Here is a 55358-nt window from a genome sequence, read left to right as displayed (position 1 = left end):
AAGCGCGCCACGTGCTGATCGGCCAGGATCCGCGCGGCGGCGAACGCCACGGCCAGGCCATCTATGAAGTCGAGGCGATGCCGCTGTCGACCTGCCTGGCGTGGTTCCGCGACCTGGCGCTGACCGGCGCCAAGCAGGAGATCGCGCAGCGCATCGTGCGCGAGATCGAGGCGCGCCTGAGCTTCCTGAACAACGTCGGCCTGAACTACCTGTCGCTGGACCGCAGCGCCGACACCATCTCCGGCGGCGAGGCCCAGCGCATCCGCCTGGCCAGCCAGATCGGCTCGGGCCTGACCGGGGTAATGTACGTGCTGGACGAGCCCTCCATCGGCCTGCACCAGCGCGACAACGACCGCCTCATCGGCACGCTGCAGCACCTGCGCGACCTGGGCAACAGCGTCATCGTGGTCGAGCACGACGAAGACATGATCCGCATGGCCGACTGGGTCGTGGACATGGGCCCGGGCGCGGGCGAGCACGGCGGCGAGGTGGTGGCGCAGGGCGATCCCGAAACCGTGCAGCGCGACCCGAACTCGCTCACCGGCCAGTACCTGAGCGGCCAGCGCGCCATCGCCATCCCGCAGCGCCGCCCGGTCACGGACGAACTGCCCTGGCTGACGCTCACGGGCGCCACCGGCAACAACCTCAAGAATGTCGACCTGCGCCTGCCCGCCGGCCGCCTGATCTGCGTCACCGGCGTGTCCGGTTCGGGCAAGTCGACCCTGGTCAACGACACGCTGGCGGTGGCGGTATCGCGCCAGTTGCATCACGCCCAGAGCGAACCCGCCCCCTACGCCGCGATGCAGGGCCTGGAGAACTTCGACAAGATCATCAGCGTCGACCAGAGCCCGATCGGCCGCACCCCGCGCAGCAACCCGGCCACCTACACCGGCCTGTTCACGCCGATCCGCGAACTGTTCGCCGGCGTGCCCGAGGCCCGCACCCGCGGCTACGATCCCGGCCGCTTCAGCTTCAACGTCAAGGGCGGCCGCTGCGAGGCCTGCCAGGGCGACGGCGTGGTCAAGGTCGAGATGCACTTCCTGCCCGACATGTACGTGCCCTGCGACGTCTGCCACGGCAAGCGCTACAACCGCGAGACGCTGGAGATCCGCTACCGCGGCCGCAACATCAGCGAAGTGCTGGACCTGACGGTCGAGCAGGCGCTGGAGTATTTCGAATCGGTGCCGGCGATCGCGCGCAAGCTGCACACGCTGATCGACGTCGGCCTGTCGTACATCCGGCTGGGCCAGAGCGCCACCACCCTGTCGGGCGGCGAAGCGCAGCGCGTGAAGCTGTCGCAGGAACTGTCGCGGCGCAGCACCGGCCGCACCCTGTACATCCTGGACGAACCCACCACCGGCCTGCATTTCCGCGACATCGAACTGCTGCTGCAGGTGCTCAACCAGCTGGTGGACAGCGGCAACACCGTGCTCATCATCGAACACAACCTGGACGTCATCAAGACCGCGGACTGGCTCATCGACATGGGCCCGGAAGGCGGCGACGGCGGCGGCCGGGTGGTGGCGCAAGGCACGCCGGAAGACGTGGCGGCCGCGCCGGAAAGCCACACCGGACACTATCTCGGCAAACTGCTGCGCCGCACGCCGGGCGGCTGAACGGCGCGGCGCAATCAGGGCCTGTCACTAAGGGGAATCGGCATGTACACCTTGATCATCGGCAACAAGAACTACTCGTCGTGGTCGCTGCGGCCCTGGCTCGCGCTGCGCGCCACCGGCGTCGCCTTCACCGAACAGAAGCTGGGCCTGTTCACCGAGGCGTTCGCCCGCCGCCTGGAAACGCTCACGCCGGCCGGCCTGGTGCCGGTGCTGCTGGATGGCGACCTGGCGGTCTGGGACTCGCTGGCGATCTGCGAATACGTGGCCGAACAGCATCCCGAGGCCCGCCTGTGGCCGCAGGACGCGCGCGCCCGGGCCCGCGCCCGTTCGCTGACCGCGCAGATGCACAGCGGTTTCGGCGCGCTGCGCCAGGCGCTGCCGATGAACATCGAGGCGCACCTGCCCGGCATCGATATCCCCGAGGCCGCGCGCCAGGAGATTTCGCGCATGCACGCCATCTGGCAGGACACGCGCGCGGAATTCGGCCAGGGCGGCCCGTTCCTGTTCGGCGCCTTCTCGATCGCCGATGCGTTCTTCGCGCCGATCGTGTCGCGCTTCGTCACCTACGGCATCGCCGCGGCCGGCCCGGTGCGAGACTACATGGACGCGGTGCTGGCGCTGCCGGCGATGCAGGAATGGATGCGCGACGCGCGCGCCGAAGCCACTTTCGTCGAGGCCGACGAACCCTACCGCAAACATCGTTGATGCCGGCGGGCCGCGTCTCGCCGCCTGAACCCGGCGCGCATGCCACCCAGAACGCCGCCTGGCGCCGGCCCTAGCTCATATCGAACAGGCGCCGGTGCTCGCGGATGGCGTAGCGGTCGGTCATGCCGGCAATGTAGTCGGCGATGGCGCGGGCCTGGTCGTTGAAGGCGGCGCGGCGATAGTCCGGCGGCAACAGGCGCGGATCGTCCAGGAACGCCGCGAACAACTCGCGCACGATGCGGCGCGCCTTGGTGGTCATGCGCAGCACGCGGTAGTGCCGATACAGGTTGTCGAACAGGAACTTCTTCAGTTCGTCAGCCTCGCGCCGGATGCCTTCCGAGAACCCCGCCAGCGGCGGCGCGCGGCGCACGTCGTCGGCGCTGGCCGGCGCCGCGTGGCGGATGCGCGCCAGCGACGTCTGCGTCAGGTCGCCGATCAGGGTGTTGATCATGCGCCGGATGGTCTCGGCCACCGCGCGGCGCGACGCCAGGCCGGGATAGCGCGCCAGCACCTCGGCGTAATGGCGCTGGAAGATCGACACGCCCTGCAGCTGCTCCAGCGTGATGAGGCCGGAACGCAGGCCGTCGTCGATGTCGTGGTTGTTGTAGGCCACTTCATCGGCCAGGTTGGCGATCTGCGCCTCCAGCGACGGCTGGGTGCGCGCCAGGAAGCGCTCGCCCACCGCGCCCAGCTGCCGCGCATGGGCCGCCGAGCAATGCTTCAAGATGCCTTCGCGGGTCTCGAAGCACAGGTTCAATCCGTTGAAATCGGCATAGCGCTCTTCAAGCTCATCGACCACCCGCAGGCTCTGCAGGTTGTGCTCGAAGCCGCCGGCCTCGGGCGCCAGTTCGCGCATGCAGGCGTTGAGCTCGTCCTGGCCGGCATGGCCGAACGGCGTGTGGCCCAGGTCGTGCGCCAGCGAAATGGCTTCGGTCAGGTCTTCCGACAGCCCCAGGCTGCGCGCCAGGGTGCGCGCGATCTGCGCCACTTCCAGGCTGTGTGTCAGCCGGGTGCGGAACAGGTCGCCTTCGTGGTTCACGAACACCTGGGTCTTGTATTCCAGCCGCCGGAACGCGCTGGAATGGATGATGCGATCGCGGTCGCGCTGGAATTCCGTGCGGTTTTCCGGCGCGGGTTCGGCATAGGCCCGGCCGCGCGATCGGGACGGGTCGGATGCATAGGAAGCCAGTTCTTTCATCTGCGACACCGTCTCTCCAGCGGTCTTTACTGAGTGGTTCGGGCCAGTACGGCGCGCACGGCATCGGCCGGCGCCGCCCGCATCATCGCTGCGCCGATGCGGGTCATGAGCACGTAGCGGATCTCGCCGCCCTCGGTCTTCTTGTCGACCTGCATCAGGTCGAGCCAGCGATCGGCCCCCAGGTCGGGCGCGACCACGGGACAGCCGATGGCCTCGACCAGGGCGCGCACGCGGGCCACGTCGGCGCGCGGGAAGCCGGCCACGTCGGCCGACAGTTCCGCCGCCTGCACCATGCCGCAGCCGACCGCCTCGCCGTGCAGCCAGGCGCCGTAGCCCAGGCCCGCCTCGATGGCGTGGCCGAAGGTATGGCCCAGGTTCAGGATGGCGCGCAGGCCGGATTCGCGTTCGTCCTTGCCCACCACCTGCGCCTTCAGCTCGCACGAACGGCGGATGGCATAGGCGATGGCCTGCGGGTCCAGGCTGCGCAATTTCTGCGCATTCTGCTCGCACCAGGTCCAGAATTCCGGATCCAGGATCAGGCCGTACTTGATGACTTCGGCCAGGCCGGCCGACACTTCGCGCGCCGGCAGCGTGGCCAGCACGGCGGTGTCGATCTCGACCGCCAGCGGCTGGTAGAACGCGCCGATCATGTTCTTGCCGAGCGGATGGTTCACGGCCGTCTTGCCGCCGACCGACGAATCGACCTGGGCCAGCAGGGTCGTGGGCACCTGCACGAAACGCACGCCGCGCATGTAGACCGCGGCGGCGAAGCCGGTCATGTCGCCGATCACGCCGCCGCCCAGCGCCACCAGCACGCAGCGGCGGTCCAGGCGATGGGTCAAGAGCGCGTCGAAGATCAGGTTCAGGGACTGCCAGTCCTTGTACGACTCGCCGTCGGGCAGCTCGATGCGCAGCACCCGCTTGCCGGTGCGCGCCAGCGCGGCTTCGGCGCGTTCGCCGTACAAGGCGGCCACGGTCGGGTTGGTCACCACCGCGATGGCGGTGGCGTCAGCGGGGATGCTCTCGTGCAGGGCATCCAGGCGCCCCGGCGCGATGCGGATCGGGTACTGTCCGCCCGGGGTGTCGACCTCAACAACGTTCATATCTGCTTCTCGAAGGCTTGTAATTGCGGCAGGAGCGCCTTGACCAGGGTGTGGATGGGCATGGAGCCGGTTTCCACCACCAGGTCGGCGACTTCCTTGTAGAGGGGTTCGCGCAGGGTCATCAGGTCGCGCAGCGTGCCGCGCGGATCGGCGGTGGCCAGCAGGGGCCGGTTGCGATCGCGGCAGGTGCGGCGGAACAATTCGTCCACACTGGCCCTCAAATAGACCACGATGCCCCGCTCGCGCAGGCGCAACCGGTTTTCGGCGGCCAGGATGGCGCCGCCGCCGGTGGCGAGAATTATGTTGCGGCGTTGGGTACACTCTTCCAGGGCGGCGGATTCCCGGCGACGGAAACCGGCCTCACCCTCGATTTCGAAGATTACCGGCACCCGCACGCCGCAACGCGCCTCGAGCTCATGGTCCAGATCGATAAAATCGCGCCCCAGGGCTCGCGCCAGGCCACGGCCGATGGTCGTCTTGCCCGCCCCCATCATCCCCACCAGGAAGATGGGCAGGTCGTGCGGCAACGACACGGTCTTGCCCAGGCACTCCGAGGCGCAAGGCGGGTTTTCGGGCGCCTCGCCGGAGGGCGCCAGGTCCGGGTCAGCCTCCGGACATGAGTGAGCGGAAAAGTTCATGACGGCATTATCACATCTGCCGCCAAGTTGCCCGCGCACCACACTGAACTATCTTGTTACAGAAACCGATCCGCCACACTGAGGCGGGACCGGAGATACCCGTAAAATCGCCGCGATGAGCAAGCCGCAGAATTCCTCCAAAAAAGACAAGCCCGCCAATAACGGTTCCCCGATATTGCGTTTTTTCGTCAAGACCGGCATTTTCTTTGCCGGCCTGTTCCTGTGCGGCGTGCTGCTGGCGGGCATGGCGCTGGCGCTGGCCTGGCCCAACCTGCCGGACCTGAACGCCATGACGGACTACCGCCCGCGGGTGCCGCTGCGCGTCTACACGGCGGACAAGGTGCTGATCGGCGAGTTCGGCGAAGAGCGCCGCAACGTGCTGCGCTTCAATGAAATCCCGGACGTGATGAAGTCCGCGGTGCTGGCGGCCGAGGACGACCGCTTCTACCAGCACGGCGGGATCGACTGGACCGGCGTGGTGCGCGCCGGCCTGACCAACCTGATCAACATGTCCAAGACGCAGGGCGCCAGCACGATCACCATGCAGGTGGCGCGCAACTTCTACCTGTCGTCGGAAAAGACCTACTCGCGCAAGTTCTACGAACTGCTGCTGACGTTCAAGATCGAATCCGAGCTCACCAAGGACCAGATCCTCGAGCTCTACATGAACCAGATCTACCTGGGTCACCGCGCCTACGGCTTCGCCGCCGCCTCGCGCACCTATTTCGGCAAGCCGCTGTCCGAAGTGACGCCGGCCGAGGCCGCGATGCTGGCCGGCATTCCCAAGGCCCCGTCGCGCTTCAACCCGATCTCCAACCGCCCCCGCGCCGAGCTGCGCCAGCGCTACGTGCTGGGCCGCATGCAGTCGCTGGGCTACCTGACCGAGCCTGAGTACAAACAGGCGATGGCGCAGCAGATCGTCATGAAGTCGGCGGAAGGCACGCCGGCCGGCGGCTACAGCATCCATGGCGAATACGTGGCCGAACTGGCGCGCCAGCTGCTGTTCAATGTGTACCAGGACAACGTCTACTCGCGCGGCATCAACATCTACACCACGGTCCAGTCCAAGGACCAGGAAGCGGCCTACCGCGCCGTGCGCGAAGGCGTGCTGGAATACACCCGCCGCGCGCCCTACCCCGGCCCCGAGGAACAGCTCGACCTGCCCCCGGGCACCGAGAACAACCCGCAGGCCCTGGATGAATTCCTGGACGGCGTGTTCGACAAGTTCGGCGACAGCGGCGACCTGCTGACCGCGCTGGTGCTGTCGGCCAGCCCCACCGAAGTGAAGCTGGCGCGCAGTTCGCGCGAGATCATCACTGTCACCGACAAGAAGGTGCTGGGCGTGGTGGCCCGCGCGCTCAACGACAAGGCCAAGCCCGAGCAGCGCATCAAGCGCGGCTCGGTGGTCTACATCCGCAAGCTCGGCGACAACTGGGAAATCATCAACCTGCCGTCGGTGCAGGCCGCGTTCGTGGCGCTGTCGCCGCAGGACGGCGCGATCCGCGCCATGGTCGGCGGTTTCGATTTCTACCGCGGCAACTTCAACCGCGTGACGCAGGCCTGGCGCCAGCCCGGCTCGAACATCAAGCCGTTCATCTACGCCGCCTCGCTCGAGCGCGGCCTGACGCCGGCCACGCAGATCTCCGACCAGCCGTTCGAACTGACCGCGGCGCAGACCGGCTCCAAGGCCTGGAACCCGAAGAACTACGGCAACCAGTACGAGCCCATGCTGACGCTGCGCCAGGGCCTGTACAAGTCCAAGAACATGGTCTCGATCCGCATCCTGCAGGCCATCGGCCCGCAGTACGCGCAGGACTACCTGACCCGCTTCGGCTTCGACAAGGCGCGCCAGCCCGCGGTGCTGCCGCTGGCGCTGGGCGCCGGCTCGGTAACCCCGCTGCAGCTGGCCGGCGCGTTCTCGGTGTTCGCCAACGGCGGCTACCGCGTCACGCCCTACCTGATCGATCGCGTCACCGACAGCAACGGCAAGATCGTGATGCAGGCCAAGCCGACCGTGGCCGGCGACGCCGCCGCCCGCGCCATCGACCCGCGCACCGCCTGGATCATGGACGACGTGCTGCGCGGCGTGGCCACCTACGGCACCGCCGCCCGCGCCCGCGTGCTGCTCAAGCGCAACGACATCGCCGGCAAGACCGGCACCACCAACGAATCGGTGGACGCCTGGTTCTCGGGCTATACGCCCTCGCTGGTGGCCACCGCCTGGCTCGGCTTCGATCAGCCCAAGTCGCTGGGTTCGCGTGAAACCGGCGGCGGCGTGGCCATGCCGATCTGGGTCGATTACATGCAGGACGTGCTCAAGGGCGTGCCGGAAGAAAAGCCGCGCCCCCGTCCCGACGGCATCATCGTCGAGAACGGCGAGTACTACTTCTCGGAATTCCCGCCCGGACAGGCGGTGGCGCGCCTGGGCCTGCCGCAGGCCGATACGCTGGGCGAGTTCCTGAACGGCCTGAACAACGACAGCGGCGAAGACAACCGCATCAAGGTCGGACCGGGCGTGGGCTCGCAGAACGCCCAACCCTGGTCGCAGAAGATCCCGTTCTGAACGGAATGAAAAAAAGGCCGGCGTCAGCCGGCCTTTTTCTTGGGCGTTACAGGCGGATCGTGACGGGCACGCCGGCCGCCGCCGAACAGATCTGGGACAGGGCGTCCGGCAATTTCGGGCCGCCTCGGGTATCGTTCCAGTTCTGGCCGTCGTAACGGTAGTGGAAGCCGCCGCTGCGCGCGGCCACCCACAGTTCCTGCATGGCGGCCTGGCTGTTCACCACCACGTGGGTATTGTCTTCGAAGACCATCGTCAGCACATTGCCGCTGCGGCTGGTTTCGACGTCGACGTCGAGCGAAGCCGCCCAGTCATCGGCCTGGCTTTCGATGCTGTTCAGCACCTGGTCGATCAACGCAAGAAATTCGGATTCGGTCATAATCGAGCCTGCAAGAATTACGGAGTTCCCAGTGTTCCAATTGGCATTCAGCCGCATGTCTCTTCGCATTGTAGCCACGCTCTTGGCGACCGGCATGGTTGCGGCCTGCGGCTACAAGGGTCCGTTGTATACCCCGACGCCTGATGGGAAACCGCCATCAACCCACCAGCGACCGCCCACGACGCCACAAATCCCGACGCCCCTCTCCCTGCCATGACCGCCGCGTTCCCAGTTCCGCCCGAACTGGCCGGGCACCCCTTCTTCCAGTACCGCAACAACGTGCTGTACGCCGAAGACGTGCCGCTGGACCATCTGGCCGAAAAACTGGGAACGCCGCTCTACGTCTACTCCCGCGCGGCGCTCAAGGCCGCCTGGGAGACCTACCGTAGCGCCATCGGGCAACGCCCCGTGCAGGTCTGCTACGGCATGAAGGCCAATTCCAACCTGGCCGTCCTCAAGGAATTCGCCCGCCTGGGCGCGGGGTTCGACATCGTCTCCGGCGGTGAATTGAAACGCGCCCTGGCCGTCGGCGCCGATCCCGCCCGCATCGTCTTCTCCGGCGTCGGCAAGCAGGCCTGGGAGATGCGCGCGGCGCTGGCCGCCGGCGTCATGGGCTTCAACGTCGAATCCGAGGCCGAACTGCAGCGGCTGTCCGACGTGGCCCAGGACATGGGCTTGCGCGCCAGGGTATCGCTGCGCGTCAACCCGGATGTGGACGCGCAGACCCATCCCTATATTTCCACCGGCCTCAAGGAAAACAAGTTCGGCATCCCCATCGGGGCGGCGCTGGACGCCTACCGCAGCGCCCGCCTGCTGCCCGGCCTGGAGATCACCGGCCTGGACTGCCACATCGGCTCGCAGCTGACCGACATCAGTCCCTATTTCGACGCGCTGGAAAAACTGCTCGACCTGGTCGACGACCTGGACGGCATCGGCATCCGCCTGTCGCACCTGGACCTGGGCGGCGGCCTGGGCATCCGCTACCGTGACGAAGTGCAGCCCTCGCCCAAGGCGCTGCTGGATCACGTGTTCCAGCGCCTGCAGGCGCGCGGCCAGGGCCATTTGCAGCTGGTGCTCGAACCCGGCCGGTCGCTGGTCGGCAACGCCGGCGTACTGCTGACCACCGTCCAGTACCTGAAGCACGGCGAGGCGCGCAATTTCGCCATCGTCGATGCCGCCATGAACGACCTGCTGCGGCCGGCGCTGTACGACGCCTGGCACGGCCTGCGGCCGTTGCGGCCGCGCGCCGGCGACACGCTCGAATACGACGTCGTCGGCCCGGTCTGCGAAAGCGCCGACTGGCTGGCGCGGCAGCGCGCGCTGGCGCTGGAACAGGGCGACGTGCTGGCGCTGGAATCGGCCGGCGCCTACGGCATGACCATGGCCGGCAACTACAACACCCGCCCGCGCGCGGCCGAGGTCATGGTCGACGGCGGCCACTATCACGTGGTGCGCCAGCGCGAAACGCTGGACGACCTGCTGCGCGGCGAATCGACGCTGCCCTGAACGCCCCGCCGCCCCACGAAAAAGGCCCCGTCGAAACGGGGCCTTTTGCCGTGCGCGTCTGGCTCAGAGCTGGCCGTAGGAATGCAGGCCCGACAGGAACATGTTCACGCCGAGGAAGGCGAAGCCGGTGATCAGCAGGCCCGTCAGCGCCCAATAGGCCGCCATGGTGCCGCGCAGGCCCTTGATCAGGCGCATGTGCAGCCAGGCCGCGTAGTTCAGCCAGACGATCAGCGCCCAGGTTTCCTTGGGGTCCCACTGCCAGTAGGCGCCCCAGGCGTCCGCGGCCCACAGCGCGCCCAGGATGGTCGCCACGGTGAAGAAGGCGAAGCCGATGGCGATGGCGCGGTACATGATGTCGTCCAGCACCTCCAGCGGCGGCAGCGCGGCCGCGATGCGGCGCCGGCCCAGCAGGATGGCGCCGACGATCACGGCGCCGATGCCGAAGTACAGCATCCAGGTGGCCGACAGGCCATCGGTGCGGAACACCATGGGCTCGGCGCACAGCAGCACGCCCAGCACGAACAGCGGCGCCAGCTTGAGCCACGACGAGGTCTGGCCGTGCTGCTTGACCAGGTAGGCAAAGCCGACCATCGCCGCCAGCGAGAAGGTGCCATAGCCGATGAAATTGGCCGGCACGTGCAGCTTCATCCACCAGCTCTTGAGCGCCGGCACCAGCGGCTGGATCTGCCCGGCGTCGCGCGTGAACGAATACCACAGCAGGAACACCACCGCCGAGGTCACCACCAGCAGCACGAAGCCGCCCAGCGCGCGCGTGGCGTACTTGCGTTCGTAGTACAGGTAGAACAGCGCCGTGATCAGCGCGAACAGCACGAACACTTCGTACAGGTTGCTGACCGGGATGTGGCCCAGGTCCGGGCCCATCAGGTGGCCTTCGCGCCAGCGCACCAGCAGGCCGGTGACGCCCGCGAACACCGCGCCCCAGGTCAGCGCCGTGCCCAGCCAGGCCGCGGTCGGGCTGAAGAAGCCGATCCAGTAGCAGACCATGGCCAGCGCGAACAGCGCGCTCATCCACAGGATGGCCGACTGCGACGAGAACAGGTATTTCAGGAAGAACACCTGCTCGGCCCGCGCCAGGTCATTGCCGTAGAGCATCAGCGCCAAGCCGGCCGCGATCGCACAGGCCACCATCAGGCGGCGCAGGGGCCGCCACAGCCAGCCCATCCAGGCCAGCACCGGCACGGTGCCGCACAGGATGATCTTCTCGTAGTAGTCCATGGCGCCGCTGAAACGCGTCAGCGCGAAACCGGCGCCCGCCGCCAGCAGCAGGAAGAACACGATGTCCGTCCAGTCCGGCCGGCCGCGCTGCGCGCGGCTGTCACCGGTCTCGGACAGGCTGTCCTGCCAGAGGTTGTCGGGCGTGGGGGAATGCGTGGTGGTCGTCGTGGACATAGGAAACCTTAAGACCCTTTCTGACGCAGCAGCGCCTGCTTGAAGCGATCGAATTCCTGGTTGAAGTCGAGTGTACGCTTCTGCGACGTCATCGCCGCCAGGATGCCGCTGCCGCCTTGCTGCGGCTTGATCCAGATCCAGACGCGACGATCCCGAATATAGAACATCGAGAACACCCCCAGCACCAGCAGCAGGCTGCCGAGGTAGACCGTATTCTTGCCCGGCGTGCGGCTGACCTGGAACACGCTGGCCTGCACGTGGTTGAAATCGGCCAGCGAGAAGAAGACCGGCGCCGGATAGACCGTCAGGTCCGACAACGCCGCCACCGCCAGGCGCGACCACATCGCGGCGCGCTCGGCCTCGGGGCCTTCGGTCGGGACCGGCGGCAACCCGGCGCGTTCGCGCTCGACCGCCCGCAGTTCGTTCATGCTCGCGCCGATCAGGCGGATCACCACGTCCGCGGCGCGCTCCAGATCGGCGGCCGGCGTGTTGGCCTGCAGGAACGCGGCAACGGCCTGCAGACCGCCGGAGGCATAGGTTTCCAGGGCGCGCTCGGCGGCCGTCTGCAGCGGCTGGCGGTCGGCGCCGCTGGGGCTGTTGCGCTCGGCGAAGCGGCGGGCCGCCTCCTGGCGCGCGGCGGGATCGGCCAGCGTCGCGCGCAGCCGCATGAACTCGGCCACGGAGCTGTCGTCGTCGGCCGGGATGCGCAGATAGCGGAACGGCTCGGAGGCATTGTTGCGCACGCCGGCCAGGAACACGCTGGCGCCGTCCAGCTGCACCGGCAGCATGTAATTCTGGAATTCGTGCGCCTGGCCGGCGTCGTCGATCAGCTTGTATTCGACGCTGGGGCCCACGTTGCGCAGGTTCTCGTTCTTCTTGCCGGCGGCGCTGCCGGACACCGAGGCCACGTGCTCCGCGAAGCTCTGGTTGCCGCCCTTGGGATCGCCGCGGGTCAGGTCCTCGACGTTGATCGGGCGCAGGGCCGTGATCTCCACGCCCATGCTGCGCGGGCCACGCGCGGTGTTAGCGCTTACTTCGGCGGTCTTGCCCACGGTGCCGTCAACATTGAACGTGGCGCTGTCGGCGCCCACCAGCGGATAGCCCTTGAGCACCACCGTGCTGCCGCCGTCGTCGAAGCTGGACTGGTAGACCGTCATGCCCTTGAACCGCAGCGGCTCGTTGACCTCGATGGTCGAATCGAAACTCTTGCCGGTATCCGGATCGGTCACTTCGACTTCGCTGGCGAAGCGGCTGGGCATGCCGGTCGAGTAGTAATCGACGACGAATTTCTTGAGCTTCAGGGTGAACGGCATCGGCTGCACCAGCGCGCCGTCGCCCACCATCACCACCGCGGTGCTGGCCTGGCCATTTTCCGGCACCAGCACGCTGGCGCGGAAGCTCGGGTTGTTGACCGACAGGCGGCCGCTCTCCGGCACCTCGGAAATCAGCATGTTCTCGACGATCGGCTTCTTGCCGCCGAACATCACCTGCAGGCGCACCGGCAGCTCGCTGTCGAGCAGCCCGCCGATACAGATGATGACCATGGCGGCGTGGGCGAACACGTAGCCCAGCCGGTTGGCGCTGCCCTTCTTGGCCGCCAGCAGCACGCCGGTGCTGTCCTGGCGCTCGCGCACCGCGTAGCCCATGCGCTTGAGCAGCGCGGTCAGGCCCGCCGCGGTCTGCGGCACGTCGGTCGGCGCCTCGGTCTCGACGCGATGCGGAAAGGCCCGCAGGCTGCCGCCGCGCACGTGCTCGCGGAACGAGCGCGCGTCGCGCAGCATCTTGGGCGCATTGCGGATCAGACAGACCGTGGTCGAGATGACCAGGAACGCCATGATCAGCAGGAACCACCAGCTGTTGTAGACGTGCCAGATCGAGAACTTGTCGAACACCTCGAACCAGAACGGGCCGAACTGGTCGATGTAGTTGTTGGACGACCGGTTCTGCTGCAGCACCGTTCCCACCAGGCTCGCCACGCAGATGAACATCAGCAGGCTGACGGCGAAGCGCATCGAGCCCAGCAATTCAAACAGATCGCGGGGCAGGCTGCGCAGAGAGGGACGGGAGTGTGTCTGAGTCGAATTCATGAAAAAAGGGGGGCCGCACGATCGGCTACCCCCCTCGTAGACAGCGCAGGACGGAAACAGGTTCCGTCATGCCCAGGTTGCGTGAACGCGGACCAGCCGCGCGCGTTGCCGGCGGGTGCTTACCGCAGGCCGGCCGCGTAGTCCGCCACGGCCTTGATGTCGGCATCCGACATCCGGTCGGCCACGGCGTGCATCACGTCGTTGGCGCGATCGCCGCTGCGGAACAGCTTGAGCTGCTCTTCGATATACAAGGGGAACTGGCCCGACAGGCGGGGATACTGGCCCGGAATGCCCGCGCCGTTGGCAGAATGGCATGCCGCACAGGCGGGAACATTGCGCTCGGGCAATCCACCGCGCCAGATCTTTTGACCCAGATCAACCAACTTCTCATAACCGGCGGTGGCCGGCTCTTTCAGCGGTTGCTGCGCCAGGTACAGCGCGATGTTCTGCATGTCGGCCGGCGTCAGGTTCTGCGCCATGGCGGTCATGGGGGTGGGATTGCCGCCCGGGCCGTTGCGCACCGGCAGCTTGGCGCCCTGCTTGACCTGGAAGTCGGTCAATTGCTTGACCAGATATTCGTGGGGTTGCGCAGCCAGGTTGGGATTCACCGGGATGGTGCTGTTACCCGCCGCGCCATGACAGGACGCACAGGCGATGATGCCGCGCGAGGCATCGCCCTGGTCAAACAGCTGCCCGCCCTTGGCGGCATCTGGCTTGGCCGGGCCCGCGGCGCCATCGGCGGCGAAACTCGTAGTAGATAAGGCGGAGGCGCCGAGCAACAGCCCGCTCGCAACCAACATCCGGGACAGCACACGCTTCATGAAGACCTCGACGATCACATCGATCAAGGCGCAAAAAGGCGCCCACGCCTGCCCGCACATCTGGAAAACCGTATCGAACCTGATTTGCCCGTTTGCCTGCTCGTCAAAGGCCGGGGTACCTGGAAAACCGGCTGGCCGGCTGGTACGAAATGCCCTCAACAGTAAGCAAAAGAGACGGCTCCGCGCACGGGGACCACTGTTGCAAACGCCGGATTATACAATAGGGCTCGAAACCAACTGTAGCCAAAGCCATCCGTGTCCCTCCTACATCGCGCCTCTTTCCTCACGTCAGCCGCTCGCCTCGACCAGTTGCCGCCCCCTGATGCGCCCGAGGTTTGCTTCGTCGGCCGCTCCAACGCCGGCAAGTCCACGGCCATCAACGTGCTGTGCAACCAGCGCCGTCTTGCCTTCTCGAGCAAGACGCCGGGCCGCACGCGCCTGATCAACATGTTCGGCCTGCCCGACCCGTTGAACCCGGAAGGCCACATCGGCTATCTCGTCGACCTGCCCGGCTACGGCTATGCGTCCGTGGCCCGCGATGAAAAGGAAAAGTGGGCCGACATCCTGGGCGGCTACCTGCGCGACCGCGAATCGCTAGCCGGCATCGTGCTGCTCATCGACATCCGCCGCGGCGTCACCGAACTGGACCGCCGCCTGGCCAACTTCATCGCCCCCACCGGCCGCCCGGTGCTGGCGCTGCTCACCAAAGCCGACAAGCTGCCTTACGGCCAGCGCGTGCGCACCGTGTTCTCGGTGCGCAAAGACCTGGCGGACATCGGCGCCCTGCACACCATCCCCTTCTCGGCGCCGGAGCGCATCGGCCTGGAAGAAGCTGGCGCGCACATAGAAAACTGGATTTCTCCCAAGGTCGTACCATGAACCCGCAGATCATCACCCCCGACTTCCCGGTTTCCCGCCCCCGCCGCCTGCGCCGCGACGACTACACCCGCCGCCTGGTGCGCGAGAACGCCCTCACCGTCAACGACCTGATCTATCCGGTCTTCGTGGCCGAGGGCAATGGCCTGAAGCAGGCCGTGCCGTCGCTGCCAGGCGTGGTGCGCTATTCGCTGGACACGTTGCTGCCGGTGGCCGAGGAATGCGTGGCGCTGGGCATCCCGGTGCTGTCGCTGTTTCCCGCCATCGACCCGGCGCTCAAGACGCCCGACGGCATCGAGGCCACCAATCCCGACGGCCTGATCCCGCGCGTGGTGCGCGAGCTGAAGAAGCAATTCCCGGACCTGGGCGTGCTGTGCGACGTGGCGCTGGACCCGTACACCAGCCATGGCCAGGACGGCGTCATCGATGAAAACGGCTACGTCATCAACGAGCCGACCGTCGAGATCCTCGTCAAGCAGGCGCTGACGCAGGCCGCCGCCGGCGTCGACATGGTCGCCCCCAGCGACATGATGGACGGCCGCATCGGCGCCGTGCGCCGCGCGCTCGAAGCCAACGGCTACATCCACACGCAGATCATGGCCTACTCGGCCAAGTACGCCAGCGCCTTCTACGGCCCGTTCCGCGACGCCGTGGGCTCGGCCACCAACCTGGGCAAGTCCAACAAGATGGCCTACCAGATGGACCCGGGCAACCTGGACGAAGCGCTGCGTGAAGTCGCCGCCGACCTGCAGGAAGGCGCCGACATGGTCATGGTCAAGCCCGGCATGCCGTACCTGGACGTGCTGCGCCGCGTCAAGGACACCTTCCGCGTGCCGACCTTCGCCTACCAGGTGAGCGGTGAATACGCGATGATCAAGGCGGCTTCGGCCAATGGCTGGCTGGACCACGACAAGGTCATGATGGAAGCCCTGCTGGCGTTCAAGCGCGCCGGCGCCGACGGCATCCTGACGTACTTCGCGATCGAAGCGGCGCGGCTGCTCAAGCAGCAGCGCTGATCCTGGAGGGCGAGGCCGCCACGGCCCTGCCCCGCTTGTCATCCGCGCGCATCGACATGATGCGCGCGTGCCAACGGCGGGCCCTTGCGGCCCGCCGCGTTTTCAGCGCGATGCCGGCGCGCCACGGCGCAGGCCGAGCCACGTGCCGCTGAGAATGCAGGCCAGCCCCGCCACGTGCACCAGCGTCACGTGCTCGTCCAGGAACAGCGCGGCGAACAGCAGACCGAAGATCGGCAGCCAGTTCACGAACAGCGCCGCGCGGCTGATGCCCAGCCTGGCGATGCCGGCGTTCCACAGGATGTTGCTGACGCCCGAGGCGATCACCGCCGAGAACAGCAGCACCAGCCACGGCCACCAGGTCATGCTCCAGTTGTCCGCGTCATACGACGATGGCGTCATCGCCGCGTGCACCATCAACATGAGGCCGCCGGCCAGGTACATGTACCAGAGCATCGCCAGCGGATCGAGCGTGCGCGAGATGCGCTGGATCACCAGCCCGCCGAACACGAACACCGCCACCGCCAGGAACACGATGGCGTCGCCCCAGCCGGTCAGCCCCAGCTGCGCGCCGCTGCCCACCACCACCATCGCCACGCCGGCCAGGCCCAGCAAGGCGCCGGCGATCCGCAGCCACGTCAGCCGCTCGCGATAGAACAGCGCCGCCAGCAGCGCCGACAGCAAAGGACTGGTGGCCATCAGCAGCGTGCCATTGGCGGCCGACGAGAACTGCAACCCGTACACCAGCGCGGTCTGGTGCGCGTACACCACCAGGAAGCCGGCCAGCGCCACCCAGGCCAGTTCCACGCGCCCCAGCTTCGGAATGCGGCCGCGCCGGGCCTTGACGATGAGCGTGACGGCGACGAACGCCACGGCGATCCGCAAGGCCGCCAGGGCGCGGATATCCATGTGCTGCGTCAGGTACTTGATGGAGACGATGTTCAGGCCCCAGGTGGCCATGACGAACATCAGTTGCAGATAGATCAGACCGGTGCGGTCCTGGCTTGCATCGACTGTCGGAGACGTCACGGGCGCCGGCCTGAGGGAGTGGAGGCGCCGCCCACGCGGCGCGAGCCCTCATGGTAGCGGCCGGCCGCCGCTCAGCGCAATAGCACGCGGTCCAGCGACTCGGTGAAACGCTTGGCGTCCTGGAAGCCCACCACGCGGGCCTCCGGCAGTTCCTTGCCACCGGGTTCGAAGAACATGATCCCCGGCGGGCCGAACAGGCGGAAGCGCTTGAGCAGCGCGCGATCGTCGGCATTGTTGGCGGTCACGTCGGCCTGCACCAGCAGCATGCCGGCCATGCGTTGCGCCACGCCCGGATCGGTAAAGGTGAAACGCTCCATCTCGCGGCACGACACGCACCAGTCGGCGTAGAAGTCCAGCATCACCGGCTGCTGGCTCTGCGCCAGCAGCGCATCCAGTTCGGCGTTGTTGCGCACCCGCTTGAACTGCACTTCGCCGGCATGCGCCGCGGCGCCGGCCGCGGCCGGGCCGCCGGAAGCGAAGTGCGACAGCGGCTGCAGCACGTCGCGGCCGCCGCTGGCCGCGCCGATCAGCCACGCGGCGGCGGCCAGGGCCAGCAACAGGCCGATGCCCTTGCCGAACATGCGCGCCGAGCCGGCGCCGGCCGGCAGCGCGTCGAACGCGCGCAGCATCACCGCGCCGACGATCGCCAGGAAGGCCCAGCCGGTCATCTGCACCCAGGTCGGCACCACCGGAATCAGCATCCACCAGGCGGTCGCCAGCAGCAGCATGCCGAACAGCCGCTTGACGCCATCCATCCACGGCCCCGCCTTGGGCAGCAGCGCGCCCGACGAGGCGCCGACGATCAGCAGCGGCACGCCCATGCCCCACGCCATCGCGAACAGGGCCGAGCCGCCCAGCACCACGTCGCCGGTCTGCGAGATATACAGCAGCGCGCCCGCCAGCGGCGCGGCCACGCACGGCCCGACGATCAGCGCCGACAGCGCGCCCATCAGCAAGGCGCCGGTATAGCGGCCGCCGGGAATGCGCGACGAGCGCTCGGCCAGCCGCGCCTGGATGCCGGACGGCATCTGGAAGGTGAAGGCATCGAACATCGCCAGCGCCAGCACCGCCAGCAGGATCGCGAACAACGTCAGGATCCACGGCGTCTGCAGCCACGCGGCCAAGCCCGCGCCGCTCAGGCCGGCGGCCACGCCCAGCGCGGTGTAGACCACCGACATGCCCAGCACGTAGGTCGCCGCCAGCGCCAGGCCGCGGCCGCGCGTCGGACGTTCCTGGCTGGCGCCGCCCAGCACGATCGAGGACAGGATGGGAATCATGGGCAGCACGCAGGGCGTGAACGCCAGCAGCAGGCCCAGCACCAGGAACACGCCGGCCGTCTTGATCCAGCCCAGCCCACCCAGGGCATCGGCCAGGCCGGTGTCGCCCGCGTTCACCAGCGCGCTCAGGCCACCGCCCGAAGCCGCCGGCGCGGCCGAGGCGCCGCCGCTGCCCGCCAGCGCGTAGCCGCCCGCCACCGGCGTCAGCTTCACGCTGCTGTCCATCGGCGGATAGCACAGGCCGGCATCGGCGCAGCCCTGGCCGGTCAGCGTCAGCGTGAACGGCTGGCCGCCAGGCGTCACCGGCACGCGGATCACCACGTCCTGGTGATAGACCTCCATGTCCTTCTCGAAGGTCGGGTCGTATTTGACGTCGCCCTTGGGATAGACCGGCTCGCCCAGCGTGGCCGCGCCCAGCGGGCTGATGCTGATGCCGAAGCGCTCGCGGTACATGTAGTAGCCCGGCGCCACGCGGAAACGCAGCTCGACGGTATCGGGCGTGGCCATCGCCGCGCTGAAGACGAAGGCTTTTTCGGGCTCGAGAAACTCGGCCTCGGCGCGCGCCGGCGCGTTCCAGGCCAGCCACAGCATGGCCATGGCCAGCAACGCCAGCAACTTGGGGAAAAAGGCACGCATCGGTGCGCCGGTTCGGACCGCGGGTTGCAACATCAGTCTCTCTTGTTCTGCACGACGGCCGTTTGCTGGCGCACCCAGTCGAGATAGGGCGCGGCGCCGCCGATGACCGGCAGCACGATGATTTCGGGCACGTCGTAGGGATGCATCTGCGCCAGGGCCTGGACCACGGCCTGGTGGCGCGCGTAGGTGGTCTTGATGTGGATGGGGATTTCCTCGGCCCCTTCCACCTCGCCTTGCCACTGGTAGATGGACAGGCCCGGCGCGCCAAGGTTCACGCAGGCGGCCAGGCCATCCTCGACCAGCACGTGGGCGATGCGCTTGGCCAGCAACAGGTCCGGCGCATTGCTGATGACCAGCACGACGTCGTCATCGCGCAACATGGAGCCTCCTGGGAATACCCGTGTGGGATGTAACTCGGGGTATTTTATCGGTATCGCCGCCCGCGTCCGCCGACAATCAGACCCGTGGCCATCGCGCACCCCATCCCACCGAGACAAGCATGTCCGACAACTGCCTGTTCTGCCGCATCGCCCGCCACGAGATCCCGGCCCACATCATCCACGAAGACGACCGCCTGATGGCCTTCCTGGACATCCAGCCGGTGCGCCCCGGGCACACGCTGATCATCCCCAAGCAGCACTATCCCTACTACGAGGACATGCCCGCCGACCTGGCCGGCCACATCGTCAACCTGGGGCAGAAGCTGGGGCGCCACATGAAGCGGCTTTACGGCGTGGACCGCGTCGGCTTCGCCTTCACCGGCATCCACGTGGCGCACACCCATGCGCACGTGATCCCCATGCACCATCCGCAGGACGTGACCTCGACCCAGTACATCGAGCAGCAGGACCTGACCTTCCGCATGCCGCCGCAGGCGCCCCAGGAGGCCCTGGCGGCCACCGCCGCGCAATTGCGGGGAGAACTGCACGCCTCGTAGCGATCGGCCCGCCTGCGCCGTCTGGGCGATCCGCAAGCGTCGCGCAAAAAAACAAGGGCGGGTCCGAAGACCCGCCCTTGTCGCTTATCTAGACACCGAAACTTATTCGGCGCTGTCCTCAGCGGCCTCATCGACTTCCGGACGGTCGACCAGCTCCATGAAAGCCATGGGAGCGTTGTCGCCTTGACGGAAACCCATCTTCAGCACGCGGGTGTAGCCGCCGTTGCGGGCCGCGTAGCGCGGGCCGATTTCGGCGAACAGCTTCACCACGGCGTCGCGATCGCGCAGACGGGCAAAAGCCAGACGCTTGTTCGCGAGGGTGGGTTCTTTACCCAGCGTGATCAGGGGTTCGATGACGCGGCGCAGTTCTTTCGCCTTGGGCAGCGTGGTCTTGATGGCTTCGTGGGTGATCAACGAAACGGCCATGTTGCGGAACATGGCAAGACGGTGACTGCTGGTGCGGTTGAGCTTACGCAAGCCATTACCGTGACGCATGATAAGTATCCTTTGAATCTAATGAAGGCGTTTCCGCCATCGGGTTATCCGGCTCTTCTATCAACCTGCAATCAGGCCGCGGTCCGGTGGAAAACGGTGCATTTTACGACGGTTTCGCAAACCGCCCGGCGGTGAGGCCGGGCGCCGCGGGAAACGCCCCGCGAGAGGGGCGCCACCCTGCAAGACTTACGGACGCTCCAGGCCCAGCGGGGGCCAGTTTTCGAGCTTCATGCCCAGCGTCAGGCCGCGTGCGGCCAGGACTTCCTTGATCTCGTTGAGCGACTTGCGACCCAGGTTCGGGGTCTTGAGCAGTTCGTTCTCGGTGCGCTGGATCAGGTCGCCGATGTAGTAGATGTTTTCGGCCTTCAGGCAGTTGGCCGAACGCACGGTCAGTTCCAGGTCGTCGACCGGACGCAGCAGCACCGGGTCGATCTGCGGCGTGCCGCGGACCGGGGCTTCGTACGAATCGCCAGCGCCTTCCAGGGCGGCGAAGACCGAGATCTGGTCCATCAGGATGCGAGCCGACTGGCGCACCGCTTCCTCGGGCGAGATGACGCCGTTGGTTTCGATGTCCAGGACCAGCTTGTCCAGGTCGGTGCGCTGTTCCACGCGGGCGCTTTCAACCGCGTAGCTGACGCGGCGGACCGGGCTGAACGAGGCGTCCAGGACGATGCGGCCGATGGTGTGGGTGCGGTCTTCCGACAGCGCGCGCACGTTGCCCGGCACGTAGCCGCGGCCCTTTTCGACCTTGATCTGCATTTCCAGCTTGCCCGCGTCCGTCAGGTTGCAGATGGCGTGGCCGGGGTTGATGATCTCGACGTCGTGCGGCAGCTCGATGTCGCTGGCCAGCACGGTGCCGGCGCCGGTCTTGCGCAGGACCAGGGTGACTTCGTCACGGTTGTGCAGCTTGAAGACCACGCCCTTCAGGTTCAGCAGGATGTCGACGACATCTTCGCGAACGCCCGGGATGGTCGAGTATTCGTGCACCACGCCCGTCATCTGGACTTCGGTCGGCGCGTAGCCGGTCATCGAAGACAGCAGGATGCGGCGCAGGGCGTTGCCCAGCGTATGGCCGTAGCCGCGCTCGAACGGCTCCATCACGATCTTGGCATGGTGGGTGCCGACCGGTTCGACTTCAATGGAGCGCGGCTTCAGGAAACCTTGAGTGGACATGTACTGTGTTCCTTTTCAATACCCTCGGCTCGTTACACCGATAAGGCTGATGGACAGGTTGAAACGTGAAACGCGGGCAGCGCAAAAAGCCGCCCGATACTTACCGCAAAGCCCGCCCCGCCGAATGGCGGAAAGCGGGCTGCTGCGAGACTTGCAAACCGGTCGCGAAACCAGCGTGCCAGCACCTTGCGAAGGAGGCGCCGGCAGGCGTGATTAACGCGAGTACAGTTCGACGACCATCGATTCGTTGATGTCGCGAGCGACGTCAGCGCGATCGGGGGCCGACTTGAACGTGCCGGTCAGCTTGGTCGTGTCGACTTCCACCCACTGGGGGATGCCGATGCTGGTGGCCAGGTCGAGCGATTCCTTGATACGGCCTTGCTTCTTGGCCTTTTCACGGATCGAGATGACGTCGCCAGCCTTGACCAGCATCGAAGCGATGTCGGCGGTGTGGCCGTTCAGCTCGATGGCGCGGTGGCTCACCAGCTGGCGAGCTTCGGCGCGGGTCGAGCCGAAGCCCATGCGGTAGACGACGTTGTCCAGGCGCGATTCCAGCAGCTGGATCAGCGTTTCGCCGGTGTTGCCACGGCGACGCTCGGCTTCAGCGAAGTACTTGCGGAATTGCTTTTCCAGCACGCCGTACATGCGCTTGAGCTTTTGCTTTTCGCGCAGCTGCAGGCCGTAGTCGGAAGTGCGGGCACCCGAAGTGCGGCCGTGTTGGCCAGGCTTGGAATCCAGCTTGCACTTGGAATCCAGCGAGCGACGGGCGCTCTTCAGGAACAGGTCAGTACCCTCGCGGCGCGAGAGCTTGCATTTGGGTCCAATATAACGTGCCATGTGGATTCCCTTTAGATACGACGACGCTTCGGCGGACGGCAGCCGTTGTGCGGAACGGGCGTGATGTCGGCGATGGACGAGATCTTGATGCCCAGCGCGTTCAGCGCGCGGACCGACGATTCACGGCCGGGGCCGGGGCCCTTGATACGCACTTCCAGCGTCTTGATGCCGTATTCCAGCGCGACACGGCCGGCCGTTTCAGCGGCGACCTGCGCGGCGAACGGGGTCGACTTACGCGAACCCTTGAAGCCAGCACCGCCCGACGTGGCCCACGACAAAGCGTTGCCCTGACGGTCGGTGATGGTGATGATGGTGTTGTTGAACGAAGCGTGAACGTGCGCGATGCCGTCCGAGACGTTCTTCTTGACCTTTTTGCGCACGCGCGAAGCGCCGCTGGTGGAAGCTTTCGCCATAATCCAGTTCCTCGATTATTTCTTCAGGGACGCAGCAGCACGACGCGGGCCCTTGCGGGTCCGGGCGTTGGTGCGAGTGCGCTGGCCGCGCACGGGCAGGCCGCGCTTGTGGCGCATGCCGCGGTAGGTTCCCAGGTCGATCAAACGCTTGATCGAGAGCTGCACTTCACGACGCAGGTCACCTTCGACCGTGAACACACCAACGTGTTCACGGACGCGTTCCAGTTCAGCGTCGCTCAGATCCTTGACCTTTTTGTCAAACGGGACGTTAGCCGCTTCGCAGATCTTGCGAGCGCGCGTACGACCGATGCCAAAAATGGCGGTCAGGCCGATCTCGGCGTGCTGATGCGGCGGAATGTTAATGCCAGCAATACGGGCCATGACTGTTCCTTGAATAAATCCGTTGCGTAGTCGCTAACCCGAGTTAGCCTTGACGCTGCTTGTGACGCGGGTCGGTGCAGATAACGCGCACCACGCCGTGACGTTTGATAACTTTGCAGTTGCGGCAGATCCGCTTAACCGATGCCATTACTTTCATGGTTGACTCCTAATTTTCCGTAATCCGGTTTCGCTCACTTGGAGCGGAAAACAATCCTGGCTCGCGTCAGGTCATAGGGCGTGAGCTCCACTGTGACCTTGTCACCCGGCAGGATCCGGATGTAATGCATACGCATCTTGCCGGAAATATGGCCCAACACCACGTGGCCGTTTTCGAGCTTGACGCGAAATGTCGCGTTCGGGAGGTTCTCAAGAACCTCGCCTTGCATCTGAATGACGTCGTCCTTGGACATCTTTTGCTTACCGCATCGGCAAACCCGCGCCCTTGAAGTTAGCCTTCTTGAGCAACGAGTCGTACTGGTGAGACATCATGTAGGCCTGGACCTGCGCCATGAAATCCATCGTCACCACCACAATAATCAACAGAGACGTACCACCGAAGTAGAAGGGGACGTTCCACCGCATCACCAAGAATTCCGGCAACAGGCACACCAACGTGATGTAGATGGCACCTGCGAGCGTCAAACGCATCAGGATCTTGTCGATGTAGCGGGCCGTCTGTTCGCCCGGACGGATGCCCGGAACAAACGCACCACTCTTCTTCAGGTTGTCCGCCGTTTCGCGGCTGTTGAACACCAGAGCCGTGTAGAAAAAGCAGAAGAAAATAATCGCGACCGAATACAGCGTGATGTAGAGCGGTTGACGAGGCGACAGGGCCGCAGCCAGGTCGCTAAGCCAGCGCATGTTCTCACTGCTGGAGAACCAGCTCGTGATCGTTGCCGGGAACAGGATGATCGACGACGCGAAGATCGGCGGAATCACCCCGGCCATGTTCAGCTTCAGCGGCAGGTGCGAGCTTTGACCACCGTAGACCTTGTTGCCGACCTGACGCTTGGCGTAGTTCACCGTGATCTTGCGCTGTCCGCGTTCCACGAACACCACAAAAGCGGTAACCAGCACCACCAGGGCCACGATGAACAGTGCCGACAGCACGGACATCGCGTTGGTGCGAACCAGGTCCAACAGTGCAGCCAGCGCCGCGGGCAGACCCGCAACGATACCTGCGAAGATCAGGATGGAAATCCCGTTACCGAGACCGCGTTCCGTGATCTGCTCACCCAGCCACATGACGAACATGGTGCCGGTGACCAGGGTCACGACGGTCGTGAAGCGAAACAGCATGCCCGGATCGATCACAAGTCCCTGCTGGGACTCAAGCGCAACCGAAATGCCCACAGCCTGCACCAGCGCCAGCACGACCGTGCCATAGCGGGTGTATTGGGTAATCTTCCGACGGCCGGCCTCGCCCTCTTTCTTGAGCGCTTCCAGCGACGGCACCACCACCGACATCAACTGCATGATGATGGATGCCGAAATGTACGGCATGATCCCCAGGGCAAAAATCGAGAAGCGCGAGAGCGCCCCGCCCGAGAACATGTTGAACAGGCCCAGGATCCCGCCCTGGTTCTGACGGAACAAGTCCGCCAGCGCGTCCGGGTTGATACCCGGAACGGGGATGTGTGTACCCAAACGGTAAACCACCAGGGCGAGCACCAGGAACACGAGGCGGCGCTTGAGGTCGCCGTACCGCGTTCCGGTTTTACCCAATGCCTGCGCGTTAGCCACTCGTCACCTCGTGATCAAGCAAGCGAGCCGCCCGCGGCTTCGATGGCGGCGCGAGCGCCGGCCGTCGCGGTAATGCCCTTGAGCACGACCTTGCGCGAGAGTTCACCCGACTTGATGACCTTGGCGTAACGAACCGCCTGGCCAATCACGCCAGCCGCCTTCAGCACTTGCACGTCGATTTCGTCGACGGGCACGGCTTGCAGGTCCGACAGACGGACTTCGGCGTACAGGTGCTGACCGAGCGGGGTGAAACCACGCTTGGGCAGGCGACGCTGCAGCGGCATTTGACCGCCTTCGAAGCCAACCTTATGGAAACCGCCCGAGCGCGACTTCTGACCCTTGTGACCACGGCCGGCGGTCTTACCCAGACCCGAACCGATGCCACGGCCGACGCGGCGCTTGGCGTGCTTGCTGCCCTCGGCGGGCTTCAGCGAATTAAGTTGCATATCCGACATGGTGATTCCTTAGGCTTCCGAGACGGAAACGAGATAATCCACCTTACGGATCATCCCACGCACCTCGGGCGTATCGACCAGCACGCGGCTGCTGTTGATACGGCCCAAGCCCAGACCGCGAACCGTGTCACGGTGCGATTGCTTGGTACCGATCACGGAGCGCACGAGGGTCACTTTGATCTGCTTCTGAGCCATGATTTACCCCAGGATCTCTTCGACGGTCTTGCCGCGCTTAGCAGCAACATCCGCCGGGGTCAGGGAGGCGCGCAGGCCGTTCAACGTGGCGCGAACCATGTTGTAGGGGTTGCTCGAGCCCAGGCTCTTGGCAACCACGTTACGCACACCCATCACTTCGAAAATAGCGCGCATCGGGCCGCCGGCGATGACGCCGGTACCTTCAGCAGCGGGCGAAATCAGCACGGTGGCGGCGCCATGCTTGCCGACCACGGTGTGGTGCAGCGTGCCGTTCTTCAGGGCCACCTTGAACATGCCGCGACGGGCCTGTTCCATAGCCTTCTGAACCGACACCGGCACTTCACGCGCCTTGCCCTTGCCCATGCCGACGCGGCCATCGCCATCGCCAACCACGGTCAGCGCGGCAAAGCTCATGGTGCGACCACCCTTGACCACTTTGCTCACGCGGTTGACCGCGATCATCTTTTCGCGGAGGCCGTCATCGTTCTCTTTTTCCGCGGCGTTCTTGCCTTGTACTTTAGCCATTTGACAGATCCTCGCTTAGAACTTCAGGCCGGCTTCACGCGCGGCGTCGGCCAGCGCTTTCACGCGGCCATGGTAACGAAAGCCCGAGCGATCGAAAGCGACCAGTTCGATACCGGCAGCCTTGGCCTTTTCGGCCACGCGCTTGCCAACCAGCGAAGCGGCGGCCTTGTTGCCACCTTGGCCGGTCTGACCAGCCAGCTGGGCGCGCACTTCGGCTTCCACCGTCGAGGCGCTGACCAGAACGCGATCGCCTTCCGGCGAAATGATATTGGCGTAGATGTGCTGGTTCGAGCGGAAAACCGAGAGGCGATGAACGCGCAGCTCGTTGATCTTCCGGCGGGTAGGAACCGCACGACGCAAACGGGAAACTTTTTTGTCCATGATTCGTCCTTGCGTGCGCCGTTATTTCTTCTTGGTTTCTTTGATGACGACGCGTTCGTCCGAGTAACGCACGCCCTTGCCCTTGTAGGGTTCGGGTTCGCGGTACGCGCGGATTTCAGCGGCCACCTGGCCGACGACTTGCTTGTTGGAGCCCTTGATGACGATTTCCGTCTGGGTGGGGCATTCGGCCTTGATACCGGCCGGCAACTTGTGCAAAACGTCGTGCGAGAAACCGAGCTGCAGCTTAACGGCGTCGCCTTGAATCGAGGCGCGGTAACCCACGCCAACCAGATTCAGCTTGCGCTCGAATCCCTTGCTCACGCCGTTGACCATGTTGGCCACCAGCGCGCGCACGGTACCCGACATGGCGTTGGCGTGGCGGGTTTCGTTGGCGGCAACAAACGTCAGCTTGCCGTTGTCCAACGCAACCGTGACGTCGCCAGTCAGGGCTTGGGTCAGGGAGCCCAGCGGGCCCTTGACGGTGATCTGATCCTGCTTGATGTCAGCTTCGACACCCTTGGGCAGGTCGACCGGATACTTAGCGATACGTGACATTCGAATTTCTCCTTAGGCCACGTAGCACAGCACTTCGCCGCCGACGCCGTTGGCGCGAGCCTTACGGTCGGTCATGACGCCGCGCGAGGTCGACACGATAGCCACGCCCAGGCCGTTCATGACCTGAGGAATGCTGGTACGGCCCTTGTAGATACGCAGACCGGGGCGCGAAACACGTTCGATGCGCTCGATGACCGGACGGCCAGCGTAGTACTTCAGGGTGATCTCGAGCTCAGGCTTGGCCTGGGTGCCCTTGATTTCAAAGCTGTCGATGTAGCCTTCGTCCTTCAGCACAGCGGCAATGGCCGCCTTCAGCTTCGAGGAGGGCATGTTCACCGTAACTTTGTCCACTTGCTGCGCATTGCGAATGCGGGTCAGCATATCGGCGATGGGATCGCTCATGCTCATATTCGTTCTCCTACCAGCTGGCCTTGGTGATGCCGGGGATTTCACCCTTCATCGCCATTTCACGCAGTTTGTGGCGCGTCAGGCCGAACTTGCGGAACACACCGCGCGGACGACCGGTGACCACGCAACGGTTACGTTGACGCGTCGGGTTGGCATTGCGCGGCAGCTGTTGCAGCTTCAGCCGAGCTTGGTAACGTTCTTCGTCGGTCTTCGACTGGTCGTCGATGATCGACTTCAACTCAGCGCGCTTGGCAGCGAACTTGTCAGCCAGCTTGGCGCGCTTGATGTCGCGATTGATGAGGGAAAGTTTAGCCACGTCATCAGCCCCTTAGTTACGGAACGGGAAGCTGAAGGCCGTCAACAGCGCCTTGGCTTCTTCGTCGGTCTTCGCGGTGGTGGTGATGCTGATGTTCAGCCCACGCAGCGCGTCGATCTTGTCGTACTCGATTTCGGGGAAAATGATCTGCTCTTTCACCCCGATGTTGTAGTTGCCACGGCCGTCGAAAGCACGACCCGAGATGCCGCGGAAGTCGCGCACGCGAGGCAGCGCAACCGCCACCAGGCGATCCAGGAATTCGTACATGCGTTGACCACGCAGCGTGACCATGCAACCGATCGGGTAGTTTTCGCGGATCTTGAAACCGGCGATAGCCTTCTTGGTCTTGGTCACGACAGGCTTTTGGCCAGCGATCTTGGTCAGGTCCGAGACAGCGTGCTCGATGACCTTCTTGTCGGCGACGGCTTCCGAGACACCCATGTTCAGGGTGATCTTGGTGATGCGCGGCACTTCCATGGCGCTCTTGTAGCCGAACTTGGCCTGCAGGTCGCCAGCGACCTTGCTCTTGTAGAAATCTTGCAAACGAGACATGTCTATCGCCCCTTACGCCTTGGCGCCGACAACGGCACCATTGGAACGGAACACGCGAACCTTGCGGCCTTCGACTTCTTGCACGCCGACGCGGTCGCCACGACCGGTAGCGGGGTTGAAGAGCGCCACATTCGAGATGTGGATCGGCATGGTCTTTTCGACGATGCCACCCGGGTTGTTGGCCATCGGGTTGGCTTTCACGTGCTTCTTGACGACGTTGACGCCTTCGACCAGAACGTGGTCGGCATCGACGCGCGCCAGCACGGTACCGCGACGCTTCTTGTCGCGGCCGGTCAGGACGATGACTTCGTCGCCTTTACGAATGTTGTTCATCGTAGGGCTCCTTACAGCACTTCCGGGGCCAGCGACACGATCTTCATGAACTTCTCGGTACGCAGTTCACGCGTAACGGGTCCGAAGATGCGGGTGCCGATGGGCTCCAGCTTGGCATTGAGCAACACGGCGGCATTGCCACCGAAACGAATCAGCGAACCGTCCTTACGGCGCACGCCCTTGGCGGTACGAACCACCACGGCATTGTAAATTTCGCCTTTCTTGACGCGTCCGCGCGGAGCCGCATCTTTGACGCTCACCTTGATGATGTCGCCGATACCGGCATAACGGCGCTTGGAGCCACCGAGCACCTTAATGCACATGACATGACGCGCACCAGTGTTATCGGCCACGTCCAGCGTGGTCTGCATTTGGATCATGATTTTTCCTGTTCCAACTTAACTGGAAATACGGTTTTCCCCAAAAAAGGGAACACTGCAATTCCTGCCAGTTTTGGTCCCGTCAGGTCAGCCGCCCTGCTTTATTGTTGGCTGGCGCATCGAGCTTTCGCATCGAACGCCATCAACTGGTGGCAACGCAACGACCCTGGGTTGAAATCCTGCGGGTATTCCCCCAACACGTTGGCCCGGCTAGTTCCTGGCCAATCGACAATCTGGGAAAGCTGACCATTCTATCCTGGTTAGATTTTGAGCGCAAGGCCTTTGTTGAGAGAGTGAGCAAATACGCGACAGTGCCTGTGGACAACTGTCTCTTTTCCACCCTCCCGGGGGTCGATTTAGTCAGACCCCGTTTTATTTCGGTAGTAGTTGCGCTCCCAGGCGTCGTGGTTGGCCTTGCCGCGCCGGATCTCGTCGGTGAACGGCGCCGCCATCAGCACCAGCCGGTTGAGCCAGCGGATCGGCGCCCGGCAGGGACGCTCGAAGTCGATGAACAGCACCGCGCGGGTGCCGTCCGTGTCGTTGTGCACCTGGTGCGGGTAGAGATCGTCGAACACCACGGCCTGGCCTTCCTTCCAGTGGTAGCGCTCGCCGCCCACCTCGATCCAGCAGCGTTCCGCCGGCTGCGGCACCAGCAGCCCCAGGTGCAGGCGCAGGACGCCGTTGTACGGGCCGGTGTGCAGGGGAATGCGCTTGCCCGGTTCGAGGATCGAATAGAACGCGGTGCGCAGGCCGGGAATCTCGCGCAGCGCCCGGGCGGTGGCTGGGCAGCGCGCCAGGTTGCGGTCCGAGCGCAGGCCGTAGCCCATGAAGACGAAGGTCTTCCACTGGTCGTCGGAGGTGATCATGCCAACATCCGGGGACAGTTCATGGAAGGACGGCAGCTGCTCGCGCTCGGCCAGCAGGGCCATCAGTTCGGCGCGGATGGCGGGCGCCTGGGCCTCGAGGCGGGCGATCCAGGGGAACTGGCTGTTCTGGAAGATCGGGTGGTCGCCCACCAGGGAGGACTGCGCGATACGGTGGCGCAACCAATCGATGAAACGGAAAAAGACGCGGGAATAGACACTGGGCTGGCTGGGCGGACGCGTATCGACGGGTTGCACAATAGTTATCTATATAGACAGCCAAAGATGCACCATTTTGTCCATGGCGCCCCCGGGGCGCAAGTACCGGCCATTGGCTCCTAGCCGGCGGCGGGGATTGGACCTCCCCGCGGCGGACAAGCTGGTTTAGACTGGCACGGGCGATTGCGATCGCTACCCACTCCTATTTCGCAAGGAAAGACAGGCATGTATGAACAGTTGGCGCTGTATATCGACGGCGAATTCGTCGCCGGCGAGGGCAGGCGCACCCAGGACGTCATCAACCCGGCCACGCTGGAAGTGCTCGGCCAGCTGCCTCACGCCACCGAAGCGGATCTGGACCGTGCGCTAGCCGCCGCCCAGCGCGCGTTCGAATCCTGGAAGAAATCGTCTCCCATGGATCGTTCGGCCATCCTGCGCAAGGTCGCCACCCTGTCGCGCGAGCGCGCCAAGGAAATCGGCCGCAACATGACGCTGGACCAGGGCAAGCCGTTGGCCGAAGCCATCGGCGAAGTCACCTCCTGCGCCGAGCACGCCGACTGGCACGCCGAGGAATGCCGCCGCATCTACGGCCGCGTGATCCCGCCGCGCAACCCCGACGTGCGCCAGATCGTGGTGCGCGAGCCGATCGGCGTCTGCGCCGCCTTCACGCCCTGGAACTTCCCCTACAACCAGGCCATCCGCAAGATCGCCGCCGCCCTCGGCGCCGGCTGCACGGTGGTGCTGAAGGGTCCGGAAGACTCGCCCAGCGCCGTCATGGCGATCGCCCGCATGTTCCACGACGCCGGCCTGCCCAAGGGTTGCCTGAACATCGTCTGGGGCGAACCGGCCAAGATTTCCGACTACCTGATCCGTTCGCCGATCGTGCGCAAGGTCTCGTTCACCGGCTCGGTGCCGGTGGGCAAGCAGCTGGCCGCGCTGGCCGGCGCGCACATGAAGCGCGTCACGATGGAACTGGGCGGCCACTCGCCGGTGCTGGTGTTCGACGACGCCGACATCGACCGCGCCGCCACCATGCTGGCCAAGTTCAAGGTCCGCAACGCCGGCCAGGTGTGCGTCTCGCCGACCCGCTTCTACGTGCAGAACGGCGCCTACGAGCAGTTCCTGGCGCGCTTCTCCGACGTGCTCAAGAACATCAAGGTCGGCGACGGCCTGGAAGCCGGCACCGACATGGGCCCGCTGGCGCACGAGCGCCGCGTGCCCGCCATGAGCGCCTTCATCGACGACGCCAAGAAGCATGGCGGCAAGGTGGTGGTGGGCGGCGGCCCGCTGGACCGCAAGGGCTTCTTCTTCGCCCCCACGGTCGTGACCGACCTGCCCGACAACTCCATGCTGATGACCGAAGAGCCCTTCGGTCCGGTGGCGCCGGTGGTCCGCTTCACCGACACCGATGAAGTGCTGGCGCGCGCCAACAGCCTGCCGTTCGGCCTGTCTTCCTACGTCTTCACCAACTCGCTGCAGACCGCCACCAAGGTCTCCAACGGCCTGGAAGCCGGCATGGTCAACATCAACCACTTCGGCAGCGCGCTGGCCGAGACGCCGTTCGGCGGCATCAAGGACAGCGGCATCGGCAGCGAAGGCGGCCTCGAAACGTTCGATGGCTACCTGGTCACCAAGTTCATCACGCACATCTGATCGCTGTTGCATCAGTCCCGAAAAGCCCCGCAAGGGGCTTTTTTTTCGCCCTCGCCGCGCGATTGTTTCTCACTTTGGCGCCATTCTTTCATGTTGCTGTAATCCTGGCCGGCGAGGATTGCGCCTCACTCGCGGGCGGCACCTCCCAGGAACAGGGAAAACGCGCCTGAAGAAAAATCCGTTCCAATCAGAGAAGCACAATGCATCGATATCAGCAAAGCGCGCGCGCGCTGGGCGCGGCCGCGCTCATGGGTCTGTTGGCCGCCTGTGGTGGCGACAAGGATGACGACGACAAATCGCCGACCGCCGAAACGCCGGTGGTACAGCCGGCCGCGATCCAGGTCGCGTTCATGCCCGACATCCACTTCCACGACATCTACGCGGACTTCAAGGACGGCTCGTTCCCGGGCATCCCGAACCCCAAGCGCGGCGACAACGCCACCATCCGCACGATGTACGCGCAGCTGACGTCGACGCGCCTGTTCAACGAGAACTACTTCGCCTTCCTGGCCGCGCTGGACGACGCGGTGGCGCGCGGCGTGAAGTACATCGCCCTGCCCGGCGACTTCTCCGACGACGGCCAGCCGGTGCACATGCGCGGCCTGGTCAAGATCATGGACGAGTACACGCGCAAGCATGGCATCCAGTTCTTCGCCGCCCCCGGCAACCATGACCCGGTGCGGCCCTTCAACCAGGCCAACGGCAAGAGCGACTACCTGGGCCTCGATCCGGTGACCGGCGACATCGGCTTCTCGCAGCCGATCTACAGCCGCGGCGGCAACGCCGCCTGCAGCACGCCCTATGCCGGCGACTGGGCGCGCGTGGGCGATACCTACTGCACCGAGGAAGTGCTGCACATGGGCTACGCGGGCATCACCGACGCCCTGACCCAGCACGGCTTCATGCCCAAGCCCGAATACCTGTACTACGAGACCCCGTACAGCAGCTACAAGTACGAGGACTACAACTACAACACCGCGTTGTCGCAGGCCAGCTGGATCAACCGCCAGTACGAGATCTGCGCGCAAGGCACCGGCGGCCCGAACAAGCCGGCCAACTACACCTTCTGCAAGATGGTGCCGGACACCTCGTACGTGGTCGAGCCGGTCAAGGGCGTGTGGCTGGTCGGCATCGACGCCAACGTCTACGTGCCGACCGGCAACGGCGCCAACGACTTCACCGGCTCGGGCGACCAGGGCTACAACAAGATGCTCACGCACAAGGCGCACGTCATCAAGTGGCTGGCCGATGTGGTGGCGCGCGGCAAGGCGCAGGGCAAGCAGGTGGTGGCGTTCAGCCATTTCCCGATGACCGAGTTCTTCAACGGCGCGTCCGATGACATCGAGGCGCTGCTGGGCGCCAACAAGATGCAGATGGTGCGCCGCCCGGCCGAGAACACCACGCGCGCGCTGGCCGACACCGGCCTGAAGGTGCACGTGGGCGGCCACATGCACTTCAACGACACCGCGTCGCGCAACTACGGCGGCGACAAGGCGCTGTTCAACATCCAGGCGCCGTCGATGGCGGCCTACGTGCCGGCATACAAGCTGATGACGATGCAGGGCGCCGACCAGATCGAGCTGCAGACCATCCGCCTGGACAAGGTGCCGCGCTTTGACGAACTGTTCGATCTGTACCGCGCCGAGCACGCCTACAACGTGCCGCCGCGCTGGGACGTGTCGATCCTGGATGCCAAGGACTACGGCGACTTCAACTACCGCTACATGAGCGAACTGGTGCGCCTGCGCCTGCTGAACGATGACTGGCGCTGCGAAATGCGCGAGCTGGTCAAGAGCCCGCTGACCGGCGCCGACCTGCTGGTGCTGTCGCAGCTGCGCACTTCGGTGACGCTGGGCGAACTGCAGAACACCGGCGACCGCGCCCAGCTGACGCCCGAGTTCTTCAACTGCCTGTACGTCGCGGGCGGCCCGACCGCCAGCAACCCGGCCTTCGCCGGCGACATGGCCGACGCCACCACCCGCGCCCGGGCGCTGGCGCAGGCCAACGGCATGCAGCTGGCCGACTTCGCCAAGTGGAAGGCGCTGGACATGGCGGGCGACTTCGTGCGCCTGGCCAACGCCGGCGACCTGGCCTACGCCGACATCCCGGCGCAGCGCGCCAGCCAGTACAAGCTGCTGGCCCAGGCCCTGAGCCAGACCAACGCCAGCATGCAGATGAACGGCGACCGGGTGAGCGACGCCAACACCCCGGCCGACATGTTCAAGGCGCGCTTCAAGCCGCTGATGGCGATCATGCTGAAGCTGGCCGATGGCCTGCCGTCCGAGCACATCCGCCTGGACCTGAAGACCAACAGCCTGGTCAACCTGTCGACCACGCCGTCGCCGTTCTGATCGAACCGCGGGCCGCCGGCCCGATGCGACAAGGCCCGCGCGAGCGGGCCTTTTTCATTGCGCGGCGCGAACCTAGCCGCGCGCGCGCCATTCGCGCGGCGACACGCCGAAGCGGCGCTTGAACAGCCGGCTGAAATGCGAGGGATGGGCGAAGCCGGCCTGGTACGCCAGCTCGGCGATGCCGCGGTGGCGTTGCGCCGGGTTCAGCAGCAGTTCGCGGCAGCGCTCCAGGCGCTGGTCGAAGACGAAGCTTTCCACCGACAGGTCGCCCGCCTGGAAGATGCGGTGCAGGTAGGCCACCGACAGGCCGCAGCCCTGCGCCACCCGCTGCGGCGACAGCGCCGGGTCGGCCAGGTGCTGGCGGATGTAGGCCATGGCGCGCTGGCGATGCGCCATCGTCACGCTGCTGTCGGCTTCCGAGGCGTGGCCCTGCCCCGGCTGCACCAGGAACAGCACGATCAGGTCGATCAGCCGTTCGCCCAGCTCGGCCGCCTCGGCCGGCGACCAGCCGTCCAGCCCTTTGAAAAGGTGGTCCATGTAGCTGGCCAGCATCGCGCCGCGCGGCGACCCGTCGTCGACGCGCAGTTTGTAGAAGGGGCCGATGCGCGAATCGCGCTGCGACAGCGCGCTGCGCGGGAACGACACGCTCAGGCTGCGGTAGCCGTCGGCGCCGAGCGCGGTGGCCTGGTAAGGCAGGCTCTGGTTCATCAGGTAGACGCAGCCGGGCTCGACCTGGAACTCGCGGCCCTGCTGCACCACGGCCAGCGGCCCGGCCAGCGGCAGGCCGAAGGTGTAGAACTCCTGGTCCAGCCGCGAGGCATTGCCGGCGGTGCGCTCGATCTTCTGTCCCTGATAGTGCAGGTCGTTGAACTGCAGGCTGGCGCGCCGCACGTAGCGCACGTGACCGGCGAACTGGCCGGCCTGGCCATGGTGCACCTCGAACGGCCCGAAGGCATCCGACAGGGCCGCGCGCCATTGCTCGTACCGCTCGGCGCCAGCGATGGCCGAAGTGGCGAATTCCGTGTCGGGCATGGCGCGGTCTCCTGGTTCGCGGGGGTCGGCGGGGGCTCGTGACCCTGCGTCTACATATTCTTGACTCACCCTGCCGCGGGTGGTCCGGCGCATTGTGGCCGCGCCTTGCGCAAGTCTATAGTCAGCGCCACAAGCATACAACCTGGACGACCCGGGAGGAGACGCATGGCCAACGCGCCCGCACAGGCCGCTCGCCACACGCCGGCTTCGCGCTATCTGCGCTGCGAAGGCCGCGAGCTGCATTACACCGAATGGGGCCGTCCGGACGCCCCCGCGCTCATCATGTGGCACGGCCTGGCCCGGACCGGCCGCGACTTCGACGAGCTGGCGCAGGCGCTGGCCGGCGACTACCGCATCATCTGCCCCGACACGATCGGGCGCGGGCTGTCGCAATGGAGCCCCGATCCGGTGGCCGAGTACCAGCTGGACTTCTACGCGCGGCTGGCGCGCGCCCTGCTCGACGGCCTGGGGCTGGACCGGGTGCGCTGGGTCGGCACCTCGATGGGCGGCGCCACCGGCATGTACGCCGCCGCCACCACGCTCAAGGACCGCATCACGCACCTGGTGGTCAACGACATCGGGCCGTCGCTGCCGCAGCCTGCCATTGACCGCATCCTGGCCTATGCCGGCAATCCGCCGGCCTTCGACACCGTCACCGAACTGGAGACCTGGCTGCGCGCCGCCTACAAGCCGTATGGCTGGCAGAGCGACGAGCAATGGCGCCGCATGGCCGAGACCTCGGTGCGCCGGCTGCCCGACGGCCGCGTCACGGCGCATTACGATCCGGCCATCGTCGGTCAGTTCCACCACCACCCGGCGGACTATGAACGCTGGGCCGAATACGACAGCCTGCGCATGCCGCTGCTGCTGCTGCGCGGCGCCGATTCCGATCTGCTGCTGCCCGAGGTCGCCGAGGCCATGACCCGCCGCGGCCCGCGCGCGCAGCGCATCGACTTCCCGGACTGCGGCCATGCGCCGGCCTTGAACGTCGCGCCGCAGATCGACGCCGTCCGCCAATTTCTCGCCACGCCGGCCGCCGACGCAGCCGCCGGCGCCCTCTGAACAAGGAGACTCCCATGAAACGCATCCTGCTCGCCGCGCTGGCCGGCCTGTGCCTGAGTTCGGCCGCCATGGCCAAGGACTTCGTCGTGGCGCACGTCTACGACAAGACCGGGCCGCTGGAGGCCTATGCCAAGCAGACCCACAACGGCCTGATGCTGGGCCTGGAATACGCCACGCAGGGCACCATGACGGTGGCCGGACGCAAGATCCGCGTGATCGAGAAGGACAACCAGGGCAAGCCCGACGTCGCCCGCGCCCAGCTCGCCTCGGCCTACGCCGATGACAACGCCGACATCGCGGTGGGGCCGACCTCGTCGGGCGTGGCGCTGGCCATGCTGCCGATCGCCGAGGAATACGAGAAGATCCTGCTGGTGGAACCGGCGGTGGCCGACTCGATCACCGGCGACAAGTGGAACAAGTACATCTTCCGCACCGGCCGCAATTCGTCGCAGGACGCCATCGCCAACGCCGTCGCCTTCGACCAGCCGGATACGTCCATCGCCATGCTGGCGCAGGACTACGCGTTCGGCCGCGACGGCGTCAAGGCCTTCAAGGGCGCGCTCAAGCAGGCCAAGATCGTGCACGAGGAATACCTGCCGGCCAACGCCACCGACTTCACCGCTGGCGCGCAACGCCTGTTCGACGCGCTCAAGGACAAGCCGGGCCGCAAGATCATCTTCATCCTGTGGGCCGGCGCCGGCAATCCATTCAAGATCGCCGATCTCGACCCCAAGCGCTTCGGCATCGAGATCGCCACCGGCGGCAACACGCTGGCCGCGATGACGCCGCTCAAGTCGCTGGCCGGTATGGAAGGCGCGACCTATTACTACTACGGCATCCCCAAGAACCCGATCAACGACTGGCTGGTGGCCGAGCACCAGAAGCGCTACGGCCAGCCGCCGGACTTCTTCACCGCCGGCGGCATGTCGGCCGCCATCGCCATCGTGACGGCGCTGAACAAGAGCGCCGGCAAGAGCGACACCGACACGCTCATCAAGACGATGGAAGGCATGAGCTTCGACACGCCCAAGGGCAAGATGACCTTCCGCCCGGAAGACCACCAGGCCATGCAGTCGATGTACCACTTCCGCATCAAGAACGACGCCTCGGTGCCGTGGGCGGTGCAGGATCTGGTCAAGGAAATCACGCCCGACCAGATGGCGGTGCCGATCCAGAACAAACGCTGAGCCCTGCCCTTCATGCTGGAAACCCAATCGCTCACGATCCGCTTCGGCGGCCACGTGGCCGTCAACGCGGTGAGCTGCCGCTTCGCGCCGGGCAGCCTGACGGCCATCGTCGGGCCCAACGGCGCGGGCAAGACCACCTATTTCAACCTGATCTCGGGGCAGCTGCGCGCCAGCGCCGGTTCGGTGCACCTGAACGGCCGCGACCTGACCGGTCTGTCGGCGCCGGCGCGCATGCATGCCGGCCTGGGGCGCGCCTTCCAGCTGACGCAGCTGTTCCCGCGCCTGTCGGTGCGCGAGAACGTGCGGCTGGCGCTGCAGTCGCGCCAGCAGGGTCTGGGCTGGCGCCAGATCCGCTTCTGGCGCACCTGGGACGATGACCGGGCGCTGCTGGCGCGCGCCGACGCGCTGCTCGAACGCACCCGCCTGACGGCCCGCCGCGGCCAGGCCGCGGCCGACCTGCCGCACGGCGACCAGCGCAAGCTCGAGATCGCCATGCTGATCGCGCTGGAGCCGCAGGTGTTCATGTTCGACGAGCCCACCGCCGGCATGAGCGTGGATGACGTGCCCGTGGTGCTGGACCTGATCCGCGAGATCAAGGCCGACGCGTCCAAGACGATCCTGCTGGTGGAGCACAAGATGGACGTGGTGCGCGAACTGGCGGACCGCATCGTGGTGCTGCACAACGGCGAATTGATGGCCGACGGCGAGCCCGCCGAGGTGATCGCCTCGCCGATCGTGCAGCAGGCCTACCTCGGCGCCGCCCTGCCGGAGAAGACGACATGAGCGCGGCCACCTTGCTGGAACTGAAGGACGTGCACACGCACATCGGCGCGTATCACATCCTGCACGGCGTGGACCTGTCGGTGCCGGCCGCGGGCGTCACCATGCTGCTGGGCCGCAACGGCGCCGGCAAGACCACCACGCTGCGCACCATCATGGGCCTGTGGAAGGCCACGCAGGGCCACATCGGCTTTGACGGCGCCGCGGTCGGCGGCCCGGGCGTGCGCACCTCGCCGCCCGACATGGCGCGCCAGGGCATCGCCTACGTGCCGGAGAACATGGGCATCTTCGCCGACCTGTCGGTGAAAGAGAACATCCTGCTGGCCGCGCGCCAGGCGCGCAGCGCCGCGCAGCTGGACACCGCGCGGCTGGAATGGATCTTCGGCTTCTTCCCCGCGCTGCGCAAATTCTGGCTGTACCCCGCCGGCAAGCTGTCGGGCGGCCAGAAGCAGATGCTGGCGGTCGCGCGCGCCATCATCGAGCCGCGCCGCCTGCTGCTGGTCGACGAGCCCAGCAAGGGCCTGGCGCCCGCCATCATCCAGAACATGATCGACGCCTTCATCGAACTCAAGCAGGCCTCCACCACCATCCTGCTGGTGGAGCAGAACTTCAATTTCGCGCGCCAGGTGGGCGACCACGTCGCGGTCATGGACAACGGCCGGGTGGTGCACGCCGGCGGCATGGCCGAGCTGGCGCACGACGACGCGCTGCAGACCCGCCTGCTGGGCCTGTCGCTGGGAGCGCACCAATGAGCGCCGCCGATATCGATACGCCGCTGCCGCAGACCCGCGCCGATCTGCGCCCGGCGCTGCTGGTGCTGGCGCTGGCCGCCATCGCGCTGCCGCTGGTCGGCTCGTTCTCGACCTGGGTGACGCTGACCTTCGCCGGCCTGGCGATGGGCATGATCATCTTCATCGTGGCCTCCGGCATGACGCTGGTGTTCGGCCTGATGGACGTGCTGAACTTCGGCCACGGCCTGTTCATCGCCATCGGCGCCTACATGGCGGCCACGGTGCTCGGCGCGATGTCCGACTGGACCCAGACCGGCAGCCTGTGGCTGAACCTGGCCGCGGTGCTGCCCGCCATGATCGTCGGCATGCTGGTGGCCGGCGCGGTGGGCGTGGCGTTCGAGCGCGTGATCGTGCGGCCGGTCTATGGCCAGCACCTCAAGCAGATCCTCATCACCATGGGCGGCATGATCATCGGCGAAGAGATCATCAAGATGCTGTGGGGTCCGCAGACGCTGTCGCTGCCCCTGCCCGAGGCGTTGCGCGGCGCGCTGCTGGTCGGCGACGCCGCCATCGAGAAATTCCGCATCGTCGCGCTGGTGGTGGGCCTGGCGGTGCTGGGCGGCATGCTGTGGCTGCTGAACCGCACCAAGCTCGGCCTGCTGATCCGCGCCGGGGTCGAGGACCGCGAGATGGTCGAGAGCCTGGGCTACCGCATCCGCCATCTGTTCGTCGGCGTGTTCGTGGCCGGCTCGATGCTGGCCGGCCTGGGCGGCGTGCTGTGGGGGCTGTACCAGCAATCCATCGTGCCGCAGCTGGGCGCGCAGGTGAACGTGCTGATCTTCATCGTCATCATGATCGGCGGACTGGGCTCGACGGTGGGCTGCCTGATCGGCGCGCTGCTGGTCGGGCTGATGGCCAACTACACCGGCTTCCTGATGCCCAAGGCCGCGCTGTTCTCGAACATCGCGCTGATGGTCGCCATCCTGCTGTGGCGCCCGCAGGGCGTGTATCCGGTCACGAATCGCTAGGAATCGCCCTTATGTCCTTCCGCCTGCTTTCCGGCGATCCTCCGCGCAGCACGCTGCTGGCGGTCATGCTGGTCGCCATCGTCATCGCGCTGGCCGCCGCGCCGTTCCTGTTTCCCGGCCCCAAGTCGCTGGCCGTGGCGGCCAAAATCCTGGTGTTCGTGATCCTGGTCGCCAGCTATGACCTGCTGCTGGGCTACACCGGCATCGTCAGCTTCGCCCACACCATGTTCTTCGGCATCGGCGCCTATGGCGTGGCGATCGCCAGCCTGCGCATGGACGCCAGCTGGCTGTCGGTGCTGGCGGGGACGGCCGCGGGACTGGTCGTGTCGCTGGTGTTCGCGCTGGTGATTGGCCTGGCCAGCCTGCGCGTGCGCGCCATCTTCTACGCCATGATCACGCTGGCGGTCGCGGCGGCGTTCCAGACGCTGGTGTCGCAGCTGTCCGACCTGACCGGCGGCGAGGACGGCCTGAACTTCAAGGTGCCGCAGATGCTGCGCCCGGCCTACCGGCCGTTCGCCGAGCCGCTGTTCGGCGTGACCATCGACGGCCGCATCATCACCTACTACCTGATCGCCGCGGTCTGCGTGGCGCTGTTCCTGATGCTGCTGCGCATCGTCAATTCGCCGTTCGGCCGGGTGCTGCAGGCGATCCGCGAGAATCCGTTCCGCGCCGAGGCCATCGGCTACCGCACGGTGCTGTACCGCAGCCTGTCGAACCTGCTGGCGGCGGCGTTCGCCACGCTGGCCGGCGCGCTGTATGCGCTCTGGCTGCGCTACAACGGCCCGGACACGTCGCTGTCGTTCGAGATCATGCTCAACATCCTGCTGATGGTGGTGATCGGCGGCATGGGCACGATGTACGGCGCGGTGATCGGCGCCAGCCTGTTCGTGTTCGCGCAGAGCTATCTGCAAGACGGGCTGCACGTGATCCATGACGCCGTCGCCGGCGTCGCGCCGCTGGCGCTGCTGTTCGAGCCGGACCGCTGGCTGCTGTGGCTGGGCATCCTGTTCGTGCTGTCGGTGTACTACTTCCCGACCGGGATCGCCGGGCGCTTGCGGGAGCTGGCGCGGCGGGGCTGACCGCCCGACAGGCGTGGCGGGTTCACCGGCGGGTTCAAACGGACGGCGCGGCGCATCGCCACGCGGACAGAACGCCTAGCGTCCGCCCTGCCGCATCGTGTCGGCGTCGCGCCGCAGATCATCGACCCGACGCTGCATCGTGTCCACGCTGCGCTGGGCGGCGCCGCCCAGCTGCGAGCCCGACGGCGTCGGGGCGAGCGGCGCCATGTTCATCGGCGCGCCGTTGTTCAGGGGGATCATCGCCGGCGGATAGGGGTCGACCGCGGCCGGCTTCTGCGTCAAGAGACGCTCCAGCACCTGCAGCTGATCGCGCTGCGCCTGCAACGCGCGCTCGTTGTCCAGCACGGCCTGCTCGCCTTCATCGTCGGTGCCGAAAATGGCGGCGTGGTCGAGCGACAGGCCGTCCTGGCGCACGCGCGGGTCGGGACCGGCATTCAGGACATTGCGGCCGATCGCGGCGGGATCGGTGGCCGGCGTGATGCTGCCCGCCGGCTTTGCCGGCGTGGCGGTGGAGCCCTCGGCCGTGGCCGGCGGTTCGACCCGGCGCTGGCCCTGCCCTTGCGCCAACACGGGCATCGCGGCCAGCAACCCCAGCGCGAGCGCGTTCCTGAAACCTCGCATGATGTCCTTCGTCTCCCGGGCACCACGGCTTGACGCGATGATCGGCGCCAACCTGCCCCTGCCGCCGATATATTACTGCCCGCCACTGGGCCGGGCTGTCGCGGGCGGGACGCCGCGACGCTCAGAACCCCACGCGGTCCTCGGCGGCCAGGGGCGCGCCCAGGTCGCGTTCGTCCATCTCCCAGATCAGCAGACGCGGCGGACTCTGCTTCCACGCGGGACTCTTGAAGTACGCCTGCGCCGCGCCGCCGAACTTGCCGCCGTCGCGGGCGAAGTTGCCGACGGCCACGCCGAGATCCCGCGACAGCTGCGGCAGGAACTCCGAGGTGCGCGAGAACGAGGTGCCGACCAGCGCCAGCGACGGCAAGGCGCTGTCGCCGAACAGGTCATCGGCGTCGCCGGCCGAGGCGGCGGCTTCCGGCGTATACGTATGCAGCGCGACCACTTCGGCGCGCGGCTGCCAGGCCAGCGGCAGCCAATCGACGCCGGCCAGCCGCACCAGATCGCCCGGCCGCGGCGCGGGCGGCTGGGCGGTGACGCGCCAGCGCTGCGGCGCCTGCAGCGCAACACCGCTGGCGCGCACCTGCTCGGCGACGGCGCGCGCCGCCGCGCCGGCGCCGGCCTCGGTCCAGTGCGAGTCGTTGCGGTAGTAGGCGTCCTGCGGCACGCCGCGCAGCGCGGCGCTCAGGTCGACCGTCGCCACGCCCTGCGCGCGCAGCACGCCGACCCAGCTCGACAGCCGGTCCTCGAAGCCCGCCGACCGGTGCAGTCCGCACAGGCGCGCGGACTCGATGCGGCTCTTGTCCGGCACCACGGCCACCAGCAACTGGATGCCACGGACGGCCAGCGCGTCGCGCAGCGACACCACGATGCGGGCGCGCTCGGCCTGGTTCTCGCGCGCGCCGGGATGGGGCTGCAATTCGTCGCCCAGGAACAGCCAGCCATCGCACCCCTGCCGCACCCGCGCGCCCAGGTCGCCGAGCGTCAGCCAGCCCAGGCCGCGCTGCAGGCGCGCGGCCTCGCTGCTGAATGTCATGTCGGCCAGCCGCAACGACAGGTCGTGCGTGACGCCACCATCGAGCACCCGCGGCAGCGAAGTGTCGTCCGGCAGCACGTCGTGGTCCACGCTCCACCAGATGTTGCTGAGCATGGCGCCGGCCATGAAGAGCACCAGCGCCACGCCAGCCAGCTGGCTGGCGCGGCGGTTGGCCACGGAGGCATGGGCAATGGGCGGCGGGGCCGGGGTATCGTGATGGACGCTCATCGTCTCCGGCCTCAGAACTGGAAGTAGAGGAAAGGCACGGCGCCGCGCGCCGCGATCAGCGCGTAGGCCAGCAGGAAGCCGGCCACCGGCCACACCGCGCTCCAGGCCGTGCGCAACATGCCCGCCGGCCGCATCGACCACCACGGCTGCCAGGCGGGCAGGATGACGCACACAATGCCCAGCGCGGCGGCCAGCCAGTGGGTCGGCCGCAGCACGTACAACATCGAATCGCCCAGGCCGATGCCATTCAGGCCGAACTGGCCGCGATACATGGCCAGCGCGGCATGGAAGTCGACCGCGCGGAAGATGGTCCAGGCCAGCATCACGAACAACAGCGTGGCGATGCGCGACAGCCAGCCCGGCAGCGCCGGCAGGCCATTGCCGTTCCAGGTGCGCGCCACGGCCAGCGCGGCGCCATGCGCCAGGCCCCACAGCAGGAAGTTCCAGCTCTCGCCGCCGTGCCAGAGACCGGCGATGCCCATGGTCAGCAGCAGGTTGCGGTAGGTCTTCCACACGCCCAGGCGATTGCCGCCCATGGGGATGTACAGGTAGTCGCGGATCCAGCTCGACAGCGACAGGTGCCAGCGCCGCCAGAAGTCCTGGATGCTGCGCGCCAGGTACGGATTGTTGAAGTTCTCCGGCAGGTGAAAACCCATCATCAGGCCCAGGCCGATGGCCATCGCGCTATAGCCGGCGAAGTCGAAGAACAGCTGCAGGGTGTAGGCGCCGCAGCCGATCCAGGCGTCGGCCAGCGATGGCGTGCGCAGCGCGAAGGCGGCGTCGACCACGGGCGCCAGCGTGTCGGCCACCAGCACCTTCATGCTCATGCCGATCATGAAGCGCCGCGCCCCCAGGCAGAAATTGCGCCAATCCATGGTGCGATGGGCGATCTCTTTCTCGACCCAGGCCCAGCGGATGATGGGGCCGGCGATCAGCTGGCCGAACATGGCCTTGTAGGCGGCGAAGTCGATGAAGTTGCGCTCGGCGCGCACGTCCTGGCGATAGACGTCGACCAGGTACGAGATGGCCTGCAGCACGAAGAACGACAGGCCCGCCGGCAGCGCCACCCGTTCCCAGGCCAGCGGCACGGCGCCCGCCATGGCGGCGATGTCGTTGAACGTCGTCACCAGGATGTTGGCGTACTTGTACCAGCACAGCGCCGCCACATTGGCCGTCAGCAGCAGGGTCAGCAGCACCTTGCGGCGATGGCCGGCGCGCAGCTGCTCCAGCATCAGGCCGCCGGCCCACGCCACGACAGTCACCGCGACCAGCAGCAACAGGTAGATGGGCTTGAGCCAGCTGTAGAAGATCCAGCTGCCGACCAGTAGCACGAAGTTGCGCGCGCGTTGCGGCGTCAGGGCGTAGACGACGAGAAACAGCGGCAGGAACAGCGTCAGGAATTCGAGGGACGCGAAGACCATGGCGGAGGGTGGCCGGAGATATTGTTATCGAAGCGGGGGCCGCGCCCCCGCCGGTCATGGGCCGGATCAGCGGGCCGTCTGGTCCGCCGCGTGCAGCAGGCGCGAACCCTGCGCCGACGGCAGCAGGAACACGGTATGGCGCTCGCCGGCCTGCAGCGCGCCCAGATCCAGCTCCTGTCCCGCGGGCTGGCCGCCGCAGCTGGCGCGCACCTTCAAGGACACGGGATTGACCAGGCGCCGGGCGACCGCGCCATCGGCCACGTGCTCGAACATCGCCAGGTTGCGCGGCACGGCCAGCAGGCCGGCGTCCGCGCATGACGGATCGAGGTTGTAGAAACCCACCGAGACCTTGAGCGCGTTGAAGTCCTCGGGCTGCTCGCGCACGATGCGCGCCTGCAGGCCGTCCTTGCCGGGCAGGCCGACCACCGAGGCGAATTCGCCGGGCTGCACCGAGATGTCCACCTCCTGCTTGCGGCCGCCGCTTTCGAGCAGGCCCTGCATCTTCGCGCCCGCCTTGACCGGCATGAAATCCGACGCGGGATGGGCGGCGTCGAGCTGGATGCGCGCCTGCGATCCCTTGGCGCTCACCGCCATCGGCTCGGCGCCGGCGTTGACGAAGCGCACGAACGACGCGTCTTCGGCCGGGCCGGTTTCATAGAGCTGGATCTGCGCCGCGCCGGCAACGCCGGCGGCCAGGGCGAACGACAGGGCGGCCAGGCCGCGCGACAGGAAGAGGCTCATCCGTTGTCCTTTGGTAGCGGGGATCGCGCGCGTCATTTCTTCTGCAGCGCCTTGACCTGCGGCAGATCGCCCAATTGCTTGGCAATGGCATCGCCCCAGGCCTTGTAGCCGGTGTTGGTGTAGTGCTGGCCGTCGGTGGTGGGCCACTGGCCGGGCGTCGAGAACTGGGTCGAATCGATGTACGCGCAGGGCGCCACGTTGCTGCCCAGGAAGGCCGACACCTGCTTGACCCGCGCGAAATTCTTGTTGTACTTGCCGCCCTCGGTGCCCCAGCTGGGGCCGATCCAGACGCAGGCCGTGCCGGTGCCCGAGATGGCCTTGGTCAGCGCGGTCGTCTGCTGCCAGGCCCAGGTCTTGGGAAAGGACGGATTGGTGTAGCCAGCCATGGTGTCGCCCAGCACGATCACCACCAGGTTGGGCTTCTTGGCCGCGATCAGGTCGGTCACCGGCGTGGTGCTGGCGTCCTTGCCCTTGAGCACGATCTGGCCGCCGTTGAGGCGCTCGGCGCCGCCGCAGGTGCTGGGCGTGGTCTTGAGCCAGTCGCCGGCATTGCTGCCGCACACGCCGATGGTCTGCACCACCGCGCCCTGCTTGACCAGGTCGTCCTGCAGGGTCGTGATCAGGTAGCCCGGCGCGGCCAAATGGCTGTCGCCGATCAGCAGGATGCTCATTCCGGCAAAAAGAGAGGTCAGCATGGCAATACTCCTTGATGAAACGTCCCTAGCGGGCGTACGGCGACTGATAGGGATTGACCGGCAGGTCCAGCGGGCGCGTCTGCGGATAGAACGCGTAGCGCAGATAGAGCCCGCCCACGTACTGGCGATAGTCGGTGGCGTTGTCCATGGCCATGGTGCCGCCCAGGAACAGATTGGGCGACAGCTGGTACTCGCCCGCGGCCGCGAGGTTGTAGCCCACGCCGGTGCGCGACTGCCCCTCGTAGGTCGCCGAGGTGCCGTAGACGGAGCGGTTCACCGCGTTGGCCGCCGCCTGCATGCCGCCGTTGGTCGGGAAATAGTCGGCGCCGTCTTCCTTGAAATGACGCAGGCCGACCGAGCCTTGCAGCTTGTAGGTGAAGCGGCCGTCACGCTGCGCCCAGGTCACCGGCACGCTCAGCGCGTAGAACTGCTGCGGGCTGAAATAGCCGCCGTTGCCGTAGGTGAAGAAGCGCTGATTGTTGTCGTAGAAGATGGCGCCCAGGTTCAGGCCGGCCGTCAGCATGCGGTTGGTGTCGCGCGTCAGGTTCCAGTAGATGCCGGTGCCGACCTCGGTGCGGCTGTTGGACTCGACATTGTGGCCGTCCAGGCTGCGCCACGAACCGTAGGCATAGACGCCATAGTCCTTGTTGTCCATGCCGATCTGGCCGCCCACGCCGGTGGCCGTGACCGCGCCCCAGCGCTGGCCGGTGCGATCGTCGCGCGCGCCGGCGAACGACACCAGGCTGTCGGTCACCGCGCGGCGCGACAGGTCCACGCTGTACCAGGTGCCCGCGCTGCGGTCGATGGGGCCGTTCAGGCGCACGCCGCCGACCACGTTGGAATACTCGAAGCCCAGCGGCGTGGTGCCGATGTCGGCGCTCAGGCCCTGCATGGTGTAGCCGACCGACAGGCCCACGCCCGAGTCGCGCTGCTTGCCGGCTCCGCCCACCAATCCGGCCTGCTGTGCCGCGGCCGCCACCGGACCGCCGCCAAAGCGGCTGTTGCTGGCGTAGTCGTCGCCCAGGCGGCCGGCGTCCAAGGTGACCGGCGTGGCGCGCAGCGAGATCTTGCCGTCGCCGGCCGGGATCAGCGCCTCGATGGGCGCGTCGATCTCGGTCATCTTGCTCATGCCGGCCTCGCCGTTGTTGGAACGGACGAAGCCGCCGACGCGGACCTCGGCGCTACGCTCCTGCATGACCTCGTCCAGTTCCCGCTGCAGGGAGGGCGACGCCGCGCCGCTGCCGCCGCCATAGGCCGCGGGCGGGTTGGCGGCCGCGCGCGAGTCCTGCGCGCCGGCGATGACATACGGTTCCTGGCGCGACGCCGCGGGCGCGCCTTCATAGCTCGCGCCGTAACCCGCGGCATAGCCCGTGCCGTAGCCGGCGCCATAGGCGGGGGCCTGCGGGTCGTTGAGGGCCTCTCCCATGACCTGCGTCACGCGGGTGGACCGCGAACGCTGGCCCGGCAGGCCGACGAAGGGGTTGCCGTCGGCATAGTTGGCGGGCGCCGCGCCGCTGGCCACCATGGTGCCGCCGCCGCGCGCCTGCTGGGCGGCGATGGCCTGCTGGTACAACTCGGCGGCGCGCCCGGTCTTGCCGCGCGAGCGGTAGATGCGCGCCGCGCCGGCCAGCACATCGGGATCGTTCGGCGCCAGCGCCAGCGCCTTGTCCATCGAGGCTTCGGCCGAGCGCCAGTCATCGGCCTCGGCGGCGATGCCGGCCACGGCGATCTGCAATTGCGCATTGTCGGGATCGCGCGCCTGCAGGCCACGGTAGATGGCCAGAGCCTTGTCGCGGTCGCCGGCGGCGACGTACATGCGCGCCAGCGCGCCCTGGGCCAGGGGATCGTCCGGCCGGCGCTTGAGCACCGGCTGCAGGATGTCGTAGGCCGCCACCAGGTCGCCGCGCTGGCGCATGGCTTCGGCCTGGCGCACGGTGTACAGGCTGACCAAGTCCTGGAAGCTGCGGTGCTGGTCGGCGTCCATGGGCTGCTTCTGCACCTGGCGCAACACGGCCGCGGTGCCCGCGTCATCGCCGCTCTTGAGCAGCACGCTGGCGTACGGGATCAACACATCCGGGCCGGCCGGCCGGCTTCCATCCACCAGCGGCCGCATCACGGCGAGCGCCTGCGGCGTATCGCCCGCGTCGATATAGGCCTGGGCGATGGCGCCAAGCAACTCGGGATCGTTGCCCGCCGCGGCCTGCAGGCCGGCCAGGCGCTGGCGCGCCTGCGCCACGTCGCCCGACTGCGCCAGGCGCGCGGCCTGGGCCGCCTGCTCGTGCACCCACACGTTGCGCTGGAAGCGCGTGATTTCCGGGGTGCGGCGGTTCTCGGGAATGCGCGCCAGGGTGTCGTAGGCGCGGCCCCATTCGCCGCGCTCGGACGCGAACAGCGCGCTGGCGTGCAGCGCGTCGGCCGAGTCCGGCTGCGCGCGCAGCGTTTCATCCATGATCTGTTGCGCGCGGACCGACTCGCCGCCGCGCAAGAGCAGCCGCGCCAGCTCGTAGGCGGTCCAGGGATTGCGCGGGTCGGTCCTGCGCGCGTCTTCCAGCATGCGGCGCGCGCCGGCCGTGTCGCCGCGCTTTTCCGCCTCGCGCGCCTGGCCCGCCATCACGGCGGCGCGCAGGCGGCTGACATCGCCCGCCTGCCCCGCCGGCAGCGCGTCGACCAGCCGCAGGGCCTCTTCGGCGCGGCCGGTCTGGGCCAGCACGTCGGCCAGGCCGCGAACCGCCTCGGGATCATTCTTGTGCCGGGCCAGCACGTAGCGATATGTCTTCTCGGCGTTGGCCATGTCGCCGGCGCTGGCATAGGCCCGGCCAATGGCGTTGTAGGCGCCGGTGGCGTTGCCGTCCAGGCGGATGGCCTGTTCCAGCAGCTTGCGCGCGCCGTCGGCATCGCCGCGCTGGCGCGCCGCCTCGGCCTGGTCCAGCAGGTTCCAGTAGCGCACGCCGGCCAGGGCGCGGGTCCAGTTGCGGCCAGCGCCCGGACGGGCCGCGGCGCGCGACAGCAGTTCCTGGGCCTCGGCATTGCGGTCCTGCTGCATGCGCACCAGTCCCAGGCCGCCCAGCGCGTCCGGATCGTTGGGGGTGGCGCGCAGCTTTTCCTGGAACGCGGCTTCGGCCGCGGCCAGGTCGCCGTTCTTCAGCGCCGCGAAGCCGCGCGCCAGGCGCGCATCTTGGCGCCAGACCGGCGCCGGCGCGCCGCGCCTGGCCGACGGGTTGTCGAGCACCGCGCGCACTTCCTTGTCGTCCGGATGCGCCGCCAGATAGGCCTCGAACAGCGGCTTCTCGCTGGCGTTCGGCGCGCCGAGCCAGATCAGCCCGGCGCGCCAGCTTTCGGTGGCGTCGGCGCCGACGTCCTTGCGTTGCGACAGCTGCGCCAGCATGCGCACGCCGTCGGCGCGCCGGTCTTCGTCGCGGATCAGGTGTTTGGCCAGGGCCAGCTGGACATTCGGATTGCCGGGCATCTCGCGCGAGAGCCGCTGCAGGCCGGTGATGGCGCGCGACAGGCCCTTGTCGGAATAGCCGAGGAAGCTGTAGTACTCGAGCGCGATCTCGCCCTGCGGCTCGCGCCCCTGCAAGGCCTGGTCGTAGGCCTGCATCGCCTTGTCGATCTCGCCCGAGGCCGCCAGCATGCGGGCGCGGTCCAGGTCGGCCGCGGCGGCGCCGCCGGCCAGGCCGATATCCTGCTGCAGGCGCTTGGTGAAGGTGCCGTTGGCGTTGAGCTGCTTGAGCCGGGTCAGGTAGCCCTGGGCGTCGTCCAGGCGCTTCTCGCGCACCGCCGCCAGCCCCAGGCCGTACATCGCCTCCTGCTGCGACGGATCGGACAGCAGCAGTTTCTCCCAGGCCTGCGCGGCGCGCTTGGCGTCGCCCTGGTTCTGCCAGTAGCGTCCCTGCTCCAGCAGCGAAGCGGTGGCGGCCGGTTGCGCCCAGCCACTCTGGTGCATCAGGGCGGCCAGAACGCCGATGGCCAGCTTGTGGCGGTTCAAGGACATTTCTTCTCCCACTCCAATGACACGCGGCCGGTGGCTCCGAACCGGTAACGCTGCTCGAACCAGCCCATTCCGAACAGGCTGAGTACGTAATCGTAATAAGGTGGCTGCTGAACCGCCAGCCGGGCGGGACTCTGGCTGGCGGCCCAGGCGTCGCGCACGCGCCGCAACTGGCCCTGCAGCAGGTCATTCTGCCCGCGCGCCTGGAAGTACGGCAACAGGGCGGCCGAGAAGCCGAACGGCCCCTGGCCCTGCGCCTGGCCGCTGTCCACGTCCACCGACTCGGGCGGCGCGCCCGTGGCCGCGACCGCGGTGGCCATGCCCGACAGCGCCGCCAGCAACGGCCGGGCGGCGGGATCGGCGGCCGGCGTCATGCCGGCCCACAGATAGGTGCGGATCGCATCGTAGCTGCCCTTGGCGCCATGCACCGGGTCATTCTCGTACCGGCCCAGGGCCCCGCCCTCGCGCGACACGTCGCGGTAGGCCACCCAGTCGGCCGCGTAGCCCTTGGGCGTGGTCGCCTGGATCACCCGCACCGTATTGTTCGCCACCTGGGTCCACGGCCCCTTCGCCGAAGCCTGCGCCAGCCGCCGCAGCACGGGAACCGGCAGGTAGCTCGGATTCAGGCGCCATAGATCAGGCTGCGCGAAGCCCTCGGGCGCCGGCAACAGCATGCTGCCCAGGCCCGGCAATTGGGCCACTTCGCGCCCCTCGATCAAGGCCAGCAACGCCTGCGCGTCGCGGGTGTAGGCCGGCTGGCGCCAGAGCCTGCCGGCCTCGAGCAGGGCGTAGGCGAACCACAGGTCGGCATCCGAGGCGGCATTGCTGTCCAGCACGCCCCAGGCGCCGTCGTCGCGCTGGCCCCAGGACCAGGCCGGCAGGCGCTGCGCGGTGTCGCCGCCCGCCAGGTTGGCGACGCTCCAGCGCCACAGCCGCTCGAAGGTCTCGCGGTCATTGGCGACCAGGGCGAAGAACATGGCGTACGACTGCCCTTCCGAGGTGCTCATCTTGCGCGGCGTGCTGGCATCCACCACCCGCCCGTCGGGCTGGACGAAGTGCCTGACGAAGGCCGACCACTCCGGCCAGGCCACCGCCGTGCAGGCCGGCGCGGCCCGCGCCGCGCCCGACGCCGCCACGGCCAGGCCGAGCGCCAGCAGCGCCCGCCCGGCACGCTGGTGCCAGGCGAAGCGGCGGCGGGCGGGCCGGGCCGGATGCATCAGGCTTCCTTCTTGCGCAGGCGGCGCAGCAAGGCGCACAGCACGGCCAGCGCCACGGCGATGCCGACCAGCCAGACCAGCGCCATCACCACCAGGCGCAGCAGGGTGTAGCCCGGCCACTGCGACGACACCCACCAGTCGATGCGCTTGAGCAGCGGCAGCTGGCCCAGCGTGTAGGTCTGGTCGCCGACCAGCGCGTCGATCTGCTTGCCGCGGATCACGGACAGGCTGCCTTGCACGCTCTTGTCGTAGCCCTCGCCGCCACGCAGCGCGGCCACGGCCGCGTCCAGCCCGTCGGGCTTGCTGCTGGCCAACAGCACCACGCTGCGCTTGGCGGCCAGCGGCGATTCGAAGCCGGCCACGATCGCGCTGACGCCTTCACTGGTGTAGCTCATGGCCACGCGCGGCTCGCGGCGATCGAGGCGCGGATCGGTGTGGAACCAGTCGGTCACGCGGTAGATCAGGTCCGACAGGCCGAAGTGCGCGCCCGACTCGTAGCTGCCCGGAATGTGCGGAGCCCAGGTCTTGAGCAACGGATTGGCGGTGTCGCCCGCGATCACCAGCAGATCCTTGCCGGCCTGCGCGCTGGCCTGCTGCGCCCGCGTCACGGTCACGCCGATGGCCGGATAGCCCGTGGCGTCGCCCAGGCGGCCCAGCACGTTCAGGTAGGCCGAATAGGCCGCCGCATTGGCGCGGTCATCCAGCACCACCGCCGTTTCCGACAGGTCGGCCAGGCGGGTGAAGGGGAAGCCCGCCTGCGCGAACGCGCGCAGGTCCGGCATTTCGATGAAATGCGGATAGCCCGACAGGTCGATGGTCGACTCGGGTTCGATCATGCCGCGCACGTTGTCGATGATGATGTCGCGGCACTCGCCCTGCTTGACGTAGTCGTACATGTAGCGAAACTGCAGCTGGCCGTCCGACTTCAGCAGGTCCAGCGGCACGTCCAGCTGGGCGCGCATCGGCAGGCTCTCGTCGGGCAGCACCTCGGCGCGCAGCTTGTCGCCGCCCTCGATGCGCTCCAGCGCGAACAGCGGCATCGACTTGACGAACTCGCCGTTGACGCCGAACAGCAGCGAGGAGTTGAGCGACGTCGGCTGCGGCGTGTAGCGATAGCGCAGGTCGATCGGCACCTTCTTTTCCTGCCAGCCGAACAGGTCGGGCGGCACGCGCACGTCGATGCGGATGGTGTCCGGGCTGAAGCCCGACACGTTCAGGCGCTTGGGATCGATCAGGTCGCCGAAACGCACCGGACGATCGGTGCGCAGCCAGCGCGGCGCGTCGTACGGCTGGCGCGGCTTGACGTCCGCCAGGCGCGTGATGGCGGCCGACTGGCCGGCCAACGTCTGGCTGCCGAGCGCCAGCGCGGCAGCGGCCTGCTTGAGGTCCTTGCCGTCGCGGCCCAGCACCAGCAGCAGCTTGCCGTCGGGATCGTTGGGGTTGGTGATGACGGCCAGGGTCGGGCCGTTGACGGTGGCCTGGGTCAGTCCGGCGGTGGCCGCGCCCATCGCGAACACCACGGCATTGCCGCGGCTGGGCAGCTGCGCCACCGAGGCCGGGAAATCCGAGCCGCGATAGCCCGCCAGCCCGCCGAACCACGAGGACAGCGCGCCCGCGGCTTCCAGCGTGGTGTTGTCCGGCTCGGCCTGGAACACGAACGGCAGCACCAGCTTGCGCATGTCGCGGCGGTCGAAGAACGGCAGCGGCAGGTTGGCCAGCTCGTTGGGCAGCGGCAGCGCCGCGGTCGCCAGGTCCAGCGTGCTCAGGTTGCTGATGTTGGCCCACAGGCTGGAATGCAGCGGGTCTTCGCAGTTCAGCGTGTAGTGGCCGATCAGCTGCAGGCGCAGGTCGTTGTAGGGCGTGATCAGGTACGGCGGGATCTCGATGGTCTGCCGCAGATTGCTGCCGGCCGTCTCGCGCGGCACGGCAATGGTGGCGGCCACCTCGTCGTTGACCAGCACGTTGATATGCGACAGGTCGGACAGCAGCGCCGGCGAATAGGCATAGCGCAGGTCGACCCGCGCGCCGGTCACCACGCGATCGTTGCGCACGCTGAAGTTCAGCGTGTTGCTGCCGTCCACGCCGCGCAGATTGAGCGGATACTGCGCGCCGAGCTGCTTGAAGGTGTAGGTCTGGTCGGCCACGAACGGCGCTGGCGCCGGCGCCGGCGTGGCGGCCGGCACGGTGCCCGGCGCTTCGGCCGCGCTGGCCAGCAGCGAGCAGCCGGCCAGCAAGGCCAGCGACAGGCGGCCCAGCGCATGGCCGCGGCGGCGCGGCGAGCGGGACGGCGCCGCTTGCGCGACCGGCGGTTGGGTCGAACGGATTTTCTTATGCATGATCACGATCCCAGGCGGCGCTGAGCGCGGGCGCGCAGCGACAGGTAGAGCAACACGGCGATGACTAGCGCGCTCAGGAGCAACGCCCCCACGAGCGTGAGCGGATGGCGCGCGAAGAACCACTGCAGGCCCAGCCAGGTCGGCAACGAACCCACGTAATAGTTCTGCTCATCCTGCAGGGTGTAGGCCTGCTTGCCGCTGATCACCGTCAGGCTGCCGCCGATGCGGTCCTGCGGGTTGTCGGCCTTGCTCTCGGTATCGCGGCTGGTCAGCAGCGCCTGCACGGCGCTGGCCAGGCCATCGGCGCTGGTGCCCGACACCACGACGGCGCTGCGGCCCGACTGCAGCGGCGATTGCAGGCCGGCCAGCGTGGCCGAGACGCCGCCGCTGGAGAAGGCCAGTTCGATGTCGGCCTGGCGCTTGCGGTCGCGCGGATCGTTGCCGAACCAGGACGCGACGCCATCGACCCAGCCCGACAGGCTGAAGCGGCGCTCCTTGCCATTGAAGCCGCTCGGCAGCGCGTCGCCCCACTGCGCCAGCAGCGGCTGGTTGTCGCCGGAGGCCAGCACCAGCAGATCCTTGTCGCGCTGCGCCGCGGCCTGCGCGCCCTGGGTGACGGTGACGCCGGTGGCCGGATAGCCGGTCGCCTGGCCCATCACGCCCAGCAAGGTCAGGTAGGCCGAGAAGTCCGACACGCCCGCGCCCTCGGGCATGACGACCGCGGTTTCCGACAGGTCGGCCATGCGCGTGAACGGGAAGCCGGCGTCGGCGAACAACGACAGGTCCGGCATGGCGGCGTACTTGGGCAGCCCGGAGATGTCGATGGTCGAGCCCGGATCGATCGCGCTGCGCACGTTGTCCAGGATGCTGTTCTGGCACTCGCCCAGCTTGGCGTATTCGTAGACGTAGTTGAACTGCAGCGCCGTCTGCGGCGGCAGCAGATAGGTCGGCACCATCACGCGCGCCTTGCCTTCCGAGGCCGGCATGCCGGTCAGGCGGTTGTAGATGCCCGGGCCTTCGTGCAGCGCGAAACTGCGGATCAACTGGTTGCCGGCCATCATCTCCATCACCGACTGCTTGGCGCCGGGACGCGGCGAATAGCGGTAGATCAGGTTCACCGGCACGCCATCGCTATGCCAGCCGAACAGGCCCGGCGGCACGCGCAGGTTGACCTGCACGGGCGGCGGCCGATGGCCCGAGACGTTCAGGTCGCGGGTCGGCACCAGCTCGCCAAACGCCACCGGCCGGTCGCTGCGCAGCCAGTTGGGCGCGTCGAACGGCTTGCGCGGCCGCGGCGTCTCCAGGCGCGTGATGCGTGCCTGCGGGCCGGATAGCGCTTCGCTGCCGAGCGCCAGCGCGGCGGCGGCCTGCTTCAGTTCCTTGGCGTCGCGCCCCATCACCAGCAGCAGCTTGCCGTGCGGGTCGCGCGGATTGGTCTGCATCGCCACCGACGGCCCCTCGATCGTCGGCGTCTGCAGTCCGGCGACCGTGTCGCCCGGCTGCAGCAGCACGACCGCGTTGCCGGTGGCCGGCAGGTCCTGCAGGCTGGCGTCGAACTTGGCGCCGCGGTAGCCCGCCAGCGCGCCGAACCACGAGGCCAGGACGCCCGCGCTCTCCAGCCGCGCCGCATCCGGACTGCGGCCCAGCACGATCGGCAGCGCCAGCTGGCGGACGTCGCGGCTGTCGAAGAACGGCACCGGCAGCAGCGCCAGGTCGTTGGGCAGGTCGACCGGCATCACGGTCAGCTCCAGCGTGCTGCGGCCGGCCACGTCGGCCCACAGGCTGGAATGCACCGGGTCTTCGCAACCCAGCGTGTAGTGGCCGATCAGCTGCACATCGAGCCGGTTGTAGTCGGCCAGCGCCGGCACCGGCAGCTCGACCGTCTGGCGGGTCGGCGTGGCCGCGGCTTCCTTGGGCAACGGCACGCTGCCCGCCACTTCGCCGTTGAGCAGCACCTTCAGGTGCGACAGGTCGGGCAGCAGCGCGGGCGAATAGCTGTAATCCAGGTTGACGCGCGCGCCGATGACCTGCTGGTCGCGGCGCGCGCTGAAGCCCAGTCCGTTGATGCCGTCCACGCCGCGCAACGGCAGCGCGCTCTGGCCGCTCAGGCGCGACAGCGGCACGGAGTAGGTCCGCGCGCCCGGCGGCAGGGCC

The 55358-nt window shown here is 67.2% G+C and carries 55 protein-coding genes (1 of these 55 running past the window's edge); 16 read left to right on the top strand and 39 right to left on the bottom strand.

Translation table 11 applies throughout. From position 1 onward, the window contains the following. Positions 1-1616, top strand: the 3' portion of a protein-coding gene (gene uvrA / locus H0523_RS20395; RefSeq protein WP_369817059.1) for an excinuclease ABC subunit UvrA. Its footprint begins 1240 nt before the window's first position; only the last 1616 of its 2856 coding nucleotides appear in the window; its start codon lies beyond the left edge, outside the window; it ends in the stop codon at positions 1614-1616. A 42-nt stretch (positions 1617-1658) separates the two neighbouring features. Beyond that, on the top strand, positions 1659-2321 hold the full coding sequence (locus H0523_RS20390) for a glutathione S-transferase family protein (protein WP_054430882.1): 663 nt from the start codon (positions 1659-1661) through the stop codon (positions 2319-2321). Between the two features lie 70 nt (positions 2322-2391). Here the strand turns inward: H0523_RS20390 and H0523_RS20385 are convergent, their stop codons facing one another. From H0523_RS20385 to H0523_RS20375, 3 genes are read right to left on the bottom strand one after another with little or no spacing between them, the layout of a single operon-like run. Continuing rightward, a complete protein-coding gene (locus tag H0523_RS20385) occupies positions 2392-3519 on the bottom strand; it encodes a deoxyguanosinetriphosphate triphosphohydrolase (RefSeq protein ID WP_054431100.1) in 1128 nt (375 codons plus the stop codon). A 26-nt stretch (positions 3520-3545) separates the two neighbouring features. Beyond that, positions 3546-4622 carry a 3-dehydroquinate synthase gene (gene aroB / locus H0523_RS20380; protein WP_054430884.1) on the bottom strand — a complete coding sequence of 359 codons (1077 nt, stop codon included), beginning with the start codon at positions 4620-4622 and terminating at the stop codon, positions 3546-3548. Further along, positions 4619-5260 (bottom strand): shikimate kinase, encoded by a 642-nt coding sequence (locus H0523_RS20375; RefSeq protein ID WP_035359749.1) that lies wholly within the window; start codon positions 5258-5260, stop codon positions 4619-4621. The genes aroB and H0523_RS20375 overlap by 4 nt, the downstream gene beginning before the upstream one ends. 115 nt (positions 5261-5375) lie before the next feature. On the opposite strand from H0523_RS20375, the gene H0523_RS20370 reads away from it, so the two are divergent. Further along, positions 5376-7823 (top strand): penicillin-binding protein 1A, encoded by a 2448-nt coding sequence (locus H0523_RS20370; RefSeq protein ID WP_006392016.1) that lies wholly within the window; start codon positions 5376-5378, stop codon positions 7821-7823. Between the two features lie 46 nt (positions 7824-7869). Here the strand turns inward: H0523_RS20370 and cyaY are convergent, their stop codons facing one another. Then, positions 7870-8199: an iron donor protein CyaY gene (cyaY, locus tag H0523_RS20365; RefSeq protein WP_006392017.1), complete on the bottom strand. Its 330-nt coding sequence runs from the start codon at positions 8197-8199 to the stop codon at positions 7870-7872. On the opposite strand from cyaY, the gene lptM reads away from it, so the two are divergent. Then, complete coding sequence (lptM, locus tag H0523_RS32410; protein ID WP_306670203.1) at positions 8150-8416, top strand: LPS translocon maturation chaperone LptM; 267 nt, start codon at positions 8150-8152, stop codon at positions 8414-8416. The two genes, cyaY and lptM, sit on opposite strands and share 50 nt — an antisense overlap. Beyond that, complete coding sequence (gene lysA / locus H0523_RS20360) at positions 8413-9705, top strand: diaminopimelate decarboxylase (protein ID WP_054430886.1); 1293 nt, start codon at positions 8413-8415, stop codon at positions 9703-9705. The genes lptM and lysA overlap by 4 nt, the downstream gene beginning before the upstream one ends. A 63-nt stretch (positions 9706-9768) precedes the next feature. Here the strand turns inward: lysA and ccsB are convergent, their stop codons facing one another. The 3 genes from ccsB to H0523_RS20345 all read right to left on the bottom strand — a co-directional run bounded on the left by ccsB (position 9769) and on the right by H0523_RS20345 (position 14023). Further along, entirely contained in the window at positions 9769-11115 is a 1347-nt protein-coding gene (gene ccsB / locus H0523_RS20355; protein ID WP_006392019.1) for a c-type cytochrome biogenesis protein CcsB, read from the bottom strand. A gap of 8 nt (positions 11116-11123) precedes the next feature. Further along, positions 11124-13202: a cytochrome c biogenesis protein ResB gene (locus H0523_RS20350; RefSeq protein WP_054430888.1), complete on the bottom strand. Its 2079-nt coding sequence runs from the start codon at positions 13200-13202 to the stop codon at positions 11124-11126. 119 nt (positions 13203-13321) lie between these two features. Further along, positions 13322-14023 (bottom strand): c-type cytochrome, encoded by a 702-nt coding sequence (locus H0523_RS20345; protein ID WP_156333392.1) that lies wholly within the window; start codon positions 14021-14023, stop codon positions 13322-13324. Between the two features lie 255 nt (positions 14024-14278). Here H0523_RS20345 and yihA point away from each other — a divergent pair, with 255 nt between their 5' ends. Continuing rightward, a complete protein-coding gene (yihA, locus tag H0523_RS20340; RefSeq protein ID WP_049077223.1) occupies positions 14279-14902 on the top strand; it encodes a ribosome biogenesis GTP-binding protein YihA/YsxC in 624 nt (207 codons plus the stop codon). Then, positions 14899-15915: a porphobilinogen synthase gene (gene hemB / locus H0523_RS20335; protein WP_054430890.1), complete on the top strand. Its 1017-nt coding sequence runs from the start codon at positions 14899-14901 to the stop codon at positions 15913-15915. The genes yihA and hemB overlap by 4 nt, the downstream gene beginning before the upstream one ends. 102 nt (positions 15916-16017) lie before the next feature. Here the strand turns inward: hemB and H0523_RS20330 are convergent, their stop codons facing one another. The 3 genes from H0523_RS20330 to cutA form a co-directional block, all read right to left on the bottom strand. Next, positions 16018-16881, bottom strand: a complete 864-nt coding sequence (locus H0523_RS20330) for a DMT family transporter (RefSeq protein WP_054430891.1) — start codon at positions 16879-16881, stop codon at positions 16018-16020. A gap of 131 nt (positions 16882-17012) precedes the next feature. Continuing rightward, positions 17013-18854: a protein-disulfide reductase DsbD gene (gene dsbD, locus H0523_RS20325; RefSeq protein WP_054430892.1), complete on the bottom strand. Its 1842-nt coding sequence runs from the start codon at positions 18852-18854 to the stop codon at positions 17013-17015. Between the two features lie 32 nt (positions 18855-18886). Continuing rightward, positions 18887-19234, bottom strand: a complete 348-nt coding sequence (gene cutA / locus H0523_RS20320; protein ID WP_054430893.1) for a divalent-cation tolerance protein CutA — start codon at positions 19232-19234, stop codon at positions 18887-18889. Between the two features lie 119 nt (positions 19235-19353). On the opposite strand from cutA, the gene H0523_RS20315 reads away from it, so the two are divergent. Then, positions 19354-19791: an HIT family protein gene (locus H0523_RS20315; RefSeq protein ID WP_006389638.1), complete on the top strand. Its 438-nt coding sequence runs from the start codon at positions 19354-19356 to the stop codon at positions 19789-19791. Between the two features lie 102 nt (positions 19792-19893). Here H0523_RS20315 and rplQ read toward each other — a convergent pair whose 3' ends face one another. From rplQ to H0523_RS20220, 19 genes are all read right to left on the bottom strand, one after another. After that, positions 19894-20286, bottom strand: a complete 393-nt coding sequence (gene rplQ, locus H0523_RS20310) for a 50S ribosomal protein L17 (RefSeq protein WP_006389635.1) — start codon at positions 20284-20286, stop codon at positions 19894-19896. A 186-nt stretch (positions 20287-20472) separates the two neighbouring features. Then, positions 20473-21459, bottom strand: coding sequence for a DNA-directed RNA polymerase subunit alpha (locus H0523_RS20305; RefSeq protein ID WP_006216514.1), 987 nt, complete (start codon positions 21457-21459; stop codon positions 20473-20475). 213 nt (positions 21460-21672) lie between these two features. Then, a complete protein-coding gene (gene rpsD / locus H0523_RS20300) occupies positions 21673-22296 on the bottom strand; it encodes a 30S ribosomal protein S4 (protein ID WP_006389633.1) in 624 nt (207 codons plus the stop codon). Between the two features lie 11 nt (positions 22297-22307). Further along, positions 22308-22709, bottom strand: coding sequence for a 30S ribosomal protein S11 (rpsK, locus tag H0523_RS20295; RefSeq protein ID WP_006216516.1), 402 nt, complete (start codon positions 22707-22709; stop codon positions 22308-22310). Between the two features lie 15 nt (positions 22710-22724). Next, a complete protein-coding gene (gene rpsM / locus H0523_RS20290) occupies positions 22725-23090 on the bottom strand; it encodes a 30S ribosomal protein S13 (protein ID WP_006389632.1) in 366 nt (121 codons plus the stop codon). A 43-nt stretch (positions 23091-23133) separates the two neighbouring features. After that, positions 23134-23247: a 50S ribosomal protein L36 gene (gene rpmJ, locus H0523_RS20285; protein WP_003806928.1), complete on the bottom strand. Its 114-nt coding sequence runs from the start codon at positions 23245-23247 to the stop codon at positions 23134-23136. A 34-nt stretch (positions 23248-23281) separates the two neighbouring features. Continuing rightward, on the bottom strand, positions 23282-23500 hold the full coding sequence (infA, locus tag H0523_RS20280; RefSeq protein ID WP_003806927.1) for a translation initiation factor IF-1: 219 nt from the start codon (positions 23498-23500) through the stop codon (positions 23282-23284). 7 nt (positions 23501-23507) lie between these two features. Further along, positions 23508-24833 carry a preprotein translocase subunit SecY gene (gene secY / locus H0523_RS20275; protein WP_006389630.1) on the bottom strand — a complete coding sequence of 442 codons (1326 nt, stop codon included), beginning with the start codon at positions 24831-24833 and terminating at the stop codon, positions 23508-23510. Between the two features lie 14 nt (positions 24834-24847). Next, on the bottom strand, positions 24848-25288 hold the full coding sequence (gene rplO, locus H0523_RS20270) for a 50S ribosomal protein L15 (RefSeq protein ID WP_006389629.1): 441 nt from the start codon (positions 25286-25288) through the stop codon (positions 24848-24850). A gap of 9 nt (positions 25289-25297) precedes the next feature. Continuing rightward, positions 25298-25483, bottom strand: coding sequence for a 50S ribosomal protein L30 (rpmD, locus tag H0523_RS20265; RefSeq protein ID WP_006216520.1), 186 nt, complete (start codon positions 25481-25483; stop codon positions 25298-25300). A 3-nt stretch (positions 25484-25486) separates the two neighbouring features. Then, positions 25487-26008 carry a 30S ribosomal protein S5 gene (gene rpsE, locus H0523_RS20260; RefSeq protein WP_006389628.1) on the bottom strand — a complete coding sequence of 174 codons (522 nt, stop codon included), beginning with the start codon at positions 26006-26008 and terminating at the stop codon, positions 25487-25489. Between the two features lie 15 nt (positions 26009-26023). Beyond that, a complete protein-coding gene (gene rplR / locus H0523_RS20255) occupies positions 26024-26389 on the bottom strand; it encodes a 50S ribosomal protein L18 (RefSeq protein WP_006389627.1) in 366 nt (121 codons plus the stop codon). 21 nt (positions 26390-26410) lie between these two features. Next, the gene (gene rplF / locus H0523_RS20250; protein ID WP_006392028.1) at positions 26411-26944 is read right to left on the bottom strand and encodes a 50S ribosomal protein L6; all 534 of its coding nucleotides are present in this window, start codon (positions 26942-26944) and stop codon (positions 26411-26413) included. 12 nt (positions 26945-26956) lie between these two features. Beyond that, positions 26957-27352 (bottom strand): 30S ribosomal protein S8, encoded by a 396-nt coding sequence (gene rpsH / locus H0523_RS20245; protein ID WP_006392029.1) that lies wholly within the window; start codon positions 27350-27352, stop codon positions 26957-26959. 10 nt (positions 27353-27362) lie between these two features. Beyond that, a complete protein-coding gene (gene rpsN / locus H0523_RS20240; RefSeq protein WP_006227037.1) occupies positions 27363-27668 on the bottom strand; it encodes a 30S ribosomal protein S14 in 306 nt (101 codons plus the stop codon). Positions 27669-27680: 12 nt separating this feature from the next. Next, on the bottom strand, positions 27681-28220 hold the full coding sequence (gene rplE / locus H0523_RS20235; RefSeq protein WP_006389624.1) for a 50S ribosomal protein L5: 540 nt from the start codon (positions 28218-28220) through the stop codon (positions 27681-27683). Positions 28221-28232: 12 nt separating this feature from the next. Then, positions 28233-28553 (bottom strand): 50S ribosomal protein L24, encoded by a 321-nt coding sequence (gene rplX, locus H0523_RS20230; protein ID WP_006389623.1) that lies wholly within the window; start codon positions 28551-28553, stop codon positions 28233-28235. Positions 28554-28564: 11 nt separating this feature from the next. Beyond that, positions 28565-28933, bottom strand: coding sequence for a 50S ribosomal protein L14 (gene rplN / locus H0523_RS20225; RefSeq protein WP_006216531.1), 369 nt, complete (start codon positions 28931-28933; stop codon positions 28565-28567). A gap of 356 nt (positions 28934-29289) precedes the next feature. Then, positions 29290-30054 (bottom strand): aspartyl/asparaginyl beta-hydroxylase domain-containing protein, encoded by a 765-nt coding sequence (locus tag H0523_RS20220; protein ID WP_054430894.1) that lies wholly within the window; start codon positions 30052-30054, stop codon positions 29290-29292. Between the two features lie 186 nt (positions 30055-30240). On the opposite strand from H0523_RS20220, the gene H0523_RS20215 reads away from it, so the two are divergent. Together H0523_RS20215 and H0523_RS20210 are read left to right on the top strand one after the other, a co-directional pair. Then, positions 30241-31668 (top strand): NAD-dependent succinate-semialdehyde dehydrogenase, encoded by a 1428-nt coding sequence (locus H0523_RS20215; RefSeq protein WP_006389621.1) that lies wholly within the window; start codon positions 30241-30243, stop codon positions 31666-31668. Positions 31669-31868: 200 nt separating this feature from the next. Beyond that, on the top strand, positions 31869-34019 hold the full coding sequence (locus tag H0523_RS20210; RefSeq protein WP_054430895.1) for a metallophosphoesterase: 2151 nt from the start codon (positions 31869-31871) through the stop codon (positions 34017-34019). 72 nt (positions 34020-34091) lie between these two features. Here the strand turns inward: H0523_RS20210 and H0523_RS20205 are convergent, their stop codons facing one another. After that, positions 34092-35051 carry an AraC-like ligand-binding domain-containing protein gene (locus tag H0523_RS20205; protein WP_054430896.1) on the bottom strand — a complete coding sequence of 320 codons (960 nt, stop codon included), beginning with the start codon at positions 35049-35051 and terminating at the stop codon, positions 34092-34094. Between the two features lie 165 nt (positions 35052-35216). Between H0523_RS20205 and H0523_RS20200 the strand changes: the two genes are divergently transcribed. Genes H0523_RS20200 through H0523_RS20175 form a run of 6 tightly spaced genes read left to right on the top strand, consistent with a single transcriptional unit; the run spans position 35217 to position 40918 of the window. Further along, complete coding sequence (locus tag H0523_RS20200; RefSeq protein WP_054430897.1) at positions 35217-36113, top strand: alpha/beta fold hydrolase; 897 nt, start codon at positions 35217-35219, stop codon at positions 36111-36113. Between the two features lie 14 nt (positions 36114-36127). Further along, positions 36128-37300 (top strand): substrate-binding domain-containing protein, encoded by a 1173-nt coding sequence (locus H0523_RS20195; protein WP_054430898.1) that lies wholly within the window; start codon positions 36128-36130, stop codon positions 37298-37300. 12 nt (positions 37301-37312) lie between these two features. Continuing rightward, a complete protein-coding gene (locus H0523_RS20190) occupies positions 37313-38083 on the top strand; it encodes an ABC transporter ATP-binding protein (RefSeq protein ID WP_054430899.1) in 771 nt (256 codons plus the stop codon). Beyond that, positions 38080-38832 carry an ABC transporter ATP-binding protein gene (locus tag H0523_RS20185; RefSeq protein WP_054430900.1) on the top strand — a complete coding sequence of 251 codons (753 nt, stop codon included), beginning with the start codon at positions 38080-38082 and terminating at the stop codon, positions 38830-38832. Before H0523_RS20190 ends, H0523_RS20185 begins: the two co-directional genes overlap by 4 nt. Then, positions 38829-39839 (top strand): branched-chain amino acid ABC transporter permease, encoded by a 1011-nt coding sequence (locus H0523_RS20180; RefSeq protein ID WP_054430903.1) that lies wholly within the window; start codon positions 38829-38831, stop codon positions 39837-39839. The genes H0523_RS20185 and H0523_RS20180 overlap by 4 nt, the downstream gene beginning before the upstream one ends. Before the next feature lie 11 nt (positions 39840-39850). Then, on the top strand, positions 39851-40918 hold the full coding sequence (locus H0523_RS20175) for a branched-chain amino acid ABC transporter permease (RefSeq protein WP_054430904.1): 1068 nt from the start codon (positions 39851-39853) through the stop codon (positions 40916-40918). Positions 40919-40993: 75 nt separating this feature from the next. Here the strand turns inward: H0523_RS20175 and H0523_RS20170 are convergent, their stop codons facing one another. The 9 genes from H0523_RS20170 to bcsB (H0523_RS20130) form a co-directional block, all read right to left on the bottom strand. Beyond that, complete coding sequence (locus tag H0523_RS20170) at positions 40994-41539, bottom strand: hypothetical protein (protein ID WP_231689941.1); 546 nt, start codon at positions 41537-41539, stop codon at positions 40994-40996. Positions 41540-41660: 121 nt separating this feature from the next. Next, positions 41661-42803, bottom strand: coding sequence for an alginate O-acetyltransferase AlgX-related protein (locus tag H0523_RS20165; RefSeq protein ID WP_054430905.1), 1143 nt, complete (start codon positions 42801-42803; stop codon positions 41661-41663). Between the two features lie 11 nt (positions 42804-42814). Beyond that, positions 42815-44224, bottom strand: coding sequence for an MBOAT family O-acyltransferase (locus tag H0523_RS20160; RefSeq protein ID WP_054430907.1), 1410 nt, complete (start codon positions 44222-44224; stop codon positions 42815-42817). 66 nt (positions 44225-44290) lie between these two features. Continuing rightward, the gene (locus H0523_RS20155; protein WP_054430909.1) at positions 44291-44965 is read right to left on the bottom strand and encodes a cell division protein FtsQ; all 675 of its coding nucleotides are present in this window, start codon (positions 44963-44965) and stop codon (positions 44291-44293) included. A gap of 32 nt (positions 44966-44997) precedes the next feature. Then, positions 44998-45660 carry an SGNH/GDSL hydrolase family protein gene (locus H0523_RS20150; RefSeq protein ID WP_082380331.1) on the bottom strand — a complete coding sequence of 221 codons (663 nt, stop codon included), beginning with the start codon at positions 45658-45660 and terminating at the stop codon, positions 44998-45000. Between the two features lie 25 nt (positions 45661-45685). Then, entirely contained in the window at positions 45686-49654 is a 3969-nt protein-coding gene (locus H0523_RS20145) for a cellulose biosynthesis protein BcsC (protein ID WP_231689940.1), read from the bottom strand. Beyond that, the gene (gene bcsZ, locus H0523_RS20140) at positions 49645-50868 is read right to left on the bottom strand and encodes a cellulose synthase complex periplasmic endoglucanase BcsZ (RefSeq protein WP_054430913.1); all 1224 of its coding nucleotides are present in this window, start codon (positions 50866-50868) and stop codon (positions 49645-49647) included. The genes H0523_RS20145 and bcsZ overlap by 10 nt, the downstream gene beginning before the upstream one ends. Beyond that, positions 50868-53204, bottom strand: a complete 2337-nt coding sequence (bcsB, locus tag H0523_RS20135; protein WP_054430914.1) for a cellulose biosynthesis cyclic di-GMP-binding regulatory protein BcsB — start codon at positions 53202-53204, stop codon at positions 50868-50870. The genes bcsZ and bcsB (H0523_RS20135) overlap by 1 nt, the downstream gene beginning before the upstream one ends. Before the next feature lie 2 nt (positions 53205-53206). Then, positions 53207-55358, bottom strand: a 2152-nt coding sequence (gene bcsB / locus H0523_RS20130) for a cellulose biosynthesis cyclic di-GMP-binding regulatory protein BcsB (protein WP_180180131.1), incomplete at its 5' end; no start/stop codon positions are given.

This window comes from Achromobacter insuavis (assembly GCF_902859645.1).
Taxonomy (GTDB): Bacteria; Pseudomonadota; Gammaproteobacteria; order Burkholderiales; family Burkholderiaceae_B; genus Achromobacter; species Achromobacter insuavis.
Note: the sequence above shows the minus strand (reverse complement) of the source record. Positions and strands in the feature narration are given on the sequence as shown.

What these genes read in the sequence shown, in the direction of transcription:
- H0523_RS20390 (WP_054430882.1), top strand. Translation starts at nt 1,659, where the DNA reads ATGTACACCTTGATCATCGGCAACAAGAACTACTCGTCGTGGTCGCTG.
- H0523_RS20385 (WP_054431100.1), bottom strand. Translation starts at nt 3,519, where the DNA reads ATGAAAGAACTGGCTTCCTATGCATCCGACCCGTCCCGATCGCGCGGC.
- aroB (WP_054430884.1), bottom strand. Translation starts at nt 4,622, where the DNA reads ATGAACGTTGTTGAGGTCGACACCCCGGGCGGACAGTACCCGATCCGC.
- H0523_RS20375 (WP_035359749.1), bottom strand. Translation starts at nt 5,260, where the DNA reads ATGAACTTTTCCGCTCACTCATGTCCGGAGGCTGACCCGGACCTGGCG.
- H0523_RS20370 (WP_006392016.1), top strand. Translation starts at nt 5,376, where the DNA reads ATGAGCAAGCCGCAGAATTCCTCCAAAAAAGACAAGCCCGCCAATAAC.
- lptM (WP_306670203.1), top strand. Translation starts at nt 8,150, where the DNA reads ATGCTGTTCAGCACCTGGTCGATCAACGCAAGAAATTCGGATTCGGTC.
- cyaY (WP_006392017.1), bottom strand. Translation starts at nt 8,199, where the DNA reads ATGACCGAATCCGAATTTCTTGCGTTGATCGACCAGGTGCTGAACAGC.
- lysA (WP_054430886.1), top strand. Translation starts at nt 8,413, where the DNA reads ATGACCGCCGCGTTCCCAGTTCCGCCCGAACTGGCCGGGCACCCCTTC.
- ccsB (WP_006392019.1), bottom strand. Translation starts at nt 11,115, where the DNA reads ATGTCCACGACGACCACCACGCATTCCCCCACGCCCGACAACCTCTGG.
- H0523_RS20350 (WP_054430888.1), bottom strand. Translation starts at nt 13,202, where the DNA reads ATGAATTCGACTCAGACACACTCCCGTCCCTCTCTGCGCAGCCTGCCC.
- H0523_RS20345 (WP_156333392.1), bottom strand. Translation starts at nt 14,023, where the DNA reads ATGAAGCGTGTGCTGTCCCGGATGTTGGTTGCGAGCGGGCTGTTGCTC.
- hemB (WP_054430890.1), top strand. Translation starts at nt 14,899, where the DNA reads ATGAACCCGCAGATCATCACCCCCGACTTCCCGGTTTCCCGCCCCCGC.
- H0523_RS20330 (WP_054430891.1), bottom strand. Translation starts at nt 16,881, where the DNA reads ATGTTCGTCATGGCCACCTGGGGCCTGAACATCGTCTCCATCAAGTAC.
- dsbD (WP_054430892.1), bottom strand. Translation starts at nt 18,854, where the DNA reads ATGCGTGCCTTTTTCCCCAAGTTGCTGGCGTTGCTGGCCATGGCCATG.
- cutA (WP_054430893.1), bottom strand. Translation starts at nt 19,234, where the DNA reads ATGTTGCGCGATGACGACGTCGTGCTGGTCATCAGCAATGCGCCGGAC.
- H0523_RS20315 (WP_006389638.1), top strand. Translation starts at nt 19,354, where the DNA reads ATGTCCGACAACTGCCTGTTCTGCCGCATCGCCCGCCACGAGATCCCG.
- rplQ (WP_006389635.1), bottom strand. Translation starts at nt 20,286, where the DNA reads ATGCGTCACGGTAATGGCTTGCGTAAGCTCAACCGCACCAGCAGTCAC.
- H0523_RS20305 (WP_006216514.1), bottom strand. Translation starts at nt 21,459, where the DNA reads ATGTCCACTCAAGGTTTCCTGAAGCCGCGCTCCATTGAAGTCGAACCG.
- rpsD (WP_006389633.1), bottom strand. Translation starts at nt 22,296, where the DNA reads ATGGCACGTTATATTGGACCCAAATGCAAGCTCTCGCGCCGCGAGGGT.
- rpsK (WP_006216516.1), bottom strand. Translation starts at nt 22,709, where the DNA reads ATGGCGAAAGCTTCCACCAGCGGCGCTTCGCGCGTGCGCAAAAAGGTC.
- rpsM (WP_006389632.1), bottom strand. Translation starts at nt 23,090, where the DNA reads ATGGCCCGTATTGCTGGCATTAACATTCCGCCGCATCAGCACGCCGAG.
- rpmJ (WP_003806928.1), bottom strand. Translation starts at nt 23,247, where the DNA reads ATGAAAGTAATGGCATCGGTTAAGCGGATCTGCCGCAACTGCAAAGTT.
- infA (WP_003806927.1), bottom strand. Translation starts at nt 23,500, where the DNA reads ATGTCCAAGGACGACGTCATTCAGATGCAAGGCGAGGTTCTTGAGAAC.
- rplO (WP_006389629.1), bottom strand. Translation starts at nt 25,288, where the DNA reads ATGTCGGATATGCAACTTAATTCGCTGAAGCCCGCCGAGGGCAGCAAG.
- rpmD (WP_006216520.1), bottom strand. Translation starts at nt 25,483, where the DNA reads ATGGCTCAGAAGCAGATCAAAGTGACCCTCGTGCGCTCCGTGATCGGT.
- rpsE (WP_006389628.1), bottom strand. Translation starts at nt 26,008, where the DNA reads ATGGCTAAAGTACAAGGCAAGAACGCCGCGGAAAAAGAGAACGATGAC.
- rplR (WP_006389627.1), bottom strand. Translation starts at nt 26,389, where the DNA reads ATGGACAAAAAAGTTTCCCGTTTGCGTCGTGCGGTTCCTACCCGCCGG.
- rplF (WP_006392028.1), bottom strand. Translation starts at nt 26,944, where the DNA reads ATGTCACGTATCGCTAAGTATCCGGTCGACCTGCCCAAGGGTGTCGAA.
- rpsH (WP_006392029.1), bottom strand. Translation starts at nt 27,352, where the DNA reads ATGAGCATGAGCGATCCCATCGCCGATATGCTGACCCGCATTCGCAAT.
- rplE (WP_006389624.1), bottom strand. Translation starts at nt 28,220, where the DNA reads ATGTCTCGTTTGCAAGATTTCTACAAGAGCAAGGTCGCTGGCGACCTG.
- rplX (WP_006389623.1), bottom strand. Translation starts at nt 28,553, where the DNA reads ATGAACAACATTCGTAAAGGCGACGAAGTCATCGTCCTGACCGGCCGC.
- rplN (WP_006216531.1), bottom strand. Translation starts at nt 28,933, where the DNA reads ATGATCCAAATGCAGACCACGCTGGACGTGGCCGATAACACTGGTGCG.
- H0523_RS20215 (WP_006389621.1), top strand. Translation starts at nt 30,241, where the DNA reads ATGTATGAACAGTTGGCGCTGTATATCGACGGCGAATTCGTCGCCGGC.
- H0523_RS20210 (WP_054430895.1), top strand. Translation starts at nt 31,869, where the DNA reads ATGCATCGATATCAGCAAAGCGCGCGCGCGCTGGGCGCGGCCGCGCTC.
- H0523_RS20205 (WP_054430896.1), bottom strand. Translation starts at nt 35,051, where the DNA reads ATGCCCGACACGGAATTCGCCACTTCGGCCATCGCTGGCGCCGAGCGG.
- H0523_RS20200 (WP_054430897.1), top strand. Translation starts at nt 35,217, where the DNA reads ATGGCCAACGCGCCCGCACAGGCCGCTCGCCACACGCCGGCTTCGCGC.
- H0523_RS20195 (WP_054430898.1), top strand. Translation starts at nt 36,128, where the DNA reads ATGAAACGCATCCTGCTCGCCGCGCTGGCCGGCCTGTGCCTGAGTTCG.
- H0523_RS20190 (WP_054430899.1), top strand. Translation starts at nt 37,313, where the DNA reads ATGCTGGAAACCCAATCGCTCACGATCCGCTTCGGCGGCCACGTGGCC.
- H0523_RS20185 (WP_054430900.1), top strand. Translation starts at nt 38,080, where the DNA reads ATGAGCGCGGCCACCTTGCTGGAACTGAAGGACGTGCACACGCACATC.
- H0523_RS20180 (WP_054430903.1), top strand. Translation starts at nt 38,829, where the DNA reads ATGAGCGCCGCCGATATCGATACGCCGCTGCCGCAGACCCGCGCCGAT.
- H0523_RS20175 (WP_054430904.1), top strand. Translation starts at nt 39,851, where the DNA reads ATGTCCTTCCGCCTGCTTTCCGGCGATCCTCCGCGCAGCACGCTGCTG.
- H0523_RS20170 (WP_231689941.1), bottom strand. Translation starts at nt 41,539, where the DNA reads ATGCGAGGTTTCAGGAACGCGCTCGCGCTGGGGTTGCTGGCCGCGATG.
- H0523_RS20165 (WP_054430905.1), bottom strand. Translation starts at nt 42,803, where the DNA reads ATGAGCGTCCATCACGATACCCCGGCCCCGCCGCCCATTGCCCATGCC.
- H0523_RS20160 (WP_054430907.1), bottom strand. Translation starts at nt 44,224, where the DNA reads ATGGTCTTCGCGTCCCTCGAATTCCTGACGCTGTTCCTGCCGCTGTTT.
- H0523_RS20155 (WP_054430909.1), bottom strand. Translation starts at nt 44,965, where the DNA reads ATGAGCCTCTTCCTGTCGCGCGGCCTGGCCGCCCTGTCGTTCGCCCTG.
- H0523_RS20150 (WP_082380331.1), bottom strand. Translation starts at nt 45,660, where the DNA reads ATGCTGACCTCTCTTTTTGCCGGAATGAGCATCCTGCTGATCGGCGAC.
- H0523_RS20145 (WP_231689940.1), bottom strand. Translation starts at nt 49,654, where the DNA reads ATGTCCTTGAACCGCCACAAGCTGGCCATCGGCGTTCTGGCCGCCCTG.
- bcsZ (WP_054430913.1), bottom strand. Translation starts at nt 50,868, where the DNA reads ATGCATCCGGCCCGGCCCGCCCGCCGCCGCTTCGCCTGGCACCAGCGT.
- bcsB (WP_054430914.1), bottom strand. Translation starts at nt 53,204, where the DNA reads ATGCATAAGAAAATCCGTTCGACCCAACCGCCGGTCGCGCAAGCGGCG.